This window comes from Burkholderia vietnamiensis LMG 10929 (assembly GCF_000959445.1).
Lineage (GTDB): Bacteria > Pseudomonadota > Gammaproteobacteria > Burkholderiales > Burkholderiaceae > Burkholderia > Burkholderia vietnamiensis.
In genome coordinates this window covers 678,930-736,600 of the sequence record NZ_CP009632.1, presented here as the reverse complement: position 1 = coordinate 736,600, position 57,671 = coordinate 678,930, and the positions used below count along the sequence as shown (strand labels likewise).

General features: G+C 63.3%; 32 protein-coding genes and 10 pseudogenes (2 of these 42 cut by a window edge). 25 read left to right on the top strand and 17 right to left on the bottom strand.

Annotation, left to right across the window (positions count from 1 at the left end; genetic code table 11):
- The 8 genes from AK36_RS28210 to AK36_RS28175 all read right to left on the bottom strand — a co-directional run.
- Positions 1-7,827: the 5' portion of a hybrid non-ribosomal peptide synthetase/type I polyketide synthase gene (locus AK36_RS28210; protein WP_045579759.1), read on the bottom strand. The gene continues 5,640 nt to the left of window position 1, outside the view; the window shows 7,827 of its 13,467 coding nt (coding positions 1-7,827); it begins with the start codon at positions 7,825-7,827; its stop codon lies beyond the left edge, outside the window.
- Entirely contained in the window at positions 7,824-11,156 is a 3,333-nt protein-coding gene (locus AK36_RS28205) for a type I polyketide synthase (protein ID WP_045579758.1), read from the bottom strand. Before AK36_RS28205 ends, AK36_RS28210 begins: the two co-directional genes overlap by 4 nt.
- The gene (locus tag AK36_RS28200) at positions 11,153-15,592 is read right to left on the bottom strand and encodes a beta-ketoacyl synthase N-terminal-like domain-containing protein (protein ID WP_045579757.1); all 4,440 of its coding nucleotides are present in this window, start codon (positions 15,590-15,592) and stop codon (positions 11,153-11,155) included. Before AK36_RS28200 ends, AK36_RS28205 begins: the two co-directional genes overlap by 4 nt.
- Positions 15,593-15,760: 168 nt before the next feature.
- Complete coding sequence (locus tag AK36_RS28195; RefSeq protein WP_045579756.1) at positions 15,761-16,771, bottom strand: TauD/TfdA family dioxygenase; 1,011 nt, start codon at positions 16,769-16,771, stop codon at positions 15,761-15,763.
- A 65-nt stretch (positions 16,772-16,836) separates the two neighbouring features.
- Positions 16,837-18,147 carry a diaminobutyrate--2-oxoglutarate transaminase family protein gene (locus tag AK36_RS28190; protein ID WP_045579755.1) on the bottom strand — a complete coding sequence of 437 codons (1,311 nt, stop codon included), beginning with the start codon at positions 18,145-18,147 and terminating at the stop codon, positions 16,837-16,839.
- 207 nt (positions 18,148-18,354) lie between these two features.
- Positions 18,355-19,305, bottom strand: a complete 951-nt coding sequence (locus AK36_RS28185; RefSeq protein ID WP_045579754.1) for a UDP-glucuronic acid decarboxylase family protein — start codon at positions 19,303-19,305, stop codon at positions 18,355-18,357.
- A gap of 100 nt (positions 19,306-19,405) precedes the next feature.
- Positions 19,406-20,116: a thioesterase II family protein gene (locus tag AK36_RS28180; protein WP_052691598.1), complete on the bottom strand. Its 711-nt coding sequence runs from the start codon at positions 20,114-20,116 to the stop codon at positions 19,406-19,408.
- 1,061 nt (positions 20,117-21,177) lie between these two features.
- Positions 21,178-22,383, bottom strand: coding sequence for an IS110-like element ISBma3 family transposase (locus tag AK36_RS28175; RefSeq protein ID WP_014725327.1), 1,206 nt, complete (start codon positions 22,381-22,383; stop codon positions 21,178-21,180).
- Between the two features lie 313 nt (positions 22,384-22,696).
- Here AK36_RS28175 and tssF point away from each other — a divergent pair, with 313 nt between their 5' ends.
- The 10 genes and pseudogenes from tssF to AK36_RS32240 all read left to right on the top strand — a co-directional run.
- On the top strand, positions 22,697-24,577 hold the full coding sequence (gene tssF, locus AK36_RS28170) for a type VI secretion system baseplate subunit TssF (protein WP_034193888.1): 1,881 nt from the start codon (positions 22,697-22,699) through the stop codon (positions 24,575-24,577).
- A gap of 128 nt (positions 24,578-24,705) precedes the next feature.
- Positions 24,706-27,705, top strand: coding sequence for a type VI secretion system Vgr family protein (locus AK36_RS28165; protein WP_034193887.1), 3,000 nt, complete (start codon positions 24,706-24,708; stop codon positions 27,703-27,705).
- A complete protein-coding gene (locus tag AK36_RS28160) occupies positions 27,705-28,574 on the top strand; it encodes an ankyrin repeat domain-containing protein (protein WP_045579752.1) in 870 nt (289 codons plus the stop codon). The genes AK36_RS28165 and AK36_RS28160 overlap by 1 nt, the downstream gene beginning before the upstream one ends.
- 43 nt (positions 28,575-28,617) lie before the next feature.
- The gene (locus AK36_RS28155; protein WP_034193885.1) at positions 28,618-29,061 is read left to right on the top strand and encodes a hypothetical protein; all 444 of its coding nucleotides are present in this window, start codon (positions 28,618-28,620) and stop codon (positions 29,059-29,061) included.
- A 65-nt stretch (positions 29,062-29,126) separates the two neighbouring features.
- Positions 29,127-29,585: a DUF1795 domain-containing protein gene (locus AK36_RS28150; protein WP_006482386.1), complete on the top strand. Its 459-nt coding sequence runs from the start codon at positions 29,127-29,129 to the stop codon at positions 29,583-29,585.
- A gap of 21 nt (positions 29,586-29,606) precedes the next feature.
- The gene (locus AK36_RS28145; protein ID WP_045579751.1) at positions 29,607-33,854 is read left to right on the top strand and encodes an RHS repeat-associated core domain-containing protein; all 4,248 of its coding nucleotides are present in this window, start codon (positions 29,607-29,609) and stop codon (positions 33,852-33,854) included.
- Positions 33,855-33,863: 9 nt separating this feature from the next.
- Positions 33,864-34,388: an SMI1/KNR4 family protein gene (locus AK36_RS28140; protein WP_080938783.1), complete on the top strand. Its 525-nt coding sequence runs from the start codon at positions 33,864-33,866 to the stop codon at positions 34,386-34,388.
- Positions 34,389-34,457: 69 nt separating this feature from the next.
- A complete protein-coding gene (locus AK36_RS32255; RefSeq protein WP_072465499.1) occupies positions 34,458-34,883 on the top strand; it encodes an NTF2 fold immunity protein in 426 nt (141 codons plus the stop codon).
- Positions 34,884-35,118: 235 nt separating this feature from the next.
- Complete coding sequence (locus AK36_RS32250; RefSeq protein ID WP_224383420.1) at positions 35,119-35,679, top strand: double-CXXCG motif protein; 561 nt, start codon at positions 35,119-35,121, stop codon at positions 35,677-35,679.
- Between the two features lie 793 nt (positions 35,680-36,472).
- Positions 36,473-37,351 (top strand): annotated as a pseudogene (locus AK36_RS32240) (IS3-like element ISBmu11 family transposase); the annotation flags it as partial.
- Positions 37,352-37,361: 10 nt separating this feature from the next.
- On the opposite strand, the gene AK36_RS32235 reads toward AK36_RS32240, so the two are convergent.
- A protein-coding gene (locus AK36_RS32235) for an IS5-like element IS402 family transposase (protein WP_106919343.1) occupies positions 37,362-38,179 on the bottom strand; the annotation gives its coding sequence in 2 pieces (ribosomal slippage) (positions 37,362-37,831 and positions 37,831-38,179; 819 coding nt in all).
- A gap of 74 nt (positions 38,180-38,253) precedes the next feature.
- On the opposite strand from AK36_RS32235, the pseudogene AK36_RS28130 reads away from it, so the two are divergent.
- Positions 38,254-38,928, top strand: a pseudogene (locus AK36_RS28130) (IS3 family transposase); the annotation flags it as partial.
- Here the strand turns inward: AK36_RS28130 and AK36_RS34820 are convergent.
- A pseudogene (locus tag AK36_RS34820) lies at positions 38,919-39,314 on the bottom strand (helix-turn-helix domain-containing protein); the annotation flags it as partial. The pseudogenes AK36_RS28130 and AK36_RS34820 sit on opposite strands and share 10 nt — an antisense overlap.
- Before the next feature lie 44 nt (positions 39,315-39,358).
- On the opposite strand from AK36_RS34820, the pseudogene AK36_RS32225 reads away from it, so the two are divergent.
- The 8 genes and pseudogenes from AK36_RS32225 to AK36_RS32210 form a co-directional block, all read left to right on the top strand.
- Positions 39,359-39,505, top strand: a pseudogene (locus AK36_RS32225) (IS3 family transposase); the annotation flags it as partial.
- 50 nt (positions 39,506-39,555) lie between these two features.
- A complete protein-coding gene (locus tag AK36_RS28125; protein WP_080484403.1) occupies positions 39,556-40,575 on the top strand; it encodes an IS30 family transposase in 1,020 nt (339 codons plus the stop codon).
- A 14-nt stretch (positions 40,576-40,589) separates the two neighbouring features.
- Positions 40,590-40,748: pseudogene (locus AK36_RS32220) on the top strand (IS3 family transposase); the annotation flags it as partial.
- 1,164 nt (positions 40,749-41,912) lie between these two features.
- On the top strand, positions 41,913-42,734 hold the full coding sequence (locus AK36_RS28120) for a type IV toxin-antitoxin system AbiEi family antitoxin domain-containing protein (protein ID WP_045579749.1): 822 nt from the start codon (positions 41,913-41,915) through the stop codon (positions 42,732-42,734).
- A complete protein-coding gene (locus AK36_RS28115) occupies positions 42,718-43,674 on the top strand; it encodes a nucleotidyl transferase AbiEii/AbiGii toxin family protein (RefSeq protein WP_045579748.1) in 957 nt (318 codons plus the stop codon). Before AK36_RS28120 ends, AK36_RS28115 begins: the two co-directional genes overlap by 17 nt.
- Before the next feature lie 343 nt (positions 43,675-44,017).
- Positions 44,018-45,046 carry an IS21 family transposase gene (istA, locus tag AK36_RS28110; RefSeq protein WP_041494180.1) on the top strand — a complete coding sequence of 343 codons (1,029 nt, stop codon included), beginning with the start codon at positions 44,018-44,020 and terminating at the stop codon, positions 45,044-45,046.
- Positions 45,043-45,816: an IS21-like element ISBcen13 family helper ATPase IstB gene (istB, locus tag AK36_RS28105; RefSeq protein ID WP_045579747.1), complete on the top strand. Its 774-nt coding sequence runs from the start codon at positions 45,043-45,045 to the stop codon at positions 45,814-45,816. Before istA (AK36_RS28110) ends, istB (AK36_RS28105) begins: the two co-directional genes overlap by 4 nt.
- Before the next feature lie 68 nt (positions 45,817-45,884).
- A pseudogene (locus AK36_RS32210) lies at positions 45,885-46,193 on the top strand (IS3 family transposase); the annotation flags it as partial.
- Positions 46,194-46,292: 99 nt separating this feature from the next.
- Here the strand turns inward: AK36_RS32210 and istB (AK36_RS28100) are convergent.
- A pseudogene (gene istB, locus AK36_RS28100) lies at positions 46,293-46,919 on the bottom strand (IS21-like element helper ATPase IstB); the annotation flags it as partial.
- A pseudogene (gene istA / locus AK36_RS28095) lies at positions 46,918-48,108 on the bottom strand (IS21 family transposase); the annotation flags it as partial. The pseudogenes istA (AK36_RS28095) and istB (AK36_RS28100), both read right to left, overlap by 2 nt.
- A gap of 484 nt (positions 48,109-48,592) precedes the next feature.
- On the opposite strand from istA (AK36_RS28095), the gene AK36_RS34670 reads away from it, so the two are divergent.
- Positions 48,593-49,435: a recombinase family protein gene (locus AK36_RS34670; RefSeq protein ID WP_080938782.1), complete on the top strand. Its 843-nt coding sequence runs from the start codon at positions 48,593-48,595 to the stop codon at positions 49,433-49,435.
- Positions 49,436-49,719: 284 nt separating this feature from the next.
- Positions 49,720-49,956: an energy transducer TonB gene (locus AK36_RS32200; RefSeq protein WP_106919380.1), complete on the top strand. Its 237-nt coding sequence runs from the start codon at positions 49,720-49,722 to the stop codon at positions 49,954-49,956.
- A 736-nt stretch (positions 49,957-50,692) separates the two neighbouring features.
- Here the strand turns inward: AK36_RS32200 and AK36_RS28090 are convergent.
- The 4 genes from AK36_RS28090 to AK36_RS33525 all read right to left on the bottom strand — a co-directional run bounded on the left by AK36_RS28090 (position 50,693) and on the right by AK36_RS33525 (position 54,437).
- Positions 50,693-52,105, bottom strand: a complete 1,413-nt coding sequence (locus AK36_RS28090) for a S41 family peptidase (RefSeq protein ID WP_052691596.1) — start codon at positions 52,103-52,105, stop codon at positions 50,693-50,695.
- Positions 52,078-53,400, bottom strand: coding sequence for a glycosyltransferase family protein (locus AK36_RS28085; RefSeq protein WP_224383419.1), 1,323 nt, complete (start codon positions 53,398-53,400; stop codon positions 52,078-52,080). Before AK36_RS28085 ends, AK36_RS28090 begins: the two co-directional genes overlap by 28 nt.
- A 94-nt stretch (positions 53,401-53,494) precedes the next feature.
- A complete protein-coding gene (locus AK36_RS28080) occupies positions 53,495-54,118 on the bottom strand; it encodes a recombinase family protein (protein ID WP_045579745.1) in 624 nt (207 codons plus the stop codon).
- A gap of 100 nt (positions 54,119-54,218) precedes the next feature.
- Positions 54,219-54,437: a hypothetical protein gene (locus AK36_RS33525; protein ID WP_144410692.1), complete on the bottom strand. Its 219-nt coding sequence runs from the start codon at positions 54,435-54,437 to the stop codon at positions 54,219-54,221.
- Between the two features lie 183 nt (positions 54,438-54,620).
- Here AK36_RS33525 and AK36_RS28075 point away from each other — a divergent pair, with 183 nt between their 5' ends.
- The 3 genes and pseudogenes from AK36_RS28075 to AK36_RS34795 all read left to right on the top strand — a co-directional run.
- Positions 54,621-55,328, top strand: a complete 708-nt coding sequence (locus AK36_RS28075) for an EAL domain-containing protein (protein WP_052691595.1) — start codon at positions 54,621-54,623, stop codon at positions 55,326-55,328.
- Positions 55,329-55,372: 44 nt separating this feature from the next.
- Complete coding sequence (locus AK36_RS33520; RefSeq protein WP_144410691.1) at positions 55,373-55,846, top strand: hypothetical protein; 474 nt, start codon at positions 55,373-55,375, stop codon at positions 55,844-55,846.
- Positions 55,847-55,948: 102 nt separating this feature from the next.
- Positions 55,949-56,899 (top strand): annotated as a pseudogene (locus tag AK36_RS34795) (ESPR domain-containing protein); the annotation flags it as partial.
- On the opposite strand, the gene AK36_RS34505 reads toward AK36_RS34795, so the two are convergent.
- The gene (locus tag AK36_RS34505; protein WP_230948170.1) at positions 56,827-57,189 is read right to left on the bottom strand and encodes a hypothetical protein; all 363 of its coding nucleotides are present in this window, start codon (positions 57,187-57,189) and stop codon (positions 56,827-56,829) included. The pseudogene AK36_RS34795 and the gene AK36_RS34505 overlap by 73 nt on opposite strands.
- Before the next feature lie 37 nt (positions 57,190-57,226).
- Between AK36_RS34505 and AK36_RS34790 the strand changes: the two are divergent.
- Positions 57,227-57,671: pseudogene (locus AK36_RS34790) on the top strand (ESPR-type extended signal peptide-containing protein); its annotated part runs 6,470 nt beyond the window's last position; the annotation flags it as partial.

Below are 57,671 nucleotides of genomic sequence, written 5' to 3'. Positions count from 1 at the left end.
GCCGTCGATGTCCCACAGCCGCGAACCGGCCGCGCGATCGCCGACGATCGGATACAGCATCTCCTTGGTCGAAAAGCGGAAGCCGACCGTCGCACGGCTGTCGGCCAGCACCGGGCGCGACGCCTGCACCGACTCTTTCGATTTGCGGGTGCGCGACGTGTAGCGCACGATCAGCGCTTCGAGATGCTCCTGCTGCGCCGCGGACAGGCCGCGCGCGCGCTGTTCGACCGGGCTGCCCCACGGCATCATCGGCTTGGGCTTGCGGTTGTCGGCCGCGGCGGGCGCGGCCGGGTTCGCGGCAGCGGGCGTCGCCGCGCGCGCGGCGGCCGGGGCCGCCACCGCGGCCTTGGCGGCGACGTTCGCGACGCTGGCGGCGTTCGTGGGACTGGCGGCGACGCTCGCCGCGGCTTGCGGGGCCACCGGCGCGCCGGCCTGACCGTGCAGCGACGTGCGCAGCAGCTCCATCTGCTGGCTCATCAGCTGGGACAGCAACTGGTTCTGCTCGCGCAGCACGCGCTCGACCGTGGAGCCGCCTTCGGCTGCGACCCATTGCGTCGGGGCCGCTGCGACCGGCGCGAGCGCCGGCGCGGACGGTGCCGACGGTGCGAGCGCGACCGCCGCGGCGGCAGCAGCCGGCTCGGCCGCAGCCACGGCTACCGGCTCGGCCGGCGCGGCGACCGCCGGCAGGTTGTCCGCGACATACTTGGCGAGCGCCTCCATCGTCGCGAGGTCCTCGAAGAAGCGGCGCATTGCCAGCTTCACGCCGTACTGCTTTTCGATGTGGCGGATCGCCTCGATCAGGATGATCGAGTCGGCGCCCATCTCGAGGAACGGCACATCGATGTTGATGGTGGCCGGATCGGCCTGGATCAGCTCGCCGATCTTGCCGCGAAGCCAGTCGAGAACCTCGCCGCTACGATCGGGCGCCGGCGTGGCGGCGACGGGAGATGCACTTGTCTGTGTCATGGACGTTTCCGTTTTCTGGAACCAGGTACGGCTGCGTTGGAAGGGGTAGGACGGCAAGGCGACGCGCGCGGGCGCCGGTGTTTCGGTTGCGGCCCAGTCGATGTCGACGCCGCGCGCATACAGGCCCGTCAGGGTTTCGACCAGCGCCTGCTGCTCGGCCTGTGGTCGCTGCAGCGCAACGAAGTGGATCGCGGCGTCCGGTGCGCAGCACGCGCGGGCCAGGTTGACGAGCACCGGCTTGGGGCCGATTTCGACCAGCACGTTGAAGCCGGCTTCGGCGAGACGCTCGACGCTGCTCGCGAACTGCACCGGCTCGCGGCAATGACGACGCCAGTACGTGTCGTCGGGCGCGTCGTCCATCACGGCGCCGGTGAGATTCGAATAGAACGGGATCGCCGGGCGCGCGACGCGCACGCCTTTCGCCGCGGCCTGGAAGCTGTCGAGCATCGGCTCGACCAGCGGCGAGTGGAACGCGTGCGACGTGTTGAGCAGCACGGAGCGGATGTCCTGCGCGGCGAACGCGTCGACGAGCAGCGCGATGCGCTCGCGCCGGCCCGAGATCACGGTGCTCGCCGGACCGTTGACGGCGGCCACCGCGACCTCCTGCGGCCACGCGGCGATCGCACGCTCGACCGTGCCGAGGTCGGTGAAGATGGCCGCCATCTCGCCATCGCGCGGCAACGCCTGCATCAGGCGTCCGCGCTCGGCGATCAGGCGCAGCCCGTCCTCCGGCGAGAAGACGCCCGCCGCGCATGCCGCCGCGTACTCGCCGACGCTGTGGCCCATCACGGCGTCGGGCACCACGCCGAACGACCTGAGCAGCGTGGTGAGCGCGAACTGCAGCGAGAACAGGGCCGGCTGGCTGTAGCCGGTCTGGTGGATGTCGTCGCCGGGGGCGGACAGCACGTCGAGCAACGGCTTGTCGAGCAGCGGATCGGCCACCGCGCGGCAGCGGTCGATCGCGTCGCGGAACACCGGATACGCGTCGTACAGACGGCGGCCCATGCCCGCATATTGCGAGCCCTGGCCGGTGAACAGGAACGCCGTCTTCACGCGGGCCGCGCGCGGCGCCGCGGTGGACGGTTCCTGTTCGTGGAACGCGCGCAGCTTGTCGATCGCGTCGTCGATCGACGTCACCGGCAGCGCGAGCCGGTGCGCGAAGTGCGAGCGGCCGGTCGCGGCCGAAAACGCCACGGCCGCGATGTCGAGACCGCGCTCGGCTTCGAGCCGGCTCCGATAGCGCCCGGCGAGTTCGCGCAGGGCCGCGGGCGTCTTCGCCGACAGCACCAGCGGATGCACCTTGTGCTTCGACGGCGTCGCCGCGCGCGCCGGCGCGGGCGCCTCTTCCAGCACGAGGTGGGCATTGGTGCCGCTCGCGCCGAATGCGCTGACGCCGGCCCGGCGAGGCCGCTCGCCGCGCGGCCACGCGCTCGCCTCGGCGCAGATTTCGAGCGGCAAAGCGTCCCACTGCACCAGCGGGCTCGGCTGGCGGAAATGCAGATGGGCGGGAAGGCGTTCGTGGTTCAGCGCCAGCACGACCTTGATGACCCCCGCGATGCCGGCGGCGGATTCGGCATGGCCGATGTTGGTCTTCACCGAACCGACGCGCAGGCGCGGGCGGCCGTCGCGGCCTTCGCCGAACACCGTCGCCAGCGCGTTCAGCTCGACGGGGTCGCCCAGCGGCGTGCCGGTGCCGTGCGCTTCCACGTAGTCGATCGACGCGGCGGGAAGGGCGCCGAGCGCCTGGCGGATCACGGCTTCCTGCGCGCGGCCGTTCGGCGCGGTGAAGCCGCTCGATGCGCCGTCGTGATTCACCGCCGATCCGCGCAGCACGGCCAGCACGCGGTCGCCCGCGGCGAGCGCATCGGACAGGCGCTTGAGCACCAGCGCGCCGCAGCCTTCGCTGCGCACGAAGCCGTCGGCTGCCGCATCGAAGGTCTTGCAGCGGCCGTCCGGCGCGAGCGCCCGCGTGCGCGACACGGCGATGGAATTGTCCGGCGACAGGATCAGGTTCACGCCGCCCGCGATCGCGAGATCGCATTCGCCGCTGCGCAGATTCTGGCTGGCCGTATGGATCGCGCTGAGCGACGACGAGCACGCCGTGTCGATCGCCATGCTCGGCCCTTGCAGGCCGAGGCCGTACGAGATGCGGCCGGCGGCCGTGTTCAGCGGATTGCCGGTGAAGAAATAGCCGTCGATGCCGCCGTGGCGCAGCTGCAGGTTCGCGTAATCGTTGGTGGTGATGCCGACGAACACGCCGGTGCGGCTGCCCTTCAGGCCGTCGACCGGAATGCCGGCATGCTCGAGCGCTTCGTGACTGACTTCGAGCAGCAAGCGCTGCTGCGGGTCCATCGCAGCCGCTTCGCGCGGCGTGATGCGGAAGAAGGCCGGATCGAACTGGTCGACGCCGTCGAGAAAGCCGCCGAAGCGGCAATACATGCGCCCCGGCGCTTCGGGATCGCGATCGTAGTACGCATCGACATCCCAGCGCTCGCGCGGCACCTCGGAGATCGCGTCCACGCCGTCGTTCAGCATCTGCCAATAGGCGTCGAGATCGTGCGCGGCGCCCGGAAAGCGGCAACTCATGCCGACGATCGCGATCGGCTCCGGCGTGCCGGCCTCGCGGGCCGTGGCCGTCGGCGCGGCCGGTTGCGAGGCCGGCTTGGCGGCTGCAGGCTGCGTCGGCTCCGCGAGCGCGTCCGGCGCCACGCCGGGCGCTTGCTCCGTCAGGAAATCCGCGAGCGCGTTGATGGTCGGATGATCGAACAACAGCGCGACCGACAGCTTGATGCCCAGCGCGTTCTCCAGCTGCGTGCGCACGTCGAGCGCCATGAGCGAATCCATGCCCATCTCGAAGAAGCCGAGGTCGCGGTCCAGCGTCCCGGCGCCGTAGCCGAGCACGTCGGCCACCGCCTGCTCGATGCTGTCCGCGACCTGCCGCCTGCGCTCGCGCGGCGATACGTCGCCCGACGCCGGCAGCGCAGCTGCGCCCGTGGCACCCGACGGGCTCGACGGGCTCGCGCTGGTCCGCACGCGATCGAGGAACGGCCGCGGCCCACGCGCCTCGTACGAGCCCTGGAACCGTTCGAGGTCGATATCGACGATCGCCGCCTGCGGCACGGCGGCCACGCGGTCGAGCATGTGGAGCGCGCGGTCGGCCGCCAGCGAACGGATGCCGACCCGCCGCAGCAGCGCTTCCGCATCGGGGAACGTCATGCCGCCTTGCGCCCACGGCCCCCAGTTCACGGAGAGGGCCGGCAAGCCGAGGCCGCGGCGATGATGCGCGAGCGCGTCGAGGAACCGGTTGGCGGCACTGTAGTGCGCCTGCTCCCGCGAGCCCCAGGCAGATGCGATCGACGAGAACATGACGAAGAAATCGAGCGGGAAAGCCTCGCTGTGCCGATGCAGCAGCCACGCGCCGGCGACCTTCGGCTGCAGGACCGCGTCGAGTTCGTCGCGCCCGACCTGCAGGATCGGCTTGTAGCCGACGACGCCGGCCGCATGCACGATGCCCCGCAGCGGCACGCGGTCGCGCCGCAGTTCGGCGAAGAAGGCGTCGACCGCCGCCGGGTCGGCGATATCGAGGCGCTCGCAGCGCACCGCCACGTCGCGCTCGCGCAGCTCGGCGAGCGCCTGCCGGCTCGCGTCGCTCGCCGCGCCTTGGCGGCCGGCCAGGATCAGCGTGCGCGCGCCGCGCGCCGCGAGCCACCGGGCCGTGTGCAGGCCGAGCGCGCCGAACCCGCCGGTGATCAGGTAGGTCGCGTCCGGCTCGACCCGCAGCGCGTCCGTTTCGGCGGGCACGAGCGGGTTCAGGCGCGCCACCAGGCGCGCGCCGTGCCGCAACGCGACCTGGTCCTCGCGGCTCTCGACGAGCAGCTCGTCCAGCAGCGCGTCCGGTTCGTCGTCCGGCGCGGCCGGGTCGAGGTCGATCGCGGTGCCGAACCAGTCCGGATGCTCGATCATCGCGCCGCGCGCGAGGCCCATCAGCGCGGCCTGGGCGACGCCCGTCACGCGTGGGGCGTCGCCCGCTTCCACGGCGTCGCGCGTGACCACCCGGATGCGCGGCCGCAGCGAAGCCGTCCAGTCGCGCTCGCCGCCCACCAGCGCATGCACGAGATGCAGCAGCGCAGCGGACATGCGCGTCGCGCCGGCGGCTTCGTCCAGGCCCCATAGAAACACGATGTGCCGGGCAGGAGCGGCGGCTTCATCCAGCAGGCGCACGAAATCGTCCGGGCGCTCCGGCGCGACCTGCCAGCCTGCCGCCGCGTTGCCGCCATAGTCGACGCCCGCGCGCACCAGCGCGCACGACGCGGCGCGCGCGCGCAGCAGCGCCGCCAGCCGCTCACCCACGCCGGTTTCGTCCGCGAAGATCAGCCACGACGATGCGGGCAGGGCCGCGCGCGCAGTCGGTGCCGCGACGTGCTGCTCCCATGCGACGTGATAGAGCGACGGCGCGGCCGGGGCGACGGCTTCGTCGGCGGCCGGTGCGAACGCGGTGCGGACCAGCTCCGGAAACGCGTTCAGCACGTCGTCCGGGTACTTGCCCGACGCCTTCAGGTGCCGCACCGCCGCGTCGATGCTGCCGGCGTCCATGCCGACGGCCGGCGACTGGATTTTCTCGAGGCTGAAGCGCTGCCGCTCGAACGGGTAGTTCGGCAGCATCGTGGCAGGCTGCGCAGCCACGGGGAACAGCGCCTGCCAGTCGAACTGCCCGCCGCGCACGTACAGCGCCGCGATTGCGCGCTCCAGCGCATCGCCCGCGCAGGGCGGCGGCAGCCAGCTGTCGGCGAACCCCTCCGGCACGGGCGGCTCGGCGGCCCGCTCGGACGCCTCGGCGAGCTGCAACCAGTACGCGGCGTGCGTCACCTCGTCGGCGACCTCGGCGCCGAGGCAGCCGGAGATCAGCCGCACCGTCGGCCGCGCGAGCCGTACGTCGTGCAGCGCCGCGCGCATGGCGGCGGCATCCGCGCGGACGGCGAGCACGCGCAGCGCGTCGGCGATGCTCAGGACGCCGGCCACACAGGCCGCGACATATTCGCCGACGCCGTGCCCCGTCACGACGGCCGGGCGGATGCCCCATGCCTGCCACAGCTGCGCCCACGCGAACGCGGCCGCGAAGCGGCCCGCATCGGTATCGAGCGCCGCGAGCGGCACCGCGCATTGCGCGAACGCGTCGCGGAACAGCGGCTCGGACGCGTGAAGCGCGCGCGCGGCGTCCGGGTCCGGCGCGCCGAACGCGACGCCCACGCGCAACGCCTTGCCGGTGCGCGGCGCGCCGGCCGACGGCACGCGCACGCCGGCCACATAGGCCGCGCGATACGGATGGTGGCTTCGCCCAGTGGCGGCGGCGCGGCACACGGCGGCAAGCTGTTGCGGCGGCGCGTCGCGGAGCGCGCGCTCGTAGCGTTGCGCGAGCGCCGTGAGCGCCGCTTCGGAGCGGGCCGACAGCAGCAACAGCGCGCGCTGCGCCGCAGGCGACGGCGCGACCGGCGGCTCCTCGACGACGGCGTGCGCGTTGGTGCCGCTGAATCCGAACGCGCTCACGCCGGCGACACGCCGGCGTTCCCCGCGCGGCCAGTCGAGCGGCTCGACCGCGACGCGGACCGGAATCTCCTGCCACGGCGTATGCGGATTGGGTTGCCGGAAGTGCAGGTGCGCAGGAATCCGGCCGTGCTGGAACGACAGCAGCACCTTGATCAGCCCGGCCATGCCGGACGCCGATTCGAGATGCCCGATATTGGTCTTGACCGAACCGATCACGAGCGGCTCGTGCGCCGCACGCCCGGCGCCGTAGACGCGGGCCAGCGCGTCGACCTCGATCGGGTCGCCCAGCGACGTGCCGGTGCCGTGCGCTTCGACATAGCCCACCTCGGCCGGCGCGACACCGGCCTGGCTCAGCGCGCGGCGGATCACGCGTTCCTGCGAATCGCGGCTCGGCACGGTGAGGCCGCCGCCCGCGCCGCCCTGGTCGACCGCCGTGCCGCGCACGACGCCGAGCACGCGGTCGCCGTCGGCGAGTGCGTCGGCGAGGCGCTTGAGCACCACCATCCCGCAGCCTTCGCCGCGCACGTAGCCGTCCGCCGCCGCATCGAAGGTCTTGCAGCGGCCGTCCGGCGACAGCATCCGGGCTTGCGAGAAGCTGACCATCACCTCGGGCGACAGCATCAGGTTGACGCCGCCCGCCAGCGCCATGTCGGTTTCGCGCGAGCGCAGGCTTTCGCACGCGAGGTGCAGGCAGACGAGCGACGACGAGCACGCGGTGTCGATCGCCATGCTCGGCCCGGTGAGGCCCAGCACGAACGACAGCCGGCCGGCGGCCATGTTCAGCGCGCTGCCCGTGCCGGCGTAGCTGCTCGACGGCATCGCCGCGTTCGACACCTGGATCGCATGATCGAAGCACGTGATGCCGACGTACACGCCGGTGGCCGATTGCCGGAAGCGCTCGGGTGGCAGATGCGCATTCTCGAGCGCTTCCCACGCGACTTCGAGCAGCAGCCGTTGCTGCGGATCGAGGTAGGTCGCTTCGCGCGGCGCGATCCCGAAGAACGCGGCGTCGAATTCGTCGACGCGCTCGAGGAAGGCCCCGTGCCGCGTTGCCATCTTGCCCGGCGTGGCCGGATCGGGGTCGTAATAGCGATCAATGCTCCAGCGTTCGCCCGGCACTTCGGTGACGGCATCGCGCGCGCCGTCGAGCAATCGCCAGAACGCGTCCGGCGTGTCGCTGCTGCCGGGAAAGCGGCACGCCATGCCGATCACGGCGATCGGCTCGTTGCGGTCCGATCGCAGCGCCGCGATTTCCGCGCGCCGCAGGCGGAGTTCGTCGAGCGCGGCTTTGAGTGCTTGCGTGGCCTTGGCGTTCATTGGGCGCCGATCTCCTGGGCGATCAGTTCGGAAAGTTCGTCCTCGTCGAGCTCGTCGAGGTCGTCCGAGGCGGCGTCGCCGGCCGCCTCGGGAAGCGACGACGACAGCTCGTCGAGAATGAAGCGGGCGAGCGTCTGCAGGTTCGGATAGGAAAAGAACAGCGTCGCGCGCAACGGCTTGCCGAACGTCTTGGCGAGGCGGTCCGTCAGTTCGAGCGCGACCAGCGAATCCAGGCCGAGATCGAGCAGCGACTGTTCGGGCGCGATGGCGTCGGGGCCGGCGAGCCGCAGCGTCTCGGCCAGCATCTTCGCGAGCGTGTCGGTGACGAGCGCGAGCCGCTCGCGCGGCGCGCACGCCTGCAGCTCGCGCACCAGCGGCGTCTCCTGCTGCGCGGGTTGGGCGGCCGGTTGCGCCAGCTCGCTGAAGAGCGCGGACCCGGCGGCCGGCGCATCGACCCGGAACAGCGTCGGCCAGTCGATGTGCGCGACGCCGGACTGCGCGACGCCCGCCGCCATCAGCCGCTCCAGCGTCGCGATCGCGAGGTCCGGCGACAGCGTGCCGACGCCGAGCGCAGCCAGCTGTTCGTGCGCGCGCCGGCCGTAGTCGCTGGCCGCATGGCCGATGTCGGCCCACGGCCCCCAATTGACGCTGAGCGCCGGTTTCCCGTGCGCGCGCCGGTGCTGCGCCAGCGCGTCGAGGAAGCTGTTGGCCGCCGCGTAGTTGCCCTGGCCCGGCATGGTGAGCAGCGCGGCCATCGACGAGAACAGCACGAAATGATCGAGCGGCAGGTCGGCCGTCAGCTCGTGCAGATACCACGCACCGTCGGCCTTGCCGCTGCCGGCGCGGTGGAAGAAGTCGTCGTCCTGGCGCGTCAGCAGCGCATCGTCGAGCGCACCGGCGAGGTGGAACACGCCCTTGAGCGGCGGCATCGCGTGCGCGATTTCGGCGAGCGCTTGCACGACGTCGTCGCGATCCGCGAGATCGGCGCGGATGAAGCGCGCGCCGAGCGTGCGCAGCATCTGCTCCGCTTCGGCCGACGGCGCGCTGCGGCCGAGCAGCACGACCTGACCGGCGCCGTTGTCGGCGAGCCACGACGCGAGGCGCAGGCCGAGCCCGCCGAGGCCGCCCGTCACCAGATAGGTCGCGTCGCGGTGGAACCGGACCGGCCGGTGGCTGACGAATTCGCGATTGTCGCGGGCGATGCGCGCGACGTGGCGCTGGCCGCGGCGAAACGCGATCATGTCTTCGCGGCCGGCGGCCCGGATCGCCTGCACGACATCGGCCGCCGACGGCTGCTCGGGATCGAGATCGACGAGCCCGCCCCACAGCGCCGCATGCTCGACCGCGATCGCCCGGCCCAGCCCCCACAGCGGCGCCTGCGCGACCGCGGTCGCTTCGCCGTCCAGCACGTTCATCGCGCCGGACGTCACCAGCCACAGACGCGGCTGCGGGCCGGCCGCCGCGCCCGACGCCAGCGCCCTGACCAGTTGCAGCACGCTCGCGCTGGCACGCCGTCGCGCCGCGATGTCGGCGGGTGCGAGATCGAGGCTCCATAGATGAATCACGCCCTTGAGCGGACGGTCGAGCGCGGGCAGCGCCGGCGTCGCGTCGTCGAACTGCAGCGTGCAGGTGTCGCCGGCGCTTTCGAGCAGGCCGGCCAGTTGCGCGCCGACGCCGCCGCGATCCGCGAATATCAGCCACTCGCCGGCGGGCGACGCGCCAAGGGTCGCGTCGGCGCTCGACGGTCTCCAGACGCGCTGATAAAGCAGCCCGGACAGGTCGTGCCGCTCGGCGCTGCGCGCCGAGCGCACTTGCTGCAAGCGCAGCGCGTCGATCTCGATCAGCAGCCGGCCGGCGAGGTCGTGGACGCGGATATCGCCTTCGAGTGCGCGCTGCCCGTCCGGCTTGCGCAGCGTCGCGTGACTCCACGCGTCGGTCGACGACGGCGGCTGGTGAACCCGCACCGCGCCGATCGAACTGGGCAGGTACAGGTCGCCGGCCTCCAGCGCAGCCGGATCGACCGCGGCGGCGAGCACGCGGCTGCACGCGTCGAGAAAGGCCGGATGCACGTGGTACTGCGACGACGCCGGCGCGTCGGCCGGCAGGCTGATGCGGCCGAGCGCTTCGCCGGCCGTGCGCCAGATTTGCTGGATCGCGTTGAACGCGCCGTCGATCTGCACGCCGTGCTGGCCGATCTCGCCGTTGAAGTCGACGCCCGACGTCGTCTCGGTGCAGCGGGCCTGCACCGCGGCGGCATCGAACTTCGTCGGCGCGACGCGGCGCGTCGGCGCGCACATCTCGCGCAGCCGGCGCAGGTGCGGCAGATTGCCGAGGATCGCTTCGACCGGCGGCCCGAAATCGAGCAGGCACGCCACCTCGTCCACGCCGATCGATTCGAGTTCCCGCACGAGTTCGATGCAGGTATCGGGGGTGCCGATGAGCCCGCGCGATTGCGCGAAGCGTTCGTAGAGAAACTCGACGAACTCGTCCAGCTCGCGCGCGCCCATCGCGCGCACGTCCACCGACTGGCCGCGGCTCTGCGCCAGCCCGTTCAGCAGGCCGATATTGCTGCGGATGTAGTTGCAGAACGGCGCGCGCGCCTGCTCGCGTACGCGCGCCGCGTCGTCGCCGACGAACGTATGCAGCATCACCGACACGGTGCCGGCAGCCGGATCGAAGCCGTGCCGCGCGCGCGCGTCGCGGTACAGCGCGATCTTCTGCGCGAGCTGGTCGCGGTCCTGATCGAGCACGTGGGTCAGCAGGTTGGCGCCGACTTCGCCGGCGCGCACGAAGGTCTGCGGATTGCTGGCCGCCGTGACCCAGACGGGCAGCTCCGGCTGCACCGGCGTCGGATAGATGCGCAGCTGCACCGGCTTGCCCACGCCGTTGGTCGCCTCCAGCAGCGCGCCGCGCCACAGCTTTCGGACGGCGTCGATCGTGGTCAGCATCTCGTCGTGCCGGGTCGCGTACTTGTCCGGCGCGAACACGAAGTCGTCCGGATTCCAGCCCGACGCGAACGACACGCCGACGCGGCCGTTCGACAGGTTGTCCACCATCGACCATTCTTCCGCGATCCGGATCGGGTTGTGCAGCGCCGCTACCACGCTGCCCGCGATCAGCGTCACGCGTTGGGTGAGCGCGGCCAGCGCCGCATGCAGCACGGCCGGATTCGGGTACAGCGAGCCGAATTCGGTGAAGTGGCGCTCCGGCACCCAGACGCTGGAGAAGCCGTTCGCATCGGCGAAGCGCGCGCTCTCCATGACCAGTTGGTACTTGTTGCCGGACAGCGCCTCTTCACTGCTCGCGAAGAACATCAGGCCGAATTTCATGCGTGGCTCCGCTCGGATTCGTGTATTTCGGCACTCGCGCACATTTGCCATGCGGCGGCGCCGCTCGTGTCGTCGATCCGGTGATAGACGGCGAACGAAAACGGTCCCCAGGACCGCCGGCTCAGCACGGTCTGCACGGTGTGCGATCGATGCGCATGCAACGGTAACGGCGCGTGCAGCGCGAGGTCCTTCAACGTCGTATGGCCGGCCGCGCCGATTTCCGACGTCGCGGCCAGCGCCATTTCCACATATGCGGAGTAGGGCAGCACCGGCGAACCCTTGACGCGATGACCGTCGAGAAACGTGGCGGCCGGCGCGTCGAGACGCGACTGCCAGATCCACGTGGCCGGCGCATGCGCGTGCTGCTCGAGACGACGCCCGAGCAGCGGATGGCGCGGCGCGTCGGGACTGATCCAGAAGGCGCGCCGCTCGAACGGATAGGTGGGCAGGGCGAGGCGGCGACGCGGCGCGTGTCGCGCGACGGCATCCCAGTCGAGCGACGCGCCTCGCACGTAGAGCTCGGCGAGCGTGTGCAGGATCGTGTTCCACGCGGCCGCCTGCGTGCCGATCTCGATCTCGATCGAGTTGCCGGTGTCGGCCGCCTTGGCACCGTCGGACAGCTGCGGCACGCCGGTCAGCTGCGGCACGCCGGTCAGCGATGCAGCCGCGCGATGCCCGTCGCCCGTGCTGCTGACCGCCGTCGGCGTGACGCCGAACGACATCCACAGTTGCGCGAGCGCGCACTGGAACGCCGTGAACGGCGGCGCGTCGCATGCGTCGGCTGCGTCGGCGTTCCGCTGCATTAGCGCGTCGAAGGCCGGGCTCGCGGCGCGCAGGTGGCGCATGGCGTCGGCGCTGCCGCCGTCGTCGGCGGCAAAGTGGAACGTCACTGCGGGCGGCTGCTCGGCCGGCTCGCCGGCCACGACGGCATCCAGTTGCGCACGCAACCCTTCGATGCTCGACGCGACGAGCGCCGCCCGCCGCGCGAAGTGCGTGCGTCCGGTGTTCGCGGTGAACGCGACGTCCTGCACCCGCGCGTCGGGATGGGCGTCGAGATAGGCCGCGTACGCTGCCGCCAGCGTCTGCAACGCTTCCGGCGTGCGCGCGGAGAGCGTCACGACGCACGACGCGCTCGCAGCCGCCTCCGCTTCCGGGCGCGCGTCCTGCGGTGCTTCCGACAGAATCACGTGCGCATTGGTGCCGCCGAAGCCGAACGAGCTCACGCCGGCCAGGCGCGTGCCGTGCTCGGCCTGCCACGGCGTGACCTGCTGCGGAATGCGGAACGGCGTGCCGTCGACGGCGATCTGCGGATTGATCGACCGGAAATGGAGGTTCGGCGGAATCGCGCGGTGGTGCAGCACGAGGGCCGTCTTGATCAGGCTGGCGATCCCGGCTGCGGACTCCAGATGCCCGATATTGGTCTTGACCGAACCGATCCAGCAATGCGCGTCCGGTGCGCGCGATTCACCGAGCACGGCCGCCAGCGCGTTCAACTCGATCGGGTCGCCGAGCGGCGTCCCCGTCCCGTGCGCCTCGACGAAGCCGATGTCCTGCGCTGGCACGCCCGCATCGCGCAGCGCGTCGACGATCACGGCCTGCTGCGCCGGGCCGTTGGGGGCGGTCAAGCCGTTGCTGCGCCCGTCCTGGTTCACCGCCGAGCCGCGGATCACCGCGAACACGGTGTCGCCGTTCGCGAGCGCATCGTCGAGACGCTTGAGCAGCACCATGCCCACGCCTTCGCCGCGCACGTAACCGTTGGCGGCCGCATCGAAAGCCTTGCAACGGCCGTCCGGCGACAACATGCCGGCCTGCGTGAACGACGCGCTCAGTTGCGGCGCCAGAATCAGGTTGACGCCGCCGGCCAGCGCCGCGTCGGACTCGCCGCGCTGCAGCGTGCGGCACGCGTGATGAACCGCGACGAGCGACGACGAACACGCAGTATCGACCGCCCAGCTCGGGCCGCGCAGATCGAGCGTGTACGAGATGCGGTTCGCGGCGACGCCGAGCGCATTGCCGGTCGCGACATAAGGGCCGATATCGGCCGCTTCCTGCTGCGCCAGCCGGACGTAGTCGGCATTGCTGATGCCCACGACGACCGCGGTGCGTGCGCCGGCGAGACTGCGCGGTGCGATCCCCGCATGTTCGAGCGTCTCCCATGCGACCTCGAGCAGCAGACGCTGTTGCGGATCCATCGACTCGGCTTCGCGGGCACTGATGCCGAAGAACGCCGCATCGAAGCGGTCGACGTCTTCCAGCAGCCCCGTCGGCGGCAGCGCGCCGGCGCGCCGGGTGGACGCGCCGATCGCGTCGCGGCCGTCGAGCAGCAGTCGCCAGAATTCGTCGGGGCCGTTCGCGCCGGGGAATCGGCATCCGATGCCGACGATCGCGATGTCCGCATGTGCACTGGACGGAGCGGCCGCGGCGCGGGCCGGCGCGACGTCGTCGGCGCCGCACAGATGGCGCGCAAGCAGCGCAATGCTCGGAAAATCGTAGACGACGGTAGGCGAAACCGGAAGCCCGAGCCAGTCCTGCAACTCGCCCGACAGCATGATCGCGTCCCGCGAATCGAGGCCGTAGATGCTGAACGGCTGGTCGGGGTCGATGGCGGCCGGGTCGATTCCCGACAGATGTGCGACACGCTCGACGCACCATTGCACGAGCGCCTGCGTATCGCGCGATGGGGCCTCGGACGGTGCGTGCGCCGCCGGCAGCGGGCGGCGCCACTCGCCCGCGATCGCGAGCCCCTGACCGTCGACGAACGCCTGCCGGATGCGGCTGCGCTGGATCTTTCCGCTCGACGTGCGCAGGATCGTCGCGGGCTTCAACAGCACAGCCGCGTACAGATCGACGTCATGCTGTTCCGCGAGCGTGCGCCGGATCTCCGCAGCAACGGCTTCGGCATTCAGCGTGTTGAGCGCTTCGCGGCGCACTTCACAGGCGACGACGATCCGCTCGGTTCCGTCGACGGTGATCGAGAAGGCCGCCGATGCGTTCGGCGCCAGTGCGGCGTGCGCGCCCTCGGCGGTGTGCTCGAGATCCTGCGGGTAGTGATTGCGACCCGCGACGATGATGAGATCTTTCAGGCGGCCGGTGACGAACAGGTGCTCGCCGTCGACGAAGCCCAGATCACCGGTGCGCAGGTAATGCGCGGCATCGCCGTCGAGCGTCGCGCGAAAGGTGCGCGCCGTCTCGTCGTCGCGCTTCCAGTAGCCCGCGCCGACGCTCGGGCCGGTCAGCCAGATTTCGCCGATCCGGCCGGGCGGGCACCGCTCGCCGGTATCCGGATTGACGATCTGCACGCGATGCCCGGCCCACGGCCGCCCGCATGAAACCAGCGCGTGGCGCTTGCCGTGCTCGTGCCTCGTCGCCACGCCGCGGGCGAGATCGTCGGCGTCGTAGTCCGCCACCAGCGGCGGCGAATGCGCCGGCTGCCCCGAGATGAACAAGGTCGCCTCGGCCATCCCGTAGACGGGGCGCATGGTGTGCGCGTGAAAGCCGCATGCGGCGAACGCGCGAGAAAAACGCGCGACCGACTCCGCGCGCACCGGCTCGGCGCCGTTGAATGCCACCTTCCAGCTGCCGAGATCGAGCTGCGCGCGCGCGTCATCCGAGACCTTGCGTGCGCACAGGTCGTAGGCGAAGTCGGGCGCGGCGCAATGCGTGGCGCGATAATTCGTGATCGCCTGAAGCCAGCGGACCGGCCGCTGCACGAAGGCCGCGGGCGCCATCAGCACCGACAGCACACCGAGATGGATCGGCAGCAGCACCTTGCCGAAGAAGCCCATGTCGTGAAACACCGGGAGCCAGCTGACGAACACCGTCGACGCATCGGCATCGCTCGCCTCGGCGATGACGGCCATATTGCTCAGGATGTTTGCATGACTGATCATCACGCCTTTCGGCGTGCCGGTCGAACCGGACGTGTATTGCAGAAGCGCCAGTGTCTGCGGCGTGATGTCCGGCGCACGCCATTGCTCGGCCGGCGCATCGAAGTGCTGGTCCGTCGCCAGGACATACAGCTCCAGCGTGTCGGAATAGCCGTCTGCGCGATCCGTCAGACCGTCGAGCGTGGCTGCATCGGTGAGCGCGACTACGGGCGTCGCGTCGGCGACGATGGCCTTCAGCCGGTCGGCCGGCCGATGGCGGCGCGGCGCGTAGGCCGGCACGCCGATCAGGCCGGCGTACAGGCATCCCACCCACGCACAGATGAATTCGAGCCCGGGCGGGTAGACCAGCAGCACGCGCTCGCCGGGTTGCGCCAGGCGCTGCAGCCTCGCGGCGATACCGCGAGCCCGCCTGTCCAGATCGCCGAACGTGAGCCGAGCCTGTTCCGTTTCGCCGTTCTCGAGAAAAATGAAAGCCGTCTTCTCGGGTTGGGTCGCGCCGCGAAACGCTATTACTTCAGTAACAGTCCTGAATTTTGTATCGGGATTCATACTCGATCTTCGTTGTCCGCTGAACGTTCAAACCCTCTGGGCCGGTGTCGCTATCCCGCGGCGCTTGCCGGGGTCGGGGCGGCATTGAAATTAGAGCATCGCTCTAATCCGACGTCTGCCCCGTAATCCAATGACACGGCGTTTCGCGTAGGCGATCGATCCGCGCTTCTATTGCGGAATGCGCGCGTGATCGCCGGCGTGCGGTTGTTGCGTGGCGGTGGGCGCGTATGGGTCGAGCAGCGACACGACGACCTTGCGCTCGCCTTCGAACGGGTTGCGGCCGTGGGCGAATCGCATGTTGTCGACGAGCAGGACATCGCCTCGTTGCCACGCAAACGTGATCGCGCATTCGCGGAACGCGTTGCGGACGTGCTCGATGTCGGCGAGATCGAGCGGCTGGCCGTCGCCGTAGCACGCGTTGCGCGGCACGCGGTCAAGGCCGAACAGGCTGACGATGGAGCTGGCGAGCGAGGCTTCGAGGTTCGAGATGTGAAACAGATGCGCCTGATTGAAGAACACCCGCTCGCCGGTGACGGGATGGTAGGCCACGCCCTGATTGATCTGGACGGTGCGCAGCGTGTCGTCGTCGAGCCATTCGAACGCGATGTCGTGGTCCGCGCAGAACGCCGCGACCCGGCTGCGGTCGCGCGTCTGAAAGACGGTTTCCCACGGAATGTCGACATGGCTGCGGTAGTGCCTGACATAGCGGACTTGCTTCGTCTCGAACGCGTCCAGGAGCCGCGGCCCGATTCGGCGGGTCACTTCGCGCATGTCGGCAATCGGCGTTTCGCCGCCGCTCGCGGCCGGCGTCAGGCAGCAGAACGCCACGCTGAGCGGCCAGCTGCGCTGATACGCGTTTTCGCAATGCAGTGCGATCGTCTCGCTCGGCGGATACTCGGTGGCCGTGAAGATGCCATTGCCGACCGACGTGCGCGGCGTGGAGCGATAGACGTAGTCGGACTTGTGGCTTGAAACCGCATTGACGAACGCGTCGAAGTCGCTCACGGATGAAACGTCGAAGCCGCGGAACAGCAGCGCGCCGTGCTCGTGTAGCCGCGCTTCGAGTGCCGGCCGATTGGCATTCACCGCCGCTGCGATATCGCGCTCGTTCGACGCAGGTTCCAGCAGCCACGGAGAACTCCCGTCGGCAAGCAGCTTGCGTTCCGTCATGCCCTGCATCGTGTGTGTTCCTTTCTGGACCCGAGCCGCAGCCGGCCGGAATGCGTGGTCGCGCCGCGGCGCGGCTATGCGCGGCAGGCCGTTTCCACGGCATGCTCGAAGCGATTGAGAACCTCGTGGGCGTCCGGCTCGGACAGGATCAGCGGCGGCAGAAACCTGAGCACCGCGCCGTTGCGTCCGCCGGTTTCGATGACGAGGCCATTGCGCAGGCAGTTCTGCTTGATGGCTTTGGCGAGCGCCCCATCGGCCGGGCCGGCGCGGCCGTCGCTGCCCGGCGCGACGACTTCGGCGCCGATCATCAGGCCGCGGCCGCGGATCTGGCCAAGGCACGCAAACCGTTGCGCCAGCGCCTCGAGGCCCGCGAGCAGCAGCTTGCCGACGCGCTCGGCGTGCGCCGACAACCCGTCCCGTTCGACGATCTGCATGGTCGTCAGGCCGGCCACCATCGCGATCTGGTTGCCGCGGAACGTGCCGGCGTGCGCGCCGGCCGGCCAGGTGTCGAGGCGCTCGTCGTAGACCACGACCGACAACGGATAGCCGCCGCCGAATGCCTTCGACAACACCAGCACGTCGGGGCGGATGCCGGAATGCTCGATCGCGAACATCGCGCCGGTTCTGCCGAGCCCCGTCTGCACTTCGTCGACGATCAGCGGGATTTCATGCCGCAGCGTCAGCTCGCGCAGCTCGATCAGCCACGCGTCGGAGGCGGGGATGCAGCCGCCTTCGCCTTGCACGACCTCGACGATGACGGCCGCCGGCTTCGGTATGCCGCTCTCCGGGTCCGACAGGACGGTCCGGATATAGTTGATGCTCAGTCGATCGGTGGCCGATCCGTCCGTGCCGAACGGGCAGCGGAACGCATACGGAAACGGCAGGAAATGCACGTCCTGCCCGGTGGCGCCGGCCGGTTTGGGCGTGAGCTTGCCCGTCACGGCGAGCGCGCCCGCCGTCATCCCGTGATACGCGCCGTGAAACGCCATGACCGTCGAGCGGCCCGTATGGTGCCGGGTCAGCTTGAGCGCCGCTTCGACGCCGTCCGCGCCGCTCGGGCTGCAGAACTGGATCTTGCCGGTTCTGGCGAGCGCGGCGGGCAACAGCGAGAACAGCTGCTCGACGAACGCGTGCTTGGCCGGCGTACCGAGGTCGAGCGCCTGCTGCATCTGATCGGACGACAGAAACCGCATGACGGCTTCGTTGACTTCCGGGTGATTGTGTCCGAGCGCGAGCGTGCCCGCATTCGACAGACAGTCGATGTATTCCTGCCCGTCCGAGTCGCGTATGCGGACGCCCTTGGCATGGGTAAACAGCCGCGGAATGGAGGTCGCGTAGGTTCGCGCCTTCGATTCGACACGCTTCAGATACTCGAGTTTTTCCATGCGCGGAGATCCGGCTTGCGATACGGAGTGAGGAACACTGGCGCGCGAGAATCGCTCGATCTCCGCCAATGGTGTAACGGCACGGTGTGATTGGAGCATGGACGCCATAGCGCGTCTGTCACGTAAAAATGGGACATTGCGCTGCGCGCGTCACCGCGTGAGGCCATCGTCGTGCCGGTCGTCGTCCGGTCGCTTCGATGCGCGGCATCAAGCGGGCAGAGTCGAGCGGAAATATTCGATGGTCCGTCGCAGACCGGCTTCGAGCCCGACCGTCGGCACCCAGTCGAGGTGGGTGCGTGCGAGGCCGATATCGGGGCAGCGCTGGGTCGGATCGTCCTGCGGCAGCGGTCGGAACACGAGCCGCGATTTCGAACCGGTCAGGCGCAAGATCACTTGCGCAAGTTCGCTGACCGCGATCTCGTGCGGATTGCCGAGATTGATCGGCCCGGTGAGATCCGCGGGCGTGGCCATCATTCGGATCAGGCCGTCGACCATGTCGTCGACATAGCAGAACGCGCGGGTCTGGCTGCCATCGCCATACAGCGTGATGTCGTCGCCGCGCAGCGCCTGCACGATGAAGTTGGACACCACGCGGCCGTCGTTCGGATGCATGCGCGGGCCATACGTGTTGAAGATGCGTACGACCTTGATCTGGACGTTTTGCTGGCGGTGATAGTCGAAGAACAGCGTCTCCGCGCAGCGTTTTCCTTCGTCGTAGCAGGCGCGCGGGCCGAGCGGGCTGACGTTGCCGCGATAGCTCTCGGGCTGCGGATGCACGTCGGGGTCGCCGTACACCTCGCTGGTCGACGTTTGCAGCACGCGGGCATGCGTGCGTCGCGCGAGCCCCAGCATGTTGATCGCGCCCATCACACTGGTTTTGGTCGTCTGCACCGGATCGAACTGGTAGTGGATCGGCGAAGCGGGGCAGGCGAGGTTGTAGATCTCGTCCACCTCCACGTACAGCGGAAAGGTGACGTCGTGGCGCAGCGCCTCGAAGCTCGGGTTGCCGAGCAGCGCCGCCACGTTCCGCTTCGTACCGGTGAAGTAATTGTCGACGCACAGCACATCGTTGCCGAGTTCGACCAGTCGCTCGCAGAGATGCGAACCGAGGAAACCCGCGCCGCCTGTTACGAGGATTCGCTTTCGATTACTTTGCACAATGGCACCCCAAAAGTTTCGCGCGCCCGGCGGCGGCTGGGCCGATCGGGCGCGCGGGCCGTTTCGTTCGCCGATCGCGACGATCGGCCGGTGATGCGTTTCAAGCGTTCGACGCGATGCAGTGCGCGTGCCGCAGGCGCGCCGCGATGATGCCGGCCATCGTCCGCATTTCGCTTCGCAGGAAGAAGTGATCGCCTTCGATGACGTGGAAATCGAAGTGCCCGGCCGTCGCGGCGCGCCAGCCTGCAACAGAATCGACCGGAGCATGCGTATCTGCGCGGCCGGCGAACGCGGTGATGTCCACCGCCAGTTGGCACCCCGGCTCGGGCCGGTAGTTTTCGATCAGCGCGAAATCCGCACGCAGGGCCGGCATCAGCAGCGCCATCAGCTCGTCGTTCTCCAGGACGGGCTTCGGCGTGCCGCCCATTTCGTGCAAGGCGTCGATGAAGGCGCGATCGTCGAGCGCCTGCATGCGACGACCCGGTCGCGCGTTGCCCGGTGCGGCGCGGCCGCTCACGAACAGATGGCGCAGGTTCGGGCGCACGTCGGCGGGAAGCCGCAGCGCCAGTTCCGCGGCGATCGCCGCGCCCATGCTGTGGCCGAGTAACGAGAACGGGCGATCGAAGCAGTCGCGCAGGTCGCGCAGCAACGTGTCGATCAACGTCGACATGTCGCGTGCGGCTGGCTCGGACAAGCGGCTGCCGCGGCCTGCGAGCTCGTGTCGGTATACGTCGATGCCGGGCAACAAGGCTTCGAGAGGGCGATAGACGGCGGCCGAGCCGCCGGCGTAGGGGAAGCAGATCAGGCGCATGCGGGCGGGGAGCTTGCTTCGGACGTATCGTTGCGCGCGCGGCGGGGAGTCACGTGATGGCGGGATGTCGTCATTGAGGTTCCACTCGCTGTTGTCGTCGCGATGCGTTGGCGATTTCGGCTCGGCAGGAAAGCGGCGCGATTGCCCTGCGCGGGTCTCGCTCGGTTCCCGGTTGCTGGGGCGTCAGCGCTTTGCAACGGCAGCATGGCGAATACGCCTGAAGTCGCGAAGGCGGTCGTTCAGTTCATGAAGATTCGATCGCAGTGCCGCTCGGTTTCAGCATGCACGCGATACGGTTCGGCATGAGTTAAACATGAGGGCGCGTCGGTGTATGTCGTAGGAAAACGGGACGGGCGGAGTGCCCCGTCGCAGTTGCCGTAGCGTTGGAGATGCGCCGGCGGGGCTTCTGAGTTACCGAGGGTCGATTGGGTCTGACGCCGATCTTCCTTCCGGCGAGCTCGTGATGTTCGTCTGGGTGCGATAGTTAACCGAGCCAGACGAGCAGCTAAACGTTGATCCGTGGCGTGACGTTGAAACCGGCTGGAACGCTACGATCGATCTGCCGCTTTGGACTGCAACCGAAGGTCCCCGGGCGAGGTTCTAATGCTACTAGATGCCTCCGCTTCGCCGTGAAGATCCATGTGATCTTGCGCTATACGCTCGCTCATGTCGAAGGACTGCGCCTCACGATGCGGGAGGGAGGCGTCCATACCATTTCTCTCAAGAATACGAGCCTCCACAAAATCCGGTGCGGTTCAAGTTGATACCTTCCATATGAGTGGGAGCGATTCGCCGCAGCTGGTCCGCTTCTGTCGGTTGGCGATGGTCGACTGGCGTGAGATAGCCGCGTGCCACGCGGCATCAAGCAAGTGCGAGTTGTGATGTGCGCGAGGACTCCTTTTCGGATCGTTCCCCCGCATAGAGCATAATGAAGGCCTCTCAGGTTCTGGCGAGCTTCTCATTCGCCGGAGCTATTTCGGCCGCCCCGATGGGACGGCCGTTTTTTTGTGTGTGCCGAACCCGATAATTTCGAGATAAGGGGGGTGCCCCTATGTGTTTCGTCAAGCGTTAGGGACTGACTTGGGTTGGTAAATGGTGCCGTCGCGCAGCATGGCGAACAGAACGTCGCAGCGTCGCCGCGCGAGCGCGATGAGCGCTTGGTTATGACGCTTGCCTTGCTGGATCTTGCGCGAGTAATAGGCCCGTGAGACTGGGTCCCGCAAGGCCGCGAAGGCGGATAGGAATAAGGCGCGCTTGAGCACCTTGTTGCCGCGTCTGGATGGATGTTCACCGCGTATCGATGAACCTGAGCGTCGGGTAACCGGCGCGAGGCCGGCGTAGGCCGCCAGATGCGCCGCCGAAGCGAACGCCTTATGAGCGACCTCGGTCAGGAGTCTGGCGGCGGTCCTGACGCCGACTCCCGGCATGCTGGTCAGGACCGGCCAAAGAGGGTGAGCAAGCACCAATCGCTCCACTTCGGCAGCGATCTCGTCGCGTTGCTTACGCAATGCCGCAAGCTGCTGGGCTAAACGGGGCATGACGATGGTGGCGGCTTGCGTGCCGGGCACGGTCACGGCTTGTTCGCTCAGTGCCTGAACGATTTCGGCCGCTAAGCCTTTGCCCATGCGCGGAGCGAGCTTGGTCAGGCGATTGGCGAGCGTCTTCTCGCTGGTGCCGGCAAGCGCGGCGGGCGACGGATAGCGCTCAAGCAGATCGAGTACCGCTGGATGGTCAAGGCGCGGTCCGAGAACACGCTCGAGCGCCGGATGGATCTGGGTAAGCAGCCCGCGAATGCGGTTGCTGGTTTGCGTGACCTGAGCGGCGAGGTCGTCATCGAAGCCGCAGAGCATGGTGAGTTCGGCGAGTTGCTCGTCGGCCAGTCGAAGCGAGCGCAGCGTATGCGGCATCGAGCGAGCGGCTGCGGCGATGATCGCGGCGTCGCGGGCATCGGTCTTGGCTTCGCCGGCGTGCAAATCAGCGATGCGGCGCATGGCCAGTCCGGGCAGATAGGCGACGAGTACGCCTTCAGCGCGGGCGACGGCTACAGGAAGCGCGCCGATGGTGGAAGGCTGATCGACGACGAACAGCAGTCGACCGTGAGTCTTGAGTTCGGCGATGAGGGCGCGCAGTTTGGCCTCGTCGTTGGGGAGAGCCTTGTTGTACAAGCGCTTACCGTTCCGATCGAGTGCCACGGCGTGATGGTGGCCCTTACCGACATCGACGCCGACAAAGACATCGACGGCGTCACGTTGTTGAGTGTCTTGCATCGAAGTTTCTGCAGAGTGAACGGATTGGCCTGCAACAACGGTGGCAAGTCTCGGCATCCACGTTACGGACGGCGTCGGGATATCCCGGCCAAACCCCTATCAGCGATCACCAGCCACCCACCAGGCCCGGTGACAACACCCCCCGGATCATGACTGCGACTGGGGGCGGGAATCATGCCGGGCCTGGCTGGCCAAAACCCCGATTATCGGGGCGTGAAGATAGTAACGGGGGCGAACGTCCGGTTAAAATCGTCCCCTCTACCTCTTGGACACTGCACCGATTACCTGATCGGCGTGACCATCCGGAAAGTGTATGGCCATCGAACCTGAGGATCTTCTACCGCACTTCGAGCGTGAGTTGGGGCTGCTGCGCCGTTCGATGCGCGCGTTCACTCAGCATTACCCTAAAATCGCGGCTCGCCTGGCGATGGCAGGTGAGCACTCGGATGACCCACACGTCGAACGGCTGCTGCAATCGTTCGCGTTGATGTGCGCTCGGCACGACATCCGACTCGAAGATGAGGTGCCGGAGTTTACTCACGCATTGATTGACACAATCCACGGAGCGTTCCTGCGGCCGTTTCCATCTTGTGCGATGGCCCAATTCCGCGTGGATCGAGACAGCAAGCAGACCGAGCCGCGAATAGTTCCACGCGGCACCCAATTGGTGGCGCCGAATAGCCGCTTGGTGTTCCGCACTGCCGCCGACGTCACGTTGGTGCCGTTGACCGTTTCCGCTGTACGTTACGCGACGTCGACCGTCGCGCCGATGCAAACGACACTGCCGTCCGACACGACGGGGATTTTGTCTTTCACCCTTGAGCTCACGGCACCGTCGGCCCAGTTCTCCATCGCTCCCGATATGCTGCGGATACATTTGGCGGGAGAGAGGGAGGTGGTGGCTGCGCTCGCCGACGGCGTGCTGATGCACGCCACGCGTGCCTTCGTTGAACTGGACGGCAACGGGCGCTGGCGTCGGGTGGACATGCCGCTGGCGGCCGCAGGTTTCGACGATGCCGACGCGCTGCTTCCGCCGCCTCGCGACAACACGACTGCTCCGTTTCATTTGTTGATGGAGTACGGCGCGTTTCCCGCTCGATTTGACAACCTCGATCTGGATTTGGCGCGGTTGAAACGGTTGGCGGGCGGTGCGCGCCGGATCACGTTGCATTTGGCCCTTGCCGGCGTCCACCCCGACTCACGTCGCGCCCAACGATTGATTGCAGCGTCGGCCGACAATCTCCGGCTGTTTTGCACACCAGTAGTCAACTTGTTCTCGAGCAATGCGGAGCCAATCGAAACGAAGGCTGGGCAAGCGTACTATGCGCTGAAACCGTTTTCGCTGAAGAGCGCAGCCACGACCGAGATCTGGTCAGTTGATCAGGTCCGTATCACGACCGCCCAGGGTGCCGCACTTCTGCCGCCCTTCGAATCCTTGCAGCATGCGCTTGGCGCAGCTCCAGGCCCGTATTGGATCGTTTTGCGGGACGAAGCCCGGCGCGCGCCGAAGCCGCCTTCCGAGCCCGGCAAGCCGGGACAGGAAGCGCTGCGCAGACATGCAACTGGAGCGCGCGCAGCCGGATTGCGTGGCTTGGAACTCGCGCTTGTGAACGCCCGCGGCGAGCCCGTTGATCCGGCCGCGCAGCGGCAGCTCGACATCGCGCTGTCTTGCACAAATGGCAACCTGGCGGACATGCGCGAGCGCCGGTTAGCCGTGCGCGATGGGGACTCGGGTGACGAGATCGAGTTATTGGCTCAGCCCAGTGCAAGTCCCGCGCCGATTCTTCGCCGCGGCGACCTGTGGGAATTGCTGTCGTGGCTGGTTCCGCAGGCAGCGCGGCTAAACGCCGACGGGCTCAATGAGTTCAAGCGCTTGTGCACCCGCTTCGGCATGTCCGCGCCCGACGCCGGCCGGCGATTCGACGCGCTCGTGTCGCTCTCGACTGCGCGGGTGCGGGGCTGGATGCCAGGCAAGCCGGCTTCAGCGTTCGTCCAAGGATTGGATGTCCGGCTCGTGATCGACGAGCAGCGTTTCGTCCAATTCAGTCTCGCCGGATTGGCGCGCGTGATGGATCGACTATTTTCCCCGTACGTTCCAGTCACCAGCTTCGTGCAAATCGTATTGGTCTCGGCAGAGACCGGTGCGGTACTGCGACGCGGTGAACCCTGCGCCGGTTCCCAACCGCTTATTTGATCAGCAGGGAAATTGCAAAGGAATTTCAGGTATCTTTCGCTGGCAAACGTTTTGTCCTACAGTAGCGGGGCCTCAAGCTGGTGAGCCAATTGGGGACAGAACCTGAGACGAAAATAAAGGGAATTCAAATGAGTTTCGCCCCGAATGGCGGTATTCCGGCCGGTTCCGGCGGGAATCTGTTGGGCTCGCTGAGCGCGCTTGGCGGCCTTGCCGGGCCGGTCGCATCCACGGTGGCAGGCCAGATTGGCCCGCTCGCCGGCGTCGCAAGTCATATCGACACCGTGCAACGCGCGGTTCAGCTGGCGCAGACCGGTTTTTCGCTGATGAACAAAACGCCGGCCGCGATTGCGGACGCGCTCAACAATGCGGCCGGCGGCGTTGCTCGACTGACTCAGCTCAATCGATACGTGACCATCGACTCGCCGCTCGGTCCGGACGTGCTTCTGGTCAGCACCGCGGTCATCGATGAACATGTCAATCGGTTGCCAGAGATTCACCTCGATTTACTGTCACACCAGCATGATCTGGTGCCTGATCAGCTGATCGGGCAACCGATCAAGATTCGATTCGACCAAAGCGCCCGGCAATCCACGCTCGAGCGCATCGTCTCGTCAGGCGGGGCCGACAGCATTCGCTACTTCGACGGATACGTCACATCGTTCGACCGGGCGGGCAACCCGGGCAAGGTGACGCAATATCAAATGACGGTGGCACCGTGGTTCTGGTTTTTGACGCGCTCGACCGACTGCCGGATTTTCCAGAACAAGACCGCTCAGGACATCCTCACCGAGATTTTCCAGGATCACGGGTTCACCGAATTCGAGTTCGACATCCGGACCGCGCAGAAGCCGCTCGAATACATCGTGATGTACCAGGAGTCCTATTACAACTTCTGTGCGCGTCTGATGGAGCAGGAAGGCCTGATCTGGACGCACCGCTACGAGAAGGAAAAGCACTTCCTTGTCATCGGCGATACGAATTTCGTTTTCCGCCCCATCGACGGGCTGGCCAACTTGCCGTATAACGCCAGCGCGGCGAGTGAAGACAACGGTATCGACCAGTTGCATGAAGGTCGGCGTTTTGGTGTGGGCAAGATCGCCTTTCGCGACTTCAATCACCAGAACCCGTCGTCGCCGCTGATGCTGGCGCAGGCCGAGCCGGAGAATCTCCGGCATGCGGGGCTCGAAACGACAGAGCGTTTCGAACATCAGTCGTTATTCGACCACGGCGATGACGGCGACCGTTACGCACGCATTGCGATGCAAGCAGAAGAAGCGAGCGCGCATCGGTATACGGGCAGCGGCTATGCGTGGCGGATGAGCGCTGCAGGCAGTGTGACGGTGACCAACCATCCAGTGATGGCCAACAATCAGGAATACGCAGTCCTGCACGTTCGTCATGAGGCCGTGAACGATTACACGGAACACAACGCGAAACTGCCGTACCGCAATACATTTTCCCTGCTCCCGAAGAAGTTTCCGTATCGTTCACCCAGGCATACACCAAAGCCCGTCATTCACGGCACGCAGTCAGCAATCGTGGTCGGCCCCAAGGGCGAAGAAATTCACACGAACGGCAGTGCCGTGAAGGTGCACTTTCTGTGGGATCGCCGCGGCAAGTTGGACGGCTCGGATTCGATGTGGATCCGCGTGTCCCAACCTTGGGCGGGCGACGGGTGGGGGGCGGCCGCCATCCCACGGATCAATCAGGAGGTCTTGGTCGCGTTTAATCAAGGGGACCCCGACAATCCGGTCATCGTGGGCCGCGTCTACAACGGCGAGCAGGGCAACCCTTATCACGGGGCTGCCGGGCAGACGATGGGGATCAAGAGCCAGACGCACAAGGGCGCCGGCTCGAACGAACTGCGGTTCTCCGACGTGAACGGCGCGCAAGAAGTCTTTCTGCACGCGCAGAAAGACATGAACACGGTCATCAAGGATTCGGAAACGCATACGGTCGAAGCCGGCGGGCGCACGGTGTCGCTGCTCAAGGGCAGCGAGACGAAGCAGATCGCGCAGGGCGGACTGAAGGAAACCATCGCGCTGACGCGCGACACCACGGCGAACGTGATCAATACGAAGGCCATCGCAAGCAAGGCCGGACCCGGCATGCAAAGCCATCAGGCGAGCGACGGCATCGAGCATCGTGTCGGCGATGGCGTCGTGACGATGACGCCGGACAGCATCAAGCTGACCTTCGGTCCGTCAACGATCGTCATCAACGCGAACGGCATTTATCTCGACGGGCCGGTCATCCATTTGAATCGCGGCAGTGCGCAATCCGCGGAACAGGCGCTCGCGCTCGAGTGGGCGGCAGAGCAGGCGACGATCGCGAAGGGGCTGGCGAGCCCCGATCCGGCGACGCGCGCGGCGGCGGCCAAGCTGGCGAGCTCGCTGAAGGCGCAGCAACTGGCGAAACTCGCGGATCACGTGTATCACCCGAACGATCCGCCGCCGACCGGGTGGAAGATGGCGACCAACGATCCGGAAGCGTTGAAGGCTTTCGGGCTCAAGCCGAGCGACTTCGAGAAAAGCGGTAGCAACTTCGGGTCGCAGATGTATATCCCGGATCCGAATGTCTTCGGCGACAGCATGAAGCCGACTGTCGCGTTCAAGGGAACCCAGCAGCTCTTCGGCGAAGACATGAGCAACAACATGGCACAAGGGCTCGGCGCCGATGCGCCGTATTACCGCAATGCGGTCACGATCGGCAAGAACATCGAGACCACGGGCGCGTCGGCCGGCGTCGATTTCACCGGGCATTCGCTCGGCGGTGGCCTGGCGTCTGCTGCAGCCGAGGCCAGCGGCGGTTCGGCGGTGACCTTCAATGCTGCCGGCCTCAATCCGGAGACCGTCGCACAATACGGCGGGACCGCCCGGCCGGCCAACATCACGGCCTATCGCGTCGACGGCGATATCCTGACCGGCCTGCAGGAAGGCCGACTCGGGCCGATCAGCGACGGTACGGCGGCGCTGATGCCCAAGGCTGTTGGTAGCCCCGTCACGCTCGATGGTGAGAGCGTGACCACGGTCGGCCGTCACCTCATGGGTGACGTGACGAACGGGATCAACCAACAGGTCGCGAAGGATCAACTCGACCTGGTCTCCCAACTGAACTCCTCTCACTGATGCGATACAAGAAAGCGATAACCGCCGGCGCGATTGCCGCACTCGTTGGAGTGTCCTCGCCGCTCTGGTGGCCCACTCAAGCCCAAGGGACGAACATGACTGGCTTCAAGCGTTACGCACCGGAAGATTTCTTTTCGGGGCAGCAACTCACTTTGGCTCAGGCCATTCATGACGGCGATCTCGGCCGGGTTCAGCAACTCGCGCCGAAGACCGATCTGAATGCGCCCGGCGCGAAGAACACGACGCTGCTGTCGTACGCAGTGCAGGAAATCGTTCCGGTCAAGAACGATGCGTCTAATCCGCGGTACCAGATCATTTCGGTGCTCGTGAAGAGCGGTGCGGATCCGAAGGCCCCGGTTGGCAGCAGCGGTGGATCGGTGGTCGATGTCGCATTGCGGGCCGATACGCCCAACCTTCTGCGCGTGTTGTTGAACAGCGGACTCGATCCCAATTGGCTGTACAACGGCGACACGCCGATGATCTTCGCGGTTGCAGAGAACCGGCTGCTGCCCCAGCTGAAGCTGCTGGTCGAGCACAAGGCGAACGTGAATGCTCGTGATTCGCTCGGAAAGACGGCACTCTTCGAGGCGACGATGATTCAGCAGTGGGACGTCGTCGACTACCTCCTCTCGCACGGCGCGGATCCGAAGATTGCCAGCCAGCTCGGCGTGTCGTACGGGTGGGTGCTGCAAAACGAGTTAAAGAACCATACGGCTGCGGATTCCGCAGCGCGTACGCGCATCGAAGATATCCGCCGAAAGATCGTCACGGCCGGCGCGCCGTGGCCGCCGCTCGATCCGAAGGCGCAACGTGCAGCGATGCGCGCGCGCGGCGAGAAGGTCGTGACGCCGGCCGGCCAGACGGATTGAACGCACGCGTGACGGTTGAAGCGTCGTGCAATGGATTCGCGAAATGATGAACGTTTTTGATTCGCCGCCGCGCGTCAGGCGAGAGACGGTCCTCGGCGTATCCGGGGTGCTGTACGTCCTCTCGCTGACGATGCCGGCGATGCATTTCGAAAAGGAAGCGTCGCTCAGCGGTCTGTCGGTTCTCGCCCAGGGCTGGTGGGGACTGTTCATGCTCAATCCAGCATGGCTCGCCAATCCGCTCTACGTCGTTGCGGCCGTCCAGCTCGCCCGGAACCGATATACGCGTGCGAGCCAGTTTTCGGCAGCTGCGCTCGCGTGTGCGCTCTGTTCACTGTTCACGACGAAGTGGTACTTCAACGAAGCAGATGCGACGCCGATATCCGGCTACGGCGTTGCGTTTTACGCGTGGCTCGTCGCACATGTCGTATTGCTCGCGGGCAGCTTGCGCTTGCGCCGGGAAAGCGCCGTCGCGCTGCAAGGAAAATGAGTGGTGGCGCGAGTGGACGCTTATTTCCACTCATTCCAACAACTACACATCACGAGAGAACCAGCATGACGGATTCCGAAAACCGTATCCGGATTCACGAAGGCAGCATCGTTCTGCCGAACGGTTTCGAGGATCGCACGACCAACCTGTTCGTGCCGGCCGATACAGCCGCACAGCCGAACCTCAGTGTCGCACGCGACTGGCTCAAGGACGGAGAGACCCTTGCGCCGTATATCGATCGGCAGATCGCGCTGCTCAAATCGAGGCTGCAGGGACACCGGGTGCTTTCGCGCCAGGCTGAACGGCTTGGGCCTGAAACCGATGGAATGCCGGGGGAGCGCATCGACGCTGCTTATCGGAATGGTCCAAAGACCGTCTTTCAACGCCAAGGTGCATTCATCGTTGCCCCGGGACGCGTGCTGATCTTTACCGCATCGAGCGCGAAGAGCTTTGGCGAAACGCTCGACGCATTGTGGCGCAACTGGCTCGACGGCTACCGTCCGGCAGAACAAGAGTCGGCATAACAACATCAGAGGACCACCATCGTGTACGAAGCTGCACGTGTCACTGACCCGATCGATCACACCAGCGCGCTTGCGGGCTTTCTGGTCGGAGCCGTGCTGGGCATTGCCCTGATCGCCGCGGTCGCCTTCGCCACATTCACATGCGGATTCGGCGTCGCGTTGCTGGCCGGCATGATGGCCGGTATCGGAGCGCAGGCTCTCCTATCAATAGGAGAGTCGATCGGCAAGATGTTCAGCTCGCAATCCGGCAACATCATTACAGGTTCGCCGGACGTCTACGTCAACTCCCTCTCGGCGGCCTATGCGACGTTAAGCGGCGTGGCATGCAGCAAGCACAATCCCATTCCGCTTGTCGCGCAAGGATCGACGAACATCTTCATCAACGGGCGGCCCGCGGCGCGGAAGGACGACAAGATCACCTGCGGCGCGACGATCGGCGACGGTTCTCACGACACGTTCTTTCACGGCGGCACGCAGACATACCTACCAGTCGAAGACGAAGTGCCGCCGTGGCTGCGAACGGCGACGGAATGGGCGTTCGTGCTGGCGGGGCTGGTCGGCGGCTTGGGTGGGTTGTTGAAGCAGGCTGGCGGGCTGTCGCGCGCGGTGCTGCCGTGCGCTGCGAAGTTCATCGGCGGGTACGTGCTCGGTGAGGCGTTCGGGCGGTACGTTGCCGGGCCAGCGATCAACAAGGCGCTCGGCGGGATGTTCGGCAACCCGGTCGACGTCACGACCGGAAGAAAGATCCTGTTGGCCGAATCGGAGACCGACTTCGTGATCCCCAGCCCGATGCCGGTCGCGATCAAGCGGTTCTATTCGAGCAGTATCGACTATGCAGGGACGCTTGGCCGCGGCTGGGTGGCGCCGTGGGAGCTTCGTCTCCATGCTCGCGACGGGCGGCTTTGGTACACCGACGCGCAAGGGCGCGAGAGCGGATTTCCGTTGCTGCGTGCCGGGCAAGCCGCGTTCAGCGAGGCCGAGCAACGCTATCTGACCTGTACGCCCGACGGCCGCTACATCCTGCATGACATTAGCGAGACGTATTACGACTTCGGTCGATACGAGCCGGACTCCGGCCGCATCGCTTGGGTGCGCCGCATCGAGGATCAGGCGGGGCAGTGGTGCCAGTTCGAGCGCGATAGCCGCGGCCGCGTCGCCGAGATTCTGACGTGCGGCGGATTGAATGCCGTGCTCGATTACGAGCAGGAACACGGACGGCTTAGCGCGGTCACGCTCGTTCATGGCAATGAGCGCCGGCTGGCCGTCGCTTATGGATACGATGAGAACGGCCAGCTGGCGTCGGTGACGGACGCAAATGGCGCGGTCGTGCGTCAGTTCGCATATACCAACGGCCTCATGGCGAGTCATGTGAACGCACTGGGTTTCACGTCTAGTTATGTGTGGGCGACGATCGAAGGACAGCCGCGGGTCGTCGCAACGCGCACCAGCGAGGGCGAGGACTGGTCGTTCGAATACGACGTCGATGGCCGGCAGACGCGCGTCCGGCACGCCGATGGTCGCACCGTGCACTGGCGCTTCGACGCACAGTTTCAGATTGTCGAGTACACCGACTTCGACGGGGGACTCTACCGGATCAAGTACAACGACGCCGACATGCCGGTGATGCTGATGCTGCCGGGTGAGCGCACGGCCGAGTTCGAGTACGACGACGCGGGCAGGATCGTAGCCGAGACCGATCCGCTCGGTCGCACGACTCGCACTCGCTATGACGGTAACAGCATGCGGCCCGTGGAGATTGTCGGGCCTGACGGTGGTGCCTGGCGTGCAGAATACGATCCGCAGGGTCGGCTGCTGGTGAGTCAGGATCCGCTTGGCCGCGAAAACCGTTACGAGTATCCGAAAGGGCTGACCTCGCTCCCGCTCGCGCACATTGATGCGCTGGGGGGGCGTAAGACTCTGGAGTGGAATAGGCTTGGCGAGCTCGTCGCGCGCACTGACTGTTCCGGCAAAGCGACGCGAACCACTTTTGATCCGTTCGGTCTGCCGGTTATGCGTGAGAACGCGCTTGGTCAGCGCATCACGTACGATGTGCGTCCGACCGGCGAGCCGGTCCGCATCACATATCCCGACGGAAGTTCGGAGGCCTTCGAATACGATGCAGCCGGGCTTTTGGTTCGGCACGTTGGCCTCGGCGGAAGGGTCCGACAGTCGCTACGCAATGCGCGTGGCCAGGTCGTCGAGATAAGCGATCCAGCAGGGCGCCGGACCCGTTATCGGTACGATGCCGACGGGCGGCTTCGAGAGCTACTGCAGGACCGCGCATGCTATGCGTTCACGTACAGTGCCGGCGGTCGGCTCTTGACTGAGATGCGACCGGACGGCGTGGAACGGCGGTTCGGGTATGGGGACGCTGGCGAATTGCTCACGCTTGATATCGTAGGGGCCCCGGTCAATGGCGCTAATGCGGATCGCCCGGTTCGCACTATTCGCTTTGAGCGCGACCGGATGGGCAATCTGAAGGTTCAGCATACGCCGACCGAGGTAACCCGCTTTGAGCGCGACAAGGGCGACCGGACGGTGAAAGTTGAGCGTACGCCAACTCCAGCCGGTATTGCGCTTGGCATCACTCCGGACGTCGTGAGCTTCGAATACGACAAAGCGGGTCGCCTTATGGCCGAGCACGGCGTAAACGGCACAGTCGAATATGTGCTCGATGCGCTCGACAACGTGACAACGCTAGCGTTGCCGCACGACCAGAGCTTGCAGATCCTGCGGTATGGTTCAGGCCACGTTCACCAGATCCGTTGTGGCGATCAGGTGGTGAGTGACTTCGAGCGTGACGATTTGCATCGTGAAGTGATGCGCACACAGGGGCGGTTGACTCAGCGTTCCGCATACGATCCGCTTGGTCGGAAAGTCTGGCAGTCGGCAGGATTCCAACCCGAAGCGCTGGGTCGTGGGCGCGGGCACTTGTGGCGGAATTACGGGTACGACGCCGCTGGCGAGCTCATCGAGATGAGCGACGGCCTCCGTGGCAGTACGCAGTACAACTACGATCCTGCCGGGCAGCTGACCCGGCGGGTGAACACGATGGATCGGCAAGTTGAAGAATTCGCGTGGGACGGCGCCGGCAACCTGCTTGACGATGCGCAGCGCAGCAGCCGGGGGTACGTCGAAGGCAATCGCCTGCTCATGTGGCAAGATCTCCGTTTCGAGTACGATCCGTTTGGCAATCTGACGACGAAGCTGCGCGGAGCGAACCAGACGCAGCGGTTCACCTACGACGGGCAGAACCGACTGATCGCAGTCCTAACGCACGACGCGCGTGGCACGGTCGAATCTCGGTTTGAATTCGACCCGATCGGGAGGCGGACTGCGAAGACGGATACCAGTTACGACCTGCGTGGCGTAAAACTGCGCAGCGAGACGAAGCGGTTCGTATGGGAGGGGCTACGGCTCGCCCAAGAGGTGCGCGAGACTGGCGTGAGCAGTTACGTATACAGTCCAGATGCGTCGTACTCTCCAGCGGCACGCGTTGATGCGGTTATCGCGAACGCACTGGCGGCGGCAGCGATCGACACGGCGAAGCTGGCGTCGCGGATATACCACTTCCATACGGATCTGGTGGGCGCCCCATTGGAAGTTACAGACGAAGCTGGAGAGCTAGCGTGGGCGGGGCAATATACGGGGTGGGGCAAGGTCAAGCCGAACAGCCGAGAACTGACTTCGGCACGCACGGATCAGCCGCTCCGCTATGCCGGACAATATGCCGATGAAAGCACGGGCCTTCACTATAATACTTTCAGGTTCTACGACCCTGATGTAGGCCGGTTCATTAACCACGATCCGATCGGGCTGCTGGGTGGCGACAATTTGTATGCGTATGCCCCCAATCCTACAGGATGGATCGATCCGTGGGGCTGGTTCGGGGAGAAACCGTTGAACTCTCCGGATGTGACGAAATGGCTTGAAAAAGGTGGTACCGTTCACGTCGAGGTGGAGTCGGGGACGTGGGTATATACCAACGCAAAAGGAACGGTTGTCCGTTATCCAAATGGTTATCCTGATTTCAAGCCGTATGAGGTCAGATCTGTAGACGTTGAGGGGCTGAAAGGAAATCACAGTAGGGCGCCAGCAGGGGACTTTGGATTGGCGGATGCTAAGGCAGGAAGCCCCGCCGATTACACGAAAAATACTTGGCACCACCACGAGAACATGGTAACGATGCAGGAAATTCCGAAGGATATTCACAGTGAATTCACCCATAGGGGTGGCGTCTCTAATTTGAAGAATCAATCGTCGTGTTAAGGAGGTAAGGTGCCAGTTCTGTATGGAGCAAAACCTGCACAGCCGCTCCTCGGTAAATTGGAGGCGGAACTCGGATTCGTTCTTTCGACGGATTACAAGGATTTTTTGAAGAAGTGGAACGGCATATTCATTGGTGGCGCCGACTATCTTGATTTTGATTTTCCTGGTGTCGATAATGGAATGATTTCGTTTGCTTCGCTTTTTGGAGTCGGAACGAGCAACGAGAATTTTGATTTAATCGCGCAAAACGAACGTGTCAGAGGTGAGATCGATTTTCTAAACGATTTCTTTGTGATTGGAGATGATCCAGGGGGTAATTACTACGCACTGGCGCGATTCGATAACGTTGAGAAGGTCCTGTATTGGGATAGAACGCATCTGCATGCGGATGACACAGCGAAGCCGGATATTGCAGAGGTGTCAGATTGTGGCAACCTCTACAATGTAGCCGATGGATTCTCGGCATTTCTGGATATGATCGTCGCCGGAACAAAACAAATGCAGTTCGTCGCGGTCGACGACTGGCCTGGCTAAAATATGTATGTCATCGTCGCTGAGGTCTCGCACTAGGGCGGTATTTTCAATGATTAAGGGTTGAAGGCGATGAATGACGATTTTGAGCAAGCGCGAACGGCGTTGCGATCGTTTATGTTGGAGATGAATCAATGGGAAAAGGGTTTTTACGAGAAAAAGCATAGTGCTCTGAAAAGTGGTGGCGATGTTTCTGGTATTGATGACCGTGCACGGAAAGATCTTTCTGCTATTTTGGAGAAATGGGCGTTCCAAGAGAAAACAAACCAAGGTCGTTTGATTGACTTGGGTTGTTCGGATCCGCCGACATACGATCCTGAAACTGATGTTGAAGATAGCGTCGAATCCACAGACGGAGAGGTGGTTTTCACCGTTCGCCAGACATTGGGAATGTTGACGATATCCCGATTCACGATGAAAGAAAAGGCGGGTAAATGGATGGTGAAGAAAAAAGAGTTTCTCAATTTTAACGACAAATGGCAGCGTTCTGTTCTCTAACAACGCCGTTCGCCCCCTTTTTTCTGATTGGGCGTTGTCAAGCCTGACGGAATGGGACACCCTTTGATTCCGTGCAGAAAGGTAAATAGTATCGGTCTGGATGTCGTGGGTGCTGAGAGTGACACACCGACATTTTTTCTTGAGCCGTGTGAGGCCGGGATGCGCGAGGAGTTGCGCCGCGCCGTAATAGCTGATGGATTCTCGGTATTTATGGAATTTGGATGTGGGGCGGTGCGTGAGTAACGCTTACGGTTTGAGGCAGGATGAAGCATTTCAGCCTCTCGTTCAAGTCGATGATGGCGGTGAAATCGCATATGACAAGAGCGTAGCTATACGAGCAACCGCTCTATGTGGGCGAGGGTTTGGCCGAGACTATGACCCCGTTAAGCTTACGTGGGGTACTTCGCGCAGAAAAAAGACCAGCGACGTTCATACGATGCTATCTCCGTTTCTCCTGTTTAGTGAGAGGGCGCTTGATGTATTGGCGCCGGTAATTCGTGACAGCGGGGAGATATTGCAGGTCGAGGCCCCGATAAAAGACATGTTCGGATTTCACGTAACCCGGGTGATCGAGAATGCTGTCGATATGGACGCATCAAAATTCAAAGTCTACCCACAGGCGACGGTTTTTAATAAAATATTCATTCTGAAGAGTCGCATTGAAGGGGTTGATATATTTCGCCTAAAAGAAAGTCCTGCCTCAGTATTTGTATCCGAGCGTTTTAGGGAGCTTGTAGAGCAAAATGAATTAAAAGGGTTCGATTTCGGAGGGGTCATTTCGCAATCTGAGAAGTAGGATTTCGCAACTCCCGGTGACTGGTCAGAGAATGGCCCAGGTGTCCTCGATTTCACGAGAGTAACGTGTGAGAATCATGCATCGGGGTGGTGGACTTCTAGGCCTCTATGCGCGGGTACGCCAACGAAAGGAATTTAGCGGAGCTGCAACGTTGTCACTCGATCAGTTGAAGCGAATGCGAGAGGCTCTTCGTCCATACGGACTGAAGTTGCTGGAATCTGAATGGAAAGGCTGGCACGCGCAGTATCGATTTCGATGTCGCAAGGGACACGAATCAAGCCGATGCGGCTCCTATCTGTTCTACACGATGGTCCAGTGTCCGGCATGTCGCGTTGACGAGGTCCTTCGTCAGATCCATCAACTCGCGCGCCACGCCGGCGGCCGCTGTCTTTCGGAGCAGTACGCGGGCCGAGGCACACGACTCCAGTTTGTATGTAAGGCAGGGCACGTTTTCGAGAAGACTGCCGAGAATCTGCGAAAAGGCTCTTGGTGCGTGCTCTGCGCGAGGGTGCAACATTCGAGGCGAATGGCCGATCCGGATGGGATGACGGGCATGCGAGCCGCGGCAAGAGCGAGAGGCGGGAAGTGTTTGTCGAGCGGCTACACGAAACTGACAGAGCGCTATCGTTTCCGGTGTGCTGCTGGGCACGAATGGGAGACTTCCGGTACCGAGATCGTGCGGGGTGCATGGTGTCGCATTTGCTCGGACCGCGAGAAGGTGCATGTTGGCGCGCAGCTAAATTTGACCCACCGGGGATGCGGACCAAATCTTGGACTACTTTGGAGGTAGTCCATGTATTCATACGAAGACCGCGTTCGGGCGGTCGAGCTGTACCTGAAACTCGGAAAGCGCGTCAAGGCGACAATCCGCCAGTTGGGTTACCCGACGAAGAATTCTCTCAAGGCGTGGTGCGAGGAATTCGAGAAGAGTGGCGATCTGCAGAAAGAGTATGTTCGCGTAAAGCCAAAGTACTCAGAAGAACAGAAGAACCTGGCACTTGAGCATTACGTCAATCACGGGCGCAGCTTCAGCTTCACCCTCAGGGCATTAGGCTATCCCTGTCGGCAGATACTGACGGCGTGGGTTCGCGAGCGCTATCCGGAAACCAGGAAACGCGTGGTTGGCAAGGCAGGCCGACCGGCCGTGTCATTGGCGACCAGGCAGCTCGCGGTGTACGAACTGTGCACACGGGAAGGAAGTGCACAGGCGGTGGCGCAAAAGCTGGACGTCGACAGGGTGTCGCTGTACAACTGGAAGAACCAGTTACTCGGCCGAGGGGCCCCTGCATCCATGAAGCGCGACAAGGGATCACCATCAGAGACGGATCGGGACGAACTGGAGCGGCAGGTCGAAGAGCTCCGGCGCGACATTCGCAATCTGAAGCTTGAACACGACCTGTTGAAGAAGGCGAATGAACTCGTAAAAAAAGACCTGGGCGTCGACCTGCCACTCCTGAGCAATCGGGAGAAGACGAAGCTGGTTGACGCCCTGAGAGAAGAATACGGTTTGACTGAGCTGCTTGAGCGGTTGGACCTGGCGCGCAGCTCCTATTTTTATCATCGGTCGCCCATACGGGTTGCCGACAAATATGCAGATGTCCGTCGTACCGTTGCAGAGATCTTCGAGGACAATCACCGATCCTACGGCTATCGTCGGGTGCAAGCAGCGCTTAGAGACGGTTTCATAAAGACTGATCGGCCCGCCGAAGGGTATTCCAGCAGATCAGACAGCAACCGAGTTTGAGGAACGCGCTGTGAATGTCTGCACGGCGCTCGAAACGAATACGGAGACGACGGAAGTGATGCAGCCAGGCATGCGTGCGTTCGACGACCCAGCGATATTTGCCAAGGCCGCTGCCATGTTCGGTACGGCGCTTGGCGATCACTGGCTCGATACCGCGATCGCGCAACGCGCGCCGATGTCGCTCGGAGTCGTAACCGCGATCCGCGTAGACCACACGCGGCCGCTGCAATGGGTGGCCACGCAATCCGCGGATCGGCGGAATCGCGTCGATCAGCGGCAGCAATTGCGTGACGTCGTTGACGTTCGCGCCGGTCAGGATCGCGGCGAGCGGCGTACCGTTGGCGTCGGTGACGATGTGGTGCTTGGAACCGGGTCGCGCGCGATCGGTGGGGTTTGGCCCAGTTTTTGGCCTGCCCCAACGGCGCGAATCGATGATGAATCGACGGCGGCTCGTGAGAAGTCGATCTGGTCCGCTGCGCGCAGCTTTGCGAGCAGTAGCTCGTGCAAGCGATCCCAGACACCGGCTGCTTGCCAATCGCGCAGCCGGCGCCAACATGTCACGCCCGAGCCGCATCCCATTTCGGCCGGCAGGTCGCGCCAGCGTAGTCCGGTCTTGAGAACGAACAGGATGCCGGTCAGCGCGGCGCGATTCGAAACAGGCAGGCGGCCCGGGTTCTTCTCGCGCCGCGGCTTGGGTGGCGGCAGTAACGGCTCGATCAGTGCCCACAATTCATCGTCGATGATCGGCTTGGCCATCTCCTCAGTCTCGGTTGTTCCGATGCCTGAGGTTAACAGCTCACCGCGAAAGTTAACAGCCCCACGGGGCCTTTTTGAAACCGTCTCTTAGCAGGCAACGAGTGTTTCTATCGGAGAAAGTCGTGCGTCGCCTCATGAAACAAGGCGGCCTCCACGCAGCAAGGCCCAAGCGGCGCCGATATCGCTCTTATATCGGGGAAATCAGCCCTGCCCCAGATAACATCATCAATCGCGATTTCCACGCGAACGCCCCCAACGAAAAGTGGGTGACGGATATTTCCGAGTTCCAGATTCCTGCGGGGAAGGTATATCTATCGCCCATGATCGACTGCTTCGATGGGATGGTAGTCAGCTGGTCGATTGGCACAAGCCCCGACGCAGAGCTCGTGAATTCCATGCTAGATGCGGCTATTGAGACCGTGACCGAGGACGACGAGACGCCGATCGTGCATTCCGATCGGGGTGGCCACTACCGTTGGCCTGGCTGGCTATCGCGGGTTGCGAAGGCTAAGCTGATCCCCTCCATGTCGCGTAAAGCCTGTTCACCGGACAACGCGGCCTGTGAGGGATTCTTCGGCAGGCTAAAGACTGAGATGTTCTATACAGGAGACTGGCGTTCGACGACCATCGCGGAGTTCGTTGAGGTACTGGACGCCTACGTTCGCTGGTACAACGAGAAACGGATCAAGGGCTCCCTTGGCTATCTCAGCCCCATCGAGTACCGTGAAAGCCTCGGGTTAGCAACGTAAATCAGTCCAAGAAAATAGCCGCATCCCCGGTGGGTCAATTCTGCGCGCGCGTTAACAGGCGACCGTTCCAGCCTTCGCGAAATCTCACGAACACTGCAGTCCTGCGCCCACAGTAGCGCGATCTCTTCGCGCTCCGAAAATGACAGATAACGCCCAGAGTGTGGCGCCAGGTCGATCGGTGCCATGCCGCCCGCTTCACGAAACCACCGCGGCCCCAACGGTTGCGATACGTTACACGCCAGCGCTGCGGCCTCGGTCTCCATACCTTGTGCAATGCACTTCCAGAATGCTCGCTTCGAATCGAGTTGATTGACACCCGGTCTGCCAGGTGATCGCATGACGGGCCTTCCCGTTTGTTCCGAGCCCCATCCCAGTGGTCGTCCCATTCAACACCTCCAATCTGGAGATGTTGCGACGACCAGTTGAATCCGCCCAATACGCCAGCCACGACTTCCAGCGCAAACTGAACTCGTATGGCATGCGCTGCTCGATGAGCCGCAAAGGCAGCTGCTGGGATAACGCGCCGACGGAAAGCTTCTTCAACAGCCTGAAGAACGAGCGCGTGCATGGCACGAGGCTTAGACTCTAGCTTCAAGTGCAACACCTTTGATGAGATAGGGTGTTGCGATGACGAATTACAAGCATCTGAGCGCCGAAGAGCGCGCGGTGATCATGATCGAGAAGGCCCGGAACACGAGCGTCAGAGCGATTGCAAGGCTGCTTGGCCGCAGCGCGTCGACGATCACACGAGAACTGGCGCGCAATCGTACGGAAGCGCCTCGCTGCTATGACGCCACAAGCGCGGCCAGAGCCTATCGGACGCGCCGCGAGCGAAGTCGGCGTCAGGCGAAACTGGCAGCAGGAAGCACGCTGTACTGGCGGGTGCATCACGATCTGGTTTATCGGTGCTGGTCGCCGCAGCAAATTGCTGCGAGACTTCGCGAGATGCATCCAGACAACCCCGAGCAACGAGTCAGCCACGAAACGATCTACGCGGCGATTTATACCCATCCCCGCGGCGGCTTGAAGCAGGCCATGATTGAGGCCCTGCGTCAGGAGAAACCGGTGCGTGGCAACGCACGCAAGACGCTGGCCCGCAAGAGCTTTGTGCCGGAAGAACTTCGCATCGTCCATCGGCCCGAGGCAATCGAAACGCGCCAATGGCCCGGTCATTGGGAAGGCGATCTCATCAAGGGGGCCTTCAATCGTTCCTGCGTCGGCACACTGGTCGAGCGCAAGACGCGCTTCGTGGTGCTGTGCCGCATGGATGGCTGCACGGCCGAGGATGCACTGGAAGGCTTCACGCGCCAGATGAAGAAGCTGCCGGCCTTTCTGCGGGAAAGCCTGACCTACGATCGCGGATCGGAAATGACCTGTCATGTCGAGCTGGCTGAACGATTGAATCTGGATATCTGGTTCGCGGATCCCTACGCGCCTTGGCAACGAGGCAGCAACGAAAATACCAACGGCCTGCTGCGCCAGTTTCTACCCAAAGGAATGGACCTGTCAGGCGTGACCCAGATGCAGTTGAACGATATTGCCAAGCTGATGAACGGACGCCCTCGTCAAACCCTCAACTGGAAAACCCCCGAAGAGGCCATGGCGATGGAATTGGCTGCCACCGGGTTGGCTAAACGTTGCACTTGATTCTTGAGACCGCCAGGTATCGCACGCACCGCGAAGCCGTCGCGGACTTGTTTGAATACATCGAAGTGTTTTATAACCGCAGTCGTCGTCATTCATCGCTCGGCTTCATATCGCCAACCCAGTTCATGCAAGACTGGTTGGTGGCTCAGCGGACAAGGGATGCGGCCGCATAACCCGGGGCCTCTGGAAGGCGAAAAACCGGGGGAACCTCACTTTCTCCCTCTGCGAGTGACCCGGACGTGCGCGGATGGCAACCTGGGAGCTATGCGGTATATGTGTTGGATCGTGCCGCGAATGATGAGGGGTTGGCTGTATGCCAGGTGACCGGCATTTGGCGGGAGTGCGACGAAGGGTACACGGGCCGGTTGTGGTATTCGACCAGTGTTGGTGAGGTGCGGCCATGTTCGCATGGTCGACTGGTCGAGGAGACGCGGCCTGAATTGGTGAGTGAACTAATGTTTGAGGTCGGCCGCGTTGCGCCGCGTGTCAGCGCCGCATAGGTGGTTCCAGTTGGAGGCGTAGTGGCCAATGCCGCGAGTCCGAGGTTCTCCCCAAACGCCCGGGAAAGGCATCTTGGTCGCGTTCGCCGGGGAGGCGAGAATCGCGCCCATCTAAATTTCTGATGGCCAGATATAAACGATAGGTCGGCCACCAGATGGTTACGTGGCGGCAAATCGACGGGCTGCCGATTACGCTGGCGGCTGCGCGGCGTCGAGATATTGGCGATGTCGTTTGCCCGGGACGCATGTCAGTGCGTATCAACATGAAATGCGGCTCGCCGAACTGTTGGGCCGAGGGCGGACTGCTGCGGCTGTCGCGTGGTGATGCCACGGCGTGCCGCCAACGCAAATGAAGGGTAACACAGGAAGGGCTATGTTACCCTTCATTTCAGGACGCCGCGTCAAAGCCCTACGCTCGAGGTGCTTCTGTATGCTTGGCGCGGGCGCCGAGGGCGTGGAGGTTCTTCCGATCCGGGTGGGACCGCCGGAGAGGCGGCTTTGTCACAAACGGTGCTGAATCTCTATTGCAAGCGCCTACATTTAGCGTGGCGAAAGGCGAGGGCATCGCCAGACAGATTGTTTAATTTTCTCCGCGGTGCGGAGAGAATTAAGGGTTTGAGCGCTCGGTGGTAGGTAGCCACCCACATATCGATTTGTCGTCGATCTCGACACTGCAAAGATCAGAAGAGGGGCCTTCCGGATTTCCTTGTACCGGGCGCGCCTAGGCCGAGTCTGGTTTGCCTGTCGCAGAAAAAGATCACTAAGAGTGATCTTTTTTATTCAAATTCAAACCACCCTGCCTTGGCAGAAGTTTCCAGAAGGTGTATTTTGTTCACTATGAGTGAACAAAATCATGGAAAATTAAACCTGCTGCTAGCTGAGCTGAGTGATACGAGCTTGGTGTCGAGCCGCTGGCTGCGGGTTCGCGGCTACTCCAATAGCCTTGTCGCGCGCTACGTGAGCAGCGGTTGGCTGGTGTCGCCGGCGCGCGGCGTCTACATGCGCAAGAGTGGGCGCCTACAGTGGGAGGGCGTGGTTCGCAGCATGCAGGTCGGGGAGGGTATGCCGCTGCACGTCGGAGGTCGTTTTGCACTCAGCCTGCAGGGGCACGAGCACTATCTACGTCTGGGCGATGCCGGCACGATCACCCTGTATGGGGCGGAGCGGCCACCCGCTTGGATTGGCAAACTGCCTCTGACGCAGTGTTTCGAGTATCTGGGGAAGGGGCCGTTCGATTGGCCACCCATGCCGTTCGAGGCGAAGACGTCCGCGACAATGCTGTCCGAACAGGGCCTAGCGTGGCATCAGGCCGCACCCGGTGCCGATGCCTTCGTGTGTTCCACGCCGGAGCGGGCCATGCTGGAGCTGTGCGCTGACGCCTCAGACGCTGCCTTGATCTACGAGGTGGATGCGCTGATGCAGGCTATGACCACACTGCGGCCGCAGCGGGTCGGCGTATTACTGCGCCATTGCCGAAGCATCAAAGCCAAGCGGCTGTTCCTGGCGTTGGCCGAACGCCATCGGCATGCATGGCTACCGCACGTGCCGCGGGATGGTATCGATCTGGGTCGGGGAAAGCGCGCGCTGGTGCCTGGCGGCCGCTTGCATTCAGTCTACCAGATCACCTTGCCGGGAGACCTCGATGAACACCTGGCTTGACCACGGGGATCGGCGCTATACCGACCGCGTACGGCTGCTGGTCGAGATCCTGCCGGCGCTGGCGCAAGAGCCGCGCTTCGCGCTCAAAGGCGGTACGGCGATCAACCTATTCGAGCACGACCTGCCCCGGTTGTCTGTGGACATTGATCTGGCCTGGTTGCCGGTGCATGACTATGCCGAGGACGCAAGGCTCATCGCTGAAGCGCTTGGGCGGCTGGCTGATGTGCTGCGCGCCCGGCCTCTGCAACTGCAGGTGCAATTGTCGGCAGGCGAGGGCGCAGGCGTCACGCGACTGGTGACCAGTCGCGGTCGTGCGCGCGTGCAGATCGAAACGACGCCGGTGATGCGCGGCACGGTGCATCCCGCGCGGAACATGGTGGTGCGCCCGAGGGTCGAGGAGGCATTTGGCTTTGCTTCGGTGCAGGTGCTGCACTTCGCCGACCTTTATGCCGGCAAGCTGGCTGCGGCACTGTCCAGACAGCATCCGCGCGATCTTTTCGATGTCGGCTTGTTGCTGGAAGACGAGCGGGCGGATCAGGCGCTCTGGCGAACCTTTCTTGTCTACCTAACCTGCAGCCCCAAGCCTGCGTGGGAAATGTTGGCGCCCCGCGTGCCTGCGGATTTCGCCGCGACCTTTGAAGCGCACTTCAGGGGGATGACGGCAGAGCCTGTCGAAGCCCAGGTCCTGTTGGAGATCCATGAGCGCCTGCTGGCGCGTGTGGCCGGGTGGCTGGATGAGCCGTCGTGCGCATTTCTGCGATCAGTTGAAGGTGAGCGGCCGGACTTCGATCTGATCGGACTTCCGCATGCGGCTGGGTTGCCAGCCGTGCGACGCAAACTGCTCAACCTGGCCCAGCGCACCGACGCAAAACGAGCGGCGGATAGGGGGCTGTTGGAAGAAGCGCTGACGCGGATCGTCGGCGCTAGATCGTCACGTTGAGACTAAAACGACGCGACCACTTAAACCTTATGAATCAGGCTCATTATGGGTGTTGAGGACGAAACAGGCGCAGCGTCGATAGAAATCGATAAAGTTCGGGAATCCAAGGCGGGCCATGGGGGATGCGGACAAAATCTTGGACTACTTTGGAGGTAGTCCATGTATTCATACGAAGACCGCGTTCGGGCGGTCGAGCTGTACCTGAAACTCGGAAAGCGCGTCAAGGCGACAATCCGCCAGTTGGGTTACCCTGTTGGGCGCAAAGTAATAATGAGCCACTTCGCGCGAAGTAAATCTAAGCCACCTTTCAGTACAGTCAGCCTTTTGCGCGCAAAGGCTGGCGATGCTCCAGAAGGAACAGTGGATGCAAATCCATGTGCTCAAAGCCCAAGGCGTATCGGAGCGCGAGATCGCGCGGCGCCTGGGCATTTCTCGCAACACGGTGGCGCGGTACCTGTCGGCTGAGGAAGTGCCGCGCTACAAGCCGCGTGAACCGCGGCCAACCAAGCTCGGAGCGTTCGAGGCGTACATCATCGAGCGCATGAGGGCCGCAGCACCGGAGATCATCGCAGCGCCGGCGCTGCTGCGCGAGTTGCGGGCGCGCGGCTACGAGGGCCAACTGCGAAGCCTGCAGGCTTTCATGAACACGCATAAGCCCATGCCGAAGCCCGATCCAGTCGTAAGGTTCGAGACCGAGCCCGGTCGGCAGATGCAGTGCGATTTCGTTGTCTTCCGACGAGGCACCGACCCGCTTTACGCCTTCACCGCCACGCTCGGCTTCAGTCGTTGGCGCTGGGCACACTTCACCACCGATGAACGCGCCGAGACGCTGGTTGCCTGTCATCATGCGCTGTTCGAAGCCTTGGGTGGCATTCCTCGCGAGATCCTTTACGACAACGCCAAGACCATCGTTGTCGAACGCGATGCTTATGGCGACGGCCAACATCGCTGGCACGCCGGCCTGCTCGATCTGGCCAAGCGGTACGGCTTCCTGCCCAGATTGTGCCAACCGTACCGCGCGCAGACCAAGGGCAAGGTCGAGCGATTCCACCGCTATCTGCGCGGCAATTTCTATGTGCCGCTGGCAAGCCAGCTTAAACAATCCGGCTTGATGCTCGATGCCGCGACTGCGAACGTCGAGGTGAGTAAATGGCTGCGCGACGTGGCCAACCAGCGCGTGCATCCGGTTACCGGGCAGGCACCCGCGATTCTGTTGGAGCAACGAGAACGGGCTTGCTTGCTCGATATGCCTGGCTACACATTGCCCCGATTGCCGGCTCGCGCCGTCGCTCGGCCGCGCGTTGATCCCGCGATGTCGATCCAGCACCCGTTGTCCGTCTACCAGCAATTACTGACCGAGGTGCGCGCATGAACTTGCAGCAGGAACGCATCGACGGGCACTGCCAAAGCCTGAAGCTCGAGGGACTCATGCACCGATACGTCGCTCTGGCCAGCGACGCGGCGGCCAAGCAATGGAGTTTCCTCGACTTCCTCGAGAACGCGCTCGCGCACGAACGAGAGACGAGGCAAGTTCGTTCGCGGCAAACACTGGTGCGCATGGCCGGGTTTCCCGCCATCAAGACACTGGATGACTACGACTACAGCTTCGCCGTCGGGGTCCCGCGCGAGGCAATCGACGAGCTTGCCACGCTACGCTTCATCGAGCGAGGCGAGAACGCCGTGTTGCTTGGTCCGTCGGGCGTGGGCAAGACGCACCTCGCGATCGCCATCGGATATGCAGCGACGCAGGCCGGCATCAAGACGAAGTTCATCACGGCGGCGGATCTGATGTTACAGCTCGAGGCTGCACGCCGACAGGAGCGATACGACGCCGTTCTTCGGCACAACATTCTCGGCCCGAGGCTGCTCATCGTCGATGAGATCGGCTATCTACCGCTCTCGGGCGATCAGGCCAGTCACTTCTTCCAGATCGTCGCCAAGCGCTACGAGCGTGGCTCGATGATCCTGACCAGCAACCTGCCGTTTGCGCAGTGGGACGAAACCTTCGGCGGCAACACCACCCTCACTGCAGCGATGCTCGACCGCATCCCCCACCATGCCCACATCATCCAGATCAAAGGAGACAGCTACAGACTGAAACAGCAACGCAAAGCCGGGCACGTCCCGACATCGAAGAAGTAACGACTGGCTCAGTTTTACTTTGCGCGATCAGGCGCGAAGTGGCTCAGATTTCAAATGCGTTTGACAACCCGACGAAGAATTCTCTCAAGGCGTGGTGCGAGGAATTCGAGAAGAGTGGCGATCTGCAGAAAGAGTATGTTCGCGTAAAGCCAAAGTACTCAGAAGAACAGAAGAACCTGGCACTTGAGCATTACGTCAATCACGGGCGCAGCTTCAGCTTCACCCTCAGGGCATTAGGCTATCCCTGTCGGCAGATACTGACGGCGTGGGTTCGCGAGCGCTATCCGGAAACCAGGAAACGCGTGGTTGGCAAGGCAGGCCGACCGGCCGTGTCATTGGCGACCAGGCAGCTCGCGGTGTACGAACTGTGCACACGGTGTCACCTTCCGGCATAAAGGAGCCGGGTATTTCCGGCATATAGGCGCCAGTAGAAGCGGGTAGAAACGAGCATCTTGGTGGGTTCAAGAATGGGCCGTTTAGGTGGCGTTTGCAAGGTTCAAGTGATGCTCCGGAGGGTGCCTCGGGCTTTGATAGGAGTGACCGTCGAGCACGAGGCAGTAAGCGTTGTGACGCAATCGGTCGAGCGTGGCCGAGGCGAGCAATCGATTGGCCGGGAACGCTTGATCCCATTCGGTCAGATCGAGGTTGCTCGTGACGATGGTGGACGCAGCCTCGTAACGCTCGGCGATCAGTTCGTGCAGATCCTCGTCGGCGGGCGGACGCAGCGGCTTGAGCCCGAAGTCATCGATGATCAGCAATTCGACGCGCATCAAGCTGGCGAGCCGGCGCTCGTAGGCGCCGGTGGCGCGAGCGGCATTCAAGCTCGTGGTGAGCTGGGTGCAAGTGGTGAACAGCACGTCGACGCCTTGACGTACGGCGCAATGACCAAGGGCCTGCGCCAAGTGGCTCTTGCCGGTACCGCAAGGCCCGACGATGAGCACCGGTGCATGTTCGCCGAGGTAACGGCCGCCGGCCAGATCATGCACGCGTGCGCGGTTCAATTGCGGCAACCGATCGAAGTCGAATTGCTCCAGTGTCTTGCTGGTGCGGAAGGCGGCGCGTCGCATGCGCAGCGCAAACTTCTTCTGTTCACGCCGGGCGATCGTGAGCGAGAAACGCGCGAGCCTCGGGCGGCAAGTGGTCGCGCACGGTGAGCCGGTCGCCGGGGCGACGGCCACGCACATGCGAAGCCACCAGTCGGTAATCGTCGTAGATGCAGACCGAAGCATCGGTCGCACGCAGCCACAACCGCTTGCCGACCAACGAGAATGGCACGGAATACAGCATGCGCTGATGCGCGACATGGCAGTCCCGGTGGACCGAGACCTTGTGCCAGGTGCCCAGATCGGGCGCGACGGCGGGCAGTTCGCGCATGAGGGGCCGTTCGAGTTCGAACAACTCGAGCGGTACTTTGCGCGTAGTGCCGTGGATGCGGCGCCCCGCTTCGTGCATGACCCAATGACGCGCCTGCGCGTTCAGGTCCGTGAAGTCGCGGAACTGGCGCAGCGGCAAGAAGTTGCCCTTCACGTATTTGACGCCGGCTTCCACGATGCCCTTCTTGGGCGGATCGGCCGGTGGGCAAGGATCGATGCGGAAGCCGTACCCTTCGGCACATTCCGCATAGGCGCGTTGCACGACGGGATCGTATGTACAGGCACGCGTGATTGCGCATTTGGGGTTATCGATGATCACGCGCGTGGGGACACCGCCGAACCATTCGAACGCGCGGCGATGGCATCCGAGCCAAGTCGCGACCGTCTGGTCCCAGACGAACTCGACGTACTGGTGTCGCGAGAAGGCAAGCGTCATCACGAACGCCCACGTGCGCTTGAACACACCGTCGGCGTCGGGCAGCATCGGGCCGGCGCCGAAATCCACCTGTGCGGCTTCCCCTGGTGCAAAGCTCAGCGGCACGGTGGCGTCGGGCGGCCGATCGGCGTTGATCGAAACGATCATGCGATAAACCGACGAATAGCTGCCGGTGTAGCCGTGCTCGCGCCGTAATGCGGCCAGAATCGCGGTGCCGGGCACGTTCTGCTCGAGCCAAGACGCAATCAAGGCGCGATGGACTTCGAGCCCTGAGACGGTCGACGTGGCTTTGCGCGGCGAGCCCAGCGCTGCGGCGATCTCGGCGTCATCCGGCAACGGCGCATCGGGCTTGAGCCAGCCGCGTTGCTCGGCCAACTCGCGCAGTGCAGCGAGCTTGCGTCGGCCCATGTAGCGACAGCGCGCCAGCTCGCGGTCGGAATCCCCGTGGCGAATGCGCACGAGAACCTGTCGATATTGGTGCATCTCGATTCTCCGTCGGCTCATCGCAGCCTCCCTTGGGGGATCACGCCCCAAAGGGTAAGCCGACGATGAACGTCACCATCGAGATGCTCGGTACCGCCCCTGGCTCCTATATGCCGAAAATCGGCTGGCTCCTATATGCCGGAAACGAAGTGGCTCCTTTATGCCGAAAACGTCCCGGCTCCTTTATGCCGGAAGCCCGGTGGCTCCTATATGGCGGAAGATGACAGAGGCACCGGCTATATCATGCCGGTTACTAACGTATTGGGTTGTGAAAGCGTCGAAACGTAAAAGACTGTCAAATCCTCAAAATATTCCCCATCCAGTTTTTGCCAGAATGGATCAATGTGTTAAATTATTGCGCAGAAATAGAAGTAATCTTGTTTACAAGTAATTCCTGGATGTTTGGCGAATAATCGCTTAAACGGCGAGCCACTGAGGCTCGGGGTGCTGACATTGGTGGCATGGGAAAGGTGCGAGTCTCAGAATGAGAATTGGCTACGCTCGTGTATCGACAGAGGAGCAAAACCTTGATCTCCAAATCGATGCTCTAAGGGGATCTGGGTGTGAATCTATCTATTCTGATCAGGGAATTTCCGGTGCGAAGATAAATCGTCCTGGACTTGCCGAGGCGCTTCGTGTGTTGAAGGCCGGTGATACGTTGGTTGTGTGGAAGCTCGACCGTTTGGGGCGGTCCATTCGTGACTTGATTTCGGTAATGAGTGATTTAAATCGGTCTGGCATCAGATTTGTCTCTTTAACTGAGTTGATCGATACCGAGTCTTCAACGGGCCGATTTACGTTCCATATGATTGCAGCGCTGGCTGAGTTTGAACGCGCACTTATCAGTGAACGTACCCGAGCCGGATTAGAGGCGGCCCGCCGACGGGGCAGTCGGCTCGGGCGCCCAAAGGCTTTGCAAAATAATGAGATTTGGCACGCACGTGAGCTGCTTGCTGCACATTCGGAATCTGTTGTTGCGAGAAGCCTCCAGGTGCATCCTAGGACGCTTTCACGATCTCTCAAAATTGGCGAAGCGCAAGAGCGGGGTTCGGAGGCGCCCGAGGAACAGAAGCTCGATAGACATGTCAATCAGATGAAATGTATGCAGTCCGATAGACTCGAATTGTACAATGGACTCCAGATAAATAATATGATTTGCATGGAATGCACTGGCATGTTGATTCCACTGGGGAGTATGCTGTTTTTATCGAGGCGAATCGGCGCAAAAAATCATGCCGTCCGCGATGGGGCAGCGAAGAAGCCGCTTTCAGGTGTGACTGTGCGTATGGCCGCCAACTGCGTGGCATCGAAACTCGGTCGCCCTTAGGGTGTTTATCAATATTTGATATGTTATTTTGAAATTGTAAAAATTAATATTTTATATGTAAATAGAGGTGTTGGTGTTTTAAATGGCTCATCTGTCGAGATGGCAGTGAATCCGCACAACAATCGTCGAGGCGGTTAGTCGTCGATAGAAAGAATGGAGCGCGTCGTGGAAAATTGGCTGTCGCGACATTACGCTTTATCGTATGTTGATTGTCATAAAGCGCGGTAACCGTCGTTATCGTGTGCAACCACGACATTGGCAATTGGAGGATCTCATTGGGTTTGATGGATAGACTGTTGCGTCAGGCTGGCGCACAAGATTGCGGTCGACGTCGAGTTATTGCGCGCGTACTACTCGATGAGCGTGGACACGTGCAGGACGTCGTGCTTAAGCATAGCTGCGGAGATTCGGAATTGGACGCCCGAGCGCTGGATGCACTGCGTGAGCAGCGCTATGGGGTCACGCGCACAGGCAAGCGAGCGGTGCGACGGTGGCAAGAGGTTGCCTATCCCGTTGACTGACGAGGTCTGGGCATTCGGTGGACGAGTGACGGGGTGCGACGTTCAAAGGCATAAGAACAGACTCCGTTCGCGCACGCTGCTAATCCGGCGGCAAGTCAGCGACGCGTTGTTGTTCCGGACTGCGTGGATGGGCCGCATGGTCGCCCTCGCTCGGTGGTGCGGCTGCGCGACGCGGCCCAATACTGTGCGTGGGCTTCGTGGTTCAAGCGCTGCTCAATGGCTCATGCGACGGCCAGCTCCTAGCCCGTACTCGATGCCTCGGCGTGTCACGCGCCGCACCACAACATCACAGCGAGTTTCCTGCGAGCAAACCAATACGTACAGGTTGCGCGACCCTTTTCACCGTCGGGCGACGAACTAGATCAACTGGTCGACTTGGGCAAATTGGTCAAAAGCCGCTGCATCCGGAGTTATGTAGTCGGCTTGTGTCGAAGTTTTGGAACGCCGAACCTGGTGACAATGCGACAGAAGCCTCGTCGGAGCCCTCATTGGAGATGCCGGTCGGGCCGTGCATTGTGGTGATCTTTTGTGCGGCGTCTCGCTGCAGGCGCCGAGCTTAGCTCGCCTGCAGCAGGGAGGCCTGCAGATCGCGTTCGTGCTGTAACTCGGCTGACTTCAGCCATTGTTCACGACACTCCGCGAGTGCAACGCTGGGGACATTCAGTCACATCGAAGCAACCTCCATCAGAAATGCGTTTAGGGCCGACCATTTTCTGCTCAGATCAAGACCTTTGCTCTACTCGATAGCTCGGGGCGTCACCATAACCGACTGATCCGCTGCCTGCATGGCTGCGTTTCGTCTCAGCCAGTTCAGCGCTTGCCGGAGCAGGGCATCTCCTGATTTGCTATTGCGCGCGGGAGCGTCGGCTTGGTTGCCGATCCGCGTTCCTCGCGTGCGCTGCGTCTCGATAGCGCGCAATTGCGCCACCACCTCGCGTTCGTGCGCTGCCCGAGACGCGTCGTCGTCGGGATCCAGTGGATTGGGGAGCCGATTGGCCAGGTCGACCTCACGCAGTGGCGGAAGGCCGATGGGGGATCCGGATCGATGTTCGTCGACCACGATGTCCGGTATCACCCCGCGATTCTGGATCGATCGACCCGTCGGGGTGTAATAGCGCGCAACGGTCAACATCAGGCCGGCGCCGTCGGATAACCCGCCGGTGACCTGAATGGTCCCCTTGCCGAAGGTAGGTTGTCCCATCACGACGGCACGCTTTGTATCCTGCAGTGCCGCGGCGAAGACTTCCGTGACCGACTGTGACTGCGCGTTGGTCAGTACGACAAGCGGCACGGTCTTGAAGCGCGGCGCAATGCCGGCCAGCGGATCAGCCGCGTACGCCGGGCGACGATAGTCGGCATAAGTGGTGCGGTACGCGTGCGACTTTTCTGGATTGCGATCCACCACGGTCGCCACGAGGGTGTTCTCTGGCACAAAGGCGCTGGCTACGCCCACCGCGTCCTGCAGCACGCCCCCGCCGTTGTCGCGCAGATCGAGGACCAGTCCTCGGAGACGAGGTTCGGCAATGGCTAGCGTCCGTAACCGGTCGGCGAGTTCCGGGACAGTCTGCTCGCCGAAGCTGCTGATGCGGACATAGCCATACCCGGGGGCGGGGCGTGCCATCGTCACACTGGGCGTGCGGATGAACGCGCGTGTCAGGACGACGGTCCACGACCGGTCCTCGCTCGGCCGCATGAGCGCGAGTCTCACGCGGGTGCCCGGCTCGCCGCGCAGATGCTTGACCGCGTTCTCGAGCGTCAGCCCCGGCGTGGGCACGTCGTCAATGCGGGTGACGAGGTCACCGGCTTGAATGCCGGCATGGGCGGCCGGTGATTCGTCGACGGGGGCTGCCACGCGCAGCGCGCCGTCGCTCAACCCGACTTGCAGCCCGACGCCGGCAAAGCCGCCATTCAGATGCTCCTGCAGCTTCGCGAACTCAGCGCGCTCGAAGAACTGAGAGTGCGGGTCCAGATCAGCCACCATGCCCTTGATGGCCGCTGTCATCAAAGTCGCGTCGTCCACGCGTCCGGCATAGTCCTGCTTGATGAGATTGAACGCTTGTTCGAGGGAGCGGCGCACGTCGGCTGGCAGGCCATCGGCCCGTGCCAACCCGGCGGCCGTGATTAGCAGGAAGGCAACGAAGGCGCGCATGGCAATGATCCAATCCGAACCGGCTGCGCCGCGAGGCGGCGCCGCTCGTCGTAATCCATCATGAGTGTGCGCATTTCCGGCCACATCCCATAGTAATGGACAAGAAAGGAATCGGGCTCGGCGAAGAACCAGGGCGTGTTCAGAATGCGTGGGCTGAGGATTGCGGTTTCATCGAGCAGGCCGAGCTCGCGCATGGTCTGAATAAAGTAGTGCTGGTCGCCATTGCCCGCATAGACAGAGGAGCGATCGGCCAGACTGGCGATTCGCTGCATGAGCAATGCGAGCAATTCAAGGTTCGCTGGAATCTGCGCGAAGCCCATCACGCCAGAGTTGAAGGGCCATTGGCCGATGTCGCGCGCGAGCAGCACGGTGCGGTCCGCCAGCAGCGGCTCGAGCCGTTGGGCGGGGGCGTGAATCAACACGTCGGCGTCGACCCAAACCACCCATGAGTGGTGTTGCAGATAAGCGTGCAGCAACCACGGTTTGATCCAGTTGCCGGTGCCGCTCAGCCCCACTTCTTGGGGCATCCCTCGGTGCACATAGAGCGTGTAACCGTGTCGGGCACAGTACTGTCGGAGATTGTGCTCGGCGATGGCTCCGTAGCGGGCTATCTCGGGGGTATAGAGCGTGACGAGTGCGATCGGCTGGCCCGCGTCGTAAGTTGAACGCTCGTCGGGATCCGGCTGGGCAGGCGGCTCGAAATGAAAAAACGGTCGGCCCGTGGTCCGGCAGGACTGAATGTGTTCGGCCAGCACGCGCCGAAATCGAGGCACGGCGAGCAGCTCGGGCGGCGATTGCTCGGCGGTGCCAAGGCTGATCGCCAAAGTAGGCGTACGCGCCCAGGCGGGATCGACGTTTGGACTGGAATTCATCACCACGCAGATGTTCGCCAGCGGCTGATACCAGTCGTGAGCGGCGGCATCGGCGAACAGCGCGGGTTCGCCCGGAAATGGCTCGCCACCTAACCGGCAACGCGCCACGACCCGTGCGAGCCGCTCGCGTGACGCAGCGCCATTGCGCCAGATCTGGAGGTTGACCTGCGGCAGCGTCTCGGTGGTGCGCACCAGCAATTCATCGCGTCCGGCGACGAGCGGTTCGATTGGATAGTCCCCGACGATCAAGGCGCTCTCGGTCAAGAGCAGGACGACGTCGTCGTTCGCGCAGACATGGAGTCGGTCGAGCAGTGTCTGGTACTTGTGCAGGGCCAGGGCTTGAGGGCCGCGTGGCCCATCACACGCGTCGACCACATAGTGGGGATAGCCTCGCGAGTCTGCATAGGCCCGATGGTTGGCCACGCTCGTAGGTGAATGCTCGGCGAGAAAGCTCAGGACGAAACAAGTCGGCATGATCTAAGAGAAAAAGAAGAAAACCGGGAGACATCGAGTCAGTTCAGGATTCTCGATCTCCCCCGGTCTCACCGCTCGGATCGATGGGCGCGATTGGTTCAGCTGACTCGGTTGAGGCAGTGTGTTCCTGGACGAGGCGCTTGAGCGTGCGGGTATGAACGTCGAATTCGCGTGCGACTTCGGTCAACGAGCAGGTCTGGAGCATCTCCAGCGCACGCTGGCGCTGCCCTGGGTCGAGTGAGTGCCGACGCCCGAGGCGTTGCCCGCGCGCGCGCGCCGCAGCAAGTCCCGCGCGCGTGCGTTCGCTGATGAGGCGCTTCTCGAACTCGGCCAGTGCGGCGAGCACGTGAAACACCAGCACGCCCCCCGACGACTGCGTATTGATGGATTCCATCAAGGAGATGAACTCCACGCCGCGTTTGTTGAGCCGCTCGATCAGTTCGACGAGCTTGCTGAGCGATCGACCGAGTCGATCAAGCCGCCAGACGACAAGTGCGTCACCGGGCTGAAGCGTGGCGAGCGCGGAGTCGAGTCCGGGCCGGTCGAATACGGCGCCAGAGACGCCCTGGTCGGTGAACAAGGCATCGCATCGCGCATCGTGCAGCGCATCAATCTGGAGCGCCAGATCTTGTTCATCGGTCGACACACGAGCATATCCGACCTTCATGACAAGGATTCCAGACGGCTGAGATTGAAGCTTGTGACAAATACAAAGCGAGCAATTCCGTATGAATAAATAAGGACAACAAAAAACTCAGACACGTAAATCATTCTCGTTTAAACCATGGCAACGTATGACTGGAAGGCCAGATCAAACGGATATCAATTGCGGCCTGCACGCCCGCAACGTGCAACGCGTTGCATGCTCCATCATCGGCGAAGCAGCGGAAAAGTTTGATCCAAAGCAGGCGACTGTTAAGGATCGTAAAACTGTTTGAATCACGGCCAAATTCTACTGGACATAAACGGTCGTTTTTGTCTTTCAATGCTTTCAGTCGACAACCCCTTGTCCGGCGGGCCTCCGCAGGGACAAATCGTGATTTTTTGTAACTCTGCAACAAACGACCCTTTTTCCGGCACGGATCTCCAGCCCCCGCGGGAGCGCATTCAAAGCAGGCCTTGCGCAATCGTAGAGCTAACGAGAAGTCCTTACCGACAGGGGTTCGGCGATGACCGACATGAGGGTGGCGGAGCAGATATGGGATGCGATGCGCACGCATCGTATCCAACTGCATTTTTCGCGAATCCATCGCGCTGACGATCCGAACGATGTGCTGTATCGCGAATGCCTCGCGCGCATTCCCGTCGCCGATGGTCAATGGCGGGCCGCCTCTGCTCTGCTCCCTGCGCTGACGCGTCTGAATCTGGTTTCGACATTTGAACGCTACGTGTTGCGACGGGTAATCCAGTTTTTAAGGGATCACCCGGACGAGATCGTGGGCGTGAATTTTCAATGCGACGGATTTGACTCGGCCTGGACTGCGGCGCTCCTGGAATTGGAGGTCGAGACGGATGTGGCGAAACGGCTGATCGTCGAGGTCCCGGAAACGTCACACGTCTCGCGCGAGTTTGTGCAGTTCATCCGGCGCGCCGGTTGCCGGATCGCAATCGACGGGTACGGCGTCGCGTACGGGATGCGTGCCGACATTGCGATCGGTCATCCAGACATTGTGAAGTTTGACCCATCGCTGTTGACTGAGGCACGGCAGGCGGACGCGGGGCTGGAGCAATTGAGCCGGTTGATTCGCCTGGCATCGGATGTCGCCACAGAAGCGGTGGTGCTGACGGGGGTGAGAGGGCCGCAGGACCTGAGCGTGGCCGCGCGCGCCGGGGCGCCTTGGGTGCAGCCCGCGCGAGACGAGCCGGGCGCGCCCTAGCGAGGGAAAGCCCGTCCGGAAGCAGCAGAACGAAAACACACGGAATGAGCGCGATGGCAAGACCAACCAAATGGAAACCGATACCTGGCAAGGAGCTGAATCTGGCGGGTGAGGCCGGCGGCGCCGTGCTGCAGGCGTTGTCGGACTGCTTGGGACGGTGCGGCGAGTCCGCGCCGAGTATGGACCGCGCTGAAGACTGGCTGGAAGGGCTGCGTCGGTGCGCGCACCTGCTGGTGGCCCTCCACCTGCCTGAATGGGTGTCGCAGGCGACGCAGGCATATGACGCCGGATTGGCGCAGGGATTCTATGGCACCGCGTCTGCTATCGGCGTCGGAATGGAAGAGTGTCTGCCAGGAACAGGGAGTGGGAATAGCCATGTGCCCCTAAGAGAACCGGAGTCAAGTGGCCATTCCGATGATCAGACAATCGAAAACCAAGTTCGAGAACTTACCAAATCATTGCGAGTGCTGGGGAGGGAGCACGGAGATGAGTTGCGTCGCTGGTTAGGTCTGGGTTAGGCACGATCCGAGTTCAATCATCTCGGAAACACTGCTTAGTGATAAGCACTCCAAAATGTTTTGGAGGGCTGGACAAGTTCGTACCTGGAGAATGGGTGGCATATGAATAAGGTCTATCGAACCATATGGAATAAGGCGCTGGGCGCCTTTGTCGCTACATCGGAAAACGACAAGTCACATGGTAAAGGTCGGAGTGGTGAATCAACCCGCGTTCAAGATGCGCGCCTTGGAGGCGCTTCAAGTGCGGTGGGATATGAAGCGTCTTACGGGACTTTTGAGATTGGAGGAGCGCGGCATAACCAGTTTCTCGGAAAGCGTGCGATTGCTATGCCATTCGCTCTTATGCTGGGGAGCTTTGGCTTGATGTCGTCTGCGAACGCGCAGCTGTTTGTCAACAACGGTACCGACCCGACCTGCGCCTTAATTTTTGATGGCAGCGCAGTCACTTATCAGTCGCAGGTCACACAATCGGAGTGCAACGCCAACCTATCGACTCAGACTACGCACTCAACCTTCTATGGCACCCACCTCAATGGTTCACCACCTTGGGCATCAAACCTGAGCCTTGGGGGCTCGTTATATGTCAACGGAGGTCAAATCGGCCTCGCCGATATCTCGGGTGGAACTTTCTCAATGCGCATTGGCAGCACCGCGACTATGAACGGCCTCGCGGGGCTGGACTCGATCGCCATTGGGTCAGCGCAGACCGCGATATCGGACGGAGCAGCCACCGCTGCGACAGTGGCGAGTGGAGCGTGGTCGATTGCCCTAGGCACGGCAACGCAAGCGGTCGGCGCTGCCAGCGTTGCTATTGGACCGCGCGCGGTCGCGATCAATGCCAACGACGTCGCGCTCGGGGCTAGCTCGATCACGGCCGTGCCGAATCCGACAGCCGGTACTACTATCGGCGGTATACCCTACGCGTTTGCCGGTGCCGGACCGACAAGCGTGGTGAGCGTCGGCGCACCGGGTATGGAACGTCAGATCACCAACGTTGCCGCGGGTCGGGTCAGCGCCGCGAGTACAGACGCCATCAACGGTTCGCAGCTGTTTGCCACCAACTCTGCCATCGAGAACCTGTCGACCACGTTTAGCACAAGCACCAGCGCGGTCGCGTCCCTGTCGACATCGACATCCACAACCGCGAGTTGGCTGTCGACCGGTATGAGTTCGTTGTCCACGGGTTTGAGCACCACCAATAGTAATGTGGCATCCGTCTCGACTGGCCTCAGTTCGTTATCCACGGGCTTGAGTACTGTTAATAGCAATGTTGCGTCGCTTTCGAGCGGCGTCAGCACGCTGTCGAGTGAGGCCGTCAAATACGACAAGAACGTTGATGGCACGGTGAACTACAACAGTGTGACGCTCAACCCGGGTGGGACAAGCGCGCAAATCCATAACGTTGGGGCGGGTACGGCGGGCACGGACGCGGTCAACGTGTCGCAACTGAGCACAGTAGTATCGACGAGCAAGACGCGTTACTACAGCGTCAACGACAACGGTGTCCAACAGGGGAACTACGGCAATGACGGTGCATCTGGGCTCAATGCAATGGCTGCAGGGACGAATGCGATCGCGGCCGGGGCGAGCTCTGTTGCTCTAGGCAACGGAGCGAGTGGAACTGGCGCACAAAGCATTGCGATCGGCAATGCCTCGACAGCCACATCGTTTGGAGGCGTTGCAGTCGGTTCTGGGGCCACGGCAAGCCATGCAAATGACATCGCTCTGGGCACGAATTCAGCGACGGCAATTGCAAACCCGACATCGGGCACCACCATTGGAGGAACGGCATACAGTTTTGCCGGGGCAACCCCGACGAGCGTTG

Bases quoted from the DNA above. Each gene is read 5' to 3' on its own strand.
- AK36_RS28075 (WP_052691595.1), top strand. From the start codon at position 54,621: ATGACCGACATGAGGGTGGCGGAGCAGATATGGGATGCGATGCGCACG.
- AK36_RS28155 (WP_034193885.1), top strand. From the start codon at position 28,618: ATGATGAACGTTTTTGATTCGCCGCCGCGCGTCAGGCGAGAGACGGTC.
- AK36_RS28175 (WP_014725327.1), bottom strand. From the start codon at position 22,383: ATGCAAGACACTCAACAACGTGACGCCGTCGATGTCTTTGTCGGCGTC.
- AK36_RS28160 (WP_045579752.1), top strand. From the start codon at position 27,705: ATGCGATACAAGAAAGCGATAACCGCCGGCGCGATTGCCGCACTCGTT.
- AK36_RS28195 (WP_045579756.1), bottom strand. From the start codon at position 16,771: ATGCAGGGCATGACGGAACGCAAGCTGCTTGCCGACGGGAGTTCTCCG.
- AK36_RS28125 (WP_080484403.1), top strand. From the start codon at position 39,556: ATGACGAATTACAAGCATCTGAGCGCCGAAGAGCGCGCGGTGATCATG.
- AK36_RS28115 (WP_045579748.1), top strand. From the start codon at position 42,718: ATGAACACCTGGCTTGACCACGGGGATCGGCGCTATACCGACCGCGTA.
- AK36_RS32200 (WP_106919380.1), top strand. From the start codon at position 49,720: ATGGATAGACTGTTGCGTCAGGCTGGCGCACAAGATTGCGGTCGACGT.
- istA (WP_041494180.1), top strand. From the start codon at position 44,018: ATGCTCCAGAAGGAACAGTGGATGCAAATCCATGTGCTCAAAGCCCAA.
- AK36_RS28120 (WP_045579749.1), top strand. From the start codon at position 41,913: ATGAGTGAACAAAATCATGGAAAATTAAACCTGCTGCTAGCTGAGCTG.
- tssF (WP_034193888.1), top strand. From the start codon at position 22,697: ATGGCCATCGAACCTGAGGATCTTCTACCGCACTTCGAGCGTGAGTTG.
- AK36_RS28165 (WP_034193887.1), top strand. From the start codon at position 24,706: ATGAGTTTCGCCCCGAATGGCGGTATTCCGGCCGGTTCCGGCGGGAAT.
- istB (WP_045579747.1), top strand. From the start codon at position 45,043: ATGAACTTGCAGCAGGAACGCATCGACGGGCACTGCCAAAGCCTGAAG.
- AK36_RS28205 (WP_045579758.1), bottom strand. From the start codon at position 11,156: ATGAAATTCGGCCTGATGTTCTTCGCGAGCAGTGAAGAGGCGCTGTCC.
- AK36_RS28090 (WP_052691596.1), bottom strand. From the start codon at position 52,105: ATGCGCGCCTTCGTTGCCTTCCTGCTAATCACGGCCGCCGGGTTGGCA.
- AK36_RS28190 (WP_045579755.1), bottom strand. From the start codon at position 18,147: ATGGAAAAACTCGAGTATCTGAAGCGTGTCGAATCGAAGGCGCGAACC.
- AK36_RS28180 (WP_052691598.1), bottom strand. From the start codon at position 20,116: ATGCGCCTGATCTGCTTCCCCTACGCCGGCGGCTCGGCCGCCGTCTAT.
- AK36_RS28080 (WP_045579745.1), bottom strand. From the start codon at position 54,118: ATGAAGGTCGGATATGCTCGTGTGTCGACCGATGAACAAGATCTGGCG.
- AK36_RS28150 (WP_006482386.1), top strand. From the start codon at position 29,127: ATGACGGATTCCGAAAACCGTATCCGGATTCACGAAGGCAGCATCGTT.
- AK36_RS33520 (WP_144410691.1), top strand. From the start codon at position 55,373: ATGAGCGCGATGGCAAGACCAACCAAATGGAAACCGATACCTGGCAAG.
- AK36_RS34670 (WP_080938782.1), top strand. From the start codon at position 48,593: ATGAGAATTGGCTACGCTCGTGTATCGACAGAGGAGCAAAACCTTGAT.
- AK36_RS28200 (WP_045579757.1), bottom strand. From the start codon at position 15,592: ATGAATCCCGATACAAAATTCAGGACTGTTACTGAAGTAATAGCGTTT.
- AK36_RS32255 (WP_072465499.1), top strand. From the start codon at position 34,458: ATGAATGACGATTTTGAGCAAGCGCGAACGGCGTTGCGATCGTTTATG.